Below are 54,800 nucleotides of genomic sequence, written 5' to 3'. Positions count from 1 at the left end.
TGCCGGGGAGCCGCAACGGCCTCCGGCGACCTGAGATCTCGGCCGCGACCCCAGCGTGGCTGAGGAGTGCGGGCGGTCGATCGATTCGGGGTTGAGGGACCGCCCGCACGACACCCATCAGAGCATCGGTTCGCGGCCAGGTCGATGCGATTGACAACCGAATGCCGCGGTGCGACTGGACCGAGCTGTCCACCCGCAGGCGCGAACGGCCCACGCAGAACGGCGCCCGCACGCACGACTCGGCCCCGGCGCTTCGAGGAGCACCGGGGCCGAGTCGTACATGCGTCGCGCTACGCGAGCGCGCCGATGGCGAAGCTCACGGCGCCCTGGTCGTCCACCTGGGCGTCGAGCACCTTGTCGTCGAGGGCGACGGCAGCGCCGGGCTCGAGGAACAACCGGGCACCGCCGGACTCGACCACCTGATCGGCGGGCTCCGGCGTCGGCGTCACGGCCGCCGCGAAGGCGGTGTTCTGCGGGTTGCTGCTGCTGATCCGCAGGCCGGCGTCGTCCTCCGGCGCCTGATCGGTGAGGGTCTTGACGATCGTGCTGGCGTTCTCAGTCAGGGTGAGCACAGGCTCTCCTTTCGTTGGTTCCTCCAGGAGGGGCCTACGTTCCCGCGCCCTCCACCATCGCGCAACCCCGTCGCCTGCCATTGCCAGGAAACGTCCACGTGGCGGTGAGGCGGGAGCCAGGTGCGACGCCGAGGCGACCTCACTGCAATGCGGCGAGCAGCTCGCGATTGAACGCGGGAAGGTCGTCCGGCTTGCGCGACGACACCAGCGTGAACGGGCCGGAGTCCACCACGGACTCCTCGTCCACCCACGTCGCTCCGGCGTTGCGGTAGTCGGTCTGGAGGCTCGGCCAGCTGGTCAGCGTGCGGCCTCCCACGACACCCGCCTCGATGAGAACCCAGCCGCCGTGGCAGATCACGGCGATCGGTTTGCCGGCGTCGGCGAAGCCCTTCACCAGTTCCACCGCGGCCGGGAACGTCCGCACTTGATCGCCGTTGGCGACGCCGCCTGGGAGCACGAGCATGTCGAAGTCCTCGGCCGATGCGTCGTCGAGCGTGAGGTCGACGGGGAACTCGTCGGCCGGTGTCAGATGATTGAAGGCGCGGACGGTGCCGGCCTCCTTCGAGATCAGCTTCGCGGTGGCCCCGGCCTCGGTCACAGCCTTCCAGGGCTCGGCGAGCTCGGCCTGCTCGATGCCCTCCGGTCCGGCCAGGAACGCGACGCGCTTGTCGTCGTAGCTCATGTGTTCTCCTTTCGTCACCTCCACCGGTACGCCGAACCCGGGGCAGAATGAACCCATGGCGAACATCCCCCAGATCGTGCTCAACGACGGCTCGGCGATCCCTCAGCTCGGGTTCGGCGTTTACAAGATCCCGGAGGACGAGACGGTCGACGCCGTGCTCACGGCGCTCGAGGCCGGCTACCGCCACATCGACACCGCCGCGTTCTACGAGAACGAGCGCGCCGTCGGCGAGGCCGTGCGCCGCAGCGGTCTCGACCGCGACGAGGTCTATGTGACGACGAAGGTGTGGTGGACCGAGAACGGGTACGACTCCACGCTGCGCTCGTTCGACGCCAGCCTCGAGCGGCTCGGATTCGAGACGGTCGACCTGTTCCTCATCCACTGGCCGGCGCCCGCGCACGATCGCTACGTCGACTCCTGGCGCGCGCTCGAACGGTTGCAGGAGGAGGGTCGCGTGCGGTCGATCGGCGTCGCGAACTTCCACATCCACCATCTGCAGCGCCTCTCCGCGGAGACGTCGACCATCCCGGCGGTCAACCAGGTGGAGCTGCACCCGTGGCTGCCGCAGGAGGAGGTCCGCGGCTACGACGCCGCGCAGGGGATCGTCACCGAGGCCTGGGCGCCGCTCGCGCGCGGCCGGGTGCTCGACGACCCGGTGCTCGCCGGGCTGGCCGCCAAGCACGGCGTCACGCCGGCGCAGGTCGTGATCCGCTGGCAGCTGCAGCTCGGCAACGTGGTCATCCCCAAGTCGTCGACCCCCCAGCGCATCCGGCAGAACCTGGAGGTCTTCGACTTCGAACTCGACGCCGATGACGTCGCCGCCATCGCCTCCCTCGAATCGGGTGAGCGCACGGGCAAAGACCCCGACGATCTCGGCTGAGCGACCTCGGCCGAGCGCCCGACCTCGGCAGACCGTCCGCGCGGCCAACGGAGGACTTCGGCCCCGAAACCGGCCCGATCTCCTCCGTTGACTGCCCGTGGCCGGCGTGCCGCCGCAGAACTCCTCCGTTCGAGACGGCTACTCGCCCGTCGGATGCGCCCCCACGACGTCGAGCAGCCAGGCCAGCGCGAAGGCGCGTTCGCGCCACGCCGCGTAGCGCCCGGAGACGCCGCCGTGGCCGGCCGCCATCTCGGTCTTGAGCAGCGCGTCCGCCCCGACCTCGCGCAGCTTCGCGACCCACTTGGCCGGCTCGACGTACAGGACGCGCGTGTCGTTGAGGCTGGTGACCGCCAGGATGCGCGGATACGGGGTGTGGTGGATGTTCTCGACCGGCGCGTACGACTTCATGTAGTAATACACATCCTCGTCGTGGAGAGGGTCGCCCCACTCGTCCCACTCGATCACCGTCAGCGGCAGCGACGGATCGAGGATCGTCGTCAGCGGGTCGACGAACGGCACCTCGGCGAGCACACCGGCGAACAGCCGCGGAGCGAGGTTCGCGACCGCGCCCATCAGGAGGCCGCCTGCGCTGCCGCCCTGCGCGGCCAGCTGTGACGGCGTCGTCCAGCCCTGGTCGACGAGGTGCTCGGCCGCCGCGACGAAGTCGGTGAAGGTGTTCTTCTTGTGCAGCTTCTTGCCGTGCTCGTACCAGAGCCTCCCGAGCTCGCCGCCGCCGCGCACGTGGGCGATCGCGAACACGACCCCGCGGTCGAGGAGGCTGAGCCGGGGGATGCCGAACGACGGGTCCATGCTCGCCTCGTACGACCCGTAGCCGTAGAGCACGAGCGGCGCCGGCTCGCCGGGGGTCACGAGGTCGCGGCGGTAGACGAGCGAGATCGGGATGCGGGTGCCGTCAGCGGCCGTGGCCCACTCCCTGCGCTGCTCGAACAGCTCCGGCTCGAACTCGCCGAGCACGGGCTGCTGCTTGCGCAGCGTAAGCTCGCGCGTGCGCACGTCGTAGTCGAACACGCTCGACGGGGTGACGAAGCTGCCGTACCCGAGCCGCAGGAAGGGCTGGGTCCACTCGGGGTTGCCGCCGGCGCCGACCGTGAAGAGCTCCTCGTCGAACTGCAGCTCGTGGAGGGTGTCGTCTGGGTCGGCGTCGTCGCCCTTCTGCGGCAGGCAGGCGACGGCGAGCCGGGTCATCCCCTCGCGGCGGTACTCGAGCGCCACGAAGTCGCGGAACGCGTCGACGCCTTCGATGCGCACCGCGGGGTTGTGCGCGAGCAGCGTGCGCCGCGGGCCCTGCGGGTCGTCGGCGGCCACGCTCACGAGTTCGAAGTTGACGGCGCCGTCGTTGTGCACGATGAGCAGCCGGTCACGGCCTCCGGCGACCGCGTGCTCCACGTCGTACTCGACGCCCTCCTTGCGCGGCCAGACGACGGTGAACTCACCCGTCGGATCGCTCGCGTCGAGCAGCCAGCTCTCGCTGGTGATGTTGGAGCCGACCTCCACGATCAGGAATCGCCGGCTGCGAGTGAGACCCGCCCCGACCCAGTACCGCTCGTCGGGCTCGTGGAAGACCTGCACGTCCTCCTCGCCGTCGGGCCCTTGACCGACCCGGTGGCGCCAGACGGTGTCGGGCCGCCAGGCGTCGTCGACGGTGGTGTAGAAGATGTACTCGCCGCTGGTGTCGAAGAACGCGCCCGCCCCGGTTCCGGTGATCTCATCGGCGAAGGAGGCGCCGTCGCCCGCGAGCGACCGCACCCGGATCGTGTACCGCTCGTCGCCCTCGACGTCGACGGCGAACAGCAGGCGAGTGCCGTCGGCGCTGACATCGAAGCTGCCGAGGGCGTAGAAGTCGTGCCCTTCGGCCTCCGCATTGTCGTCGAGCAGGATCTGCTCGCCAGGGAGGCCGTGCTGCTGGGCCGTTTCGTCGAGCGCGGGCGGGTCCCAGTCGTCGGGGCCGTCGATCGGGGCGCGGCAGTGGATGCCGTACTGCCGGCCCTCCACGGTGCGGGTGTAATACCACCAGTCGCCTTCGCGGGTGGGGACGCTCAGATCGGTCTCGCGGGTGCGGTTCTTGATCTCGTCGAAGATCTGCTCGCGCAGCATGCCGAGCTTCTCGGTGCGGGCGTTGGTGTACGCGTTCTCTTCATGGAGGTGCGCGATGACCGCCGGATCATCCTTGTCGCGCAGCCACTCGTAGTCGTCGGTGACGACGTCGCCGTGGTGGCTGCGCTCTGTCGGCTTCTTGGCGGTGATCGGGGGCGTGAGCATGCCTTCAGGCTATCGAACCGCGCCGACGTGGTGCCCCGCCTGCGGAGTCGTGGTTCACGCTTCGAGGGCGCCGGCGACCGCGAGCAGCGACGAGTGGATGCGCTCCAGATCGGCCGGGGCGCCGAGACTTCGGCGTGCCTGCCCGATGGCCTCGCGGAGTCGCGATCGCGCGTCGGGATCCGCCCTCCGTCTCCCTTCGAACCGGGCGTCCCCGAACCGGCCGTCGAGGGCGGGGCCGAGCGCGGCGGCGGCGTCGATGCAGTCGATCGGCTGCACGGTGCGGCGACCACCCAGCAGACGGCGTGCTCGATGAGCCGGCGCCAGCTCCTCCACGCGCGCCAGCGCCGAGTGGAAGGCAGCGATCCGGGCCGGCCGGTCGTCGGTGTCCTCCGCGTCCGGTGCGAGGGCGGTCGTGAGTGCGATGAGCAGCTCCGACAGCCGTCGTCGCAGAACATCCGTCGAGCGCACCGGGAGGATGAACCACGCCGACGCGACTCCGATCACGGCGCCGACGACGATGGCCGCCATCCGCTCGCCGAGCATGCCGGCCTCCCCGGCGAGGCCTCCCGGACCGAGCAGCGGAGAGACCCCGAGCAGCTCCTGCACGAGGGTGATGACGAGGGTGACGGTGAGCGCCCAGTAGGCGTAGCTGTACGTCCGCAGCCAGGTGCCGACGAAGAGCGCCACGAAGATGACGACGACAGCCGCGAACCCGCCGGCGGTCGGCACGGCGAGGGCCATTCCGACGGCGGCGACCGACCCGCCGAGCGCTCCGACGACGCGCAGCACGCTCTTGTGGAGGACGTCGCCGCGGCCGCGATTGCCGGCGTTCACGATGTACGCGGTGAGCACCACCCAGATCGCGTGCGCGGGGAACACCAGCCAGCCGACGACGAACGCGACCGAGAGCGCGATGGCCAGTTGGAGCGCCATGCGCGTGCTCGCCGGGAGGCGTCTGCGTCCCTGCCGCGGGGCGGGCGGCTTCGACGGCGCACGAGGGGCAGCAGCGGGTTCGGGTGCAGGCCGGACCGCAGCGGCCCCGCGCCGACGCAGCGGGGATGCCCCCACCAGCACGAGCACCTCGCGCGCGAGCGCGACCCAGAGGACGGCCACGACACCGCTGATCAGCGCGAGCAACGTGGAGGCCCAGATCGGCACCTCCGCAGCCGGAGCCACCGGGACGACGAGCATCGCCGTGAGCGGCAGCGCGATCAGCGCGCCGAGCCGGGCTGCGCGCGGCCCGAACCGTCGCATCCACACCGGCACGCTCATCCCCGCGACGAACACGACCGCGCCGACCACAGGCTCCGCCGTGAGGAGCCAGCCGACCCCGGCCGCCGCGACGCCGATGACGGGCAGCAGCAGCGCCGACCGGGCGAACTCGGCTCGACCGGCGAACTCGCGGCGACCCAGGCTCAGAGCGACGACCGTGGCCAGCACGGCGGAGGCCCCTCCCGCGCCGAACAGCGACGAGATCAGCCAGACGGTGGCGCACGCGCCGGCCGCGGCGGCCGTGGTGACGAGCGCTGCAAGGCCTGTGCGGAGGTGCGTCACCCTGCCATCCTGCACCCCCACGCGGTGACACTGCCCGAGCAGGGGCCGCGCGATTCGCGGCAGGGCCCTAGCGCGCGGCTCCGAAAGCGAGGAGGCCGGCGCCGGCACGGCCCGCGTCGCCGCCGAGCCCGCTGCGCACGATCGCCGGGCGGTCCCGCCAGGCGAGCCCGGCCGACACCGCGAGCTCGAGCGGCTCGAAGAGCACGTCGCCGGCGTGCGAGACACCGCCGCCGAGCACGATCACCCGCGGGTCGAGGAGGAGCGTGAGGATGGTCAGGCCCTGCGCCAGCACCTTCACTGCTTCGCCCCAGATGCGGTCGGCGAGAGGATCCTGACCCAGTCGCGCGACGATCCGGCGCGTGCTCAGCGGCTCGCCTCCGGCCTCCCGGTAGCGGCGCGCGACGCCGGCTCCCGACATGTACACCTCGAGGCAGCCGCGCTGACCGCACGTGCACGGCTCGCCGCCGGGCACGACGGGGATGTGGCCGAACTCGCCGGCGGCGCCGGTCGCCCCGGTGATGGTGCCGCCCGCCGTCACGAGGGCCGCGGCGACACCGGTTCCGATCGGCACGAGCACGAAGTCGTCCGAGCCGTGGGCCGCGCCGAAAGTGCGCTCGGCCAGGCCGGCGGCGCGCACGTCGTGGCCGACCGCGACCGGGAGGCGCAGCTCGCGCTGCAGGATGTCCAGCAGCGGCACGTCGCGCCAGTCGAGGTTGGAGGCGTAGTGCACGATGCCGCGGTGCTCGTCGAGCATCCCCGGCGACGCGACTCCGGCGCCGACGACATCGCCGTCGGCGATACGCGCGGTCTCGCGGAGGTCGCGGAACAGCGTCACGAGGGCGCCGAGGATGTCCGTGGAGGGTGTGGGCCGGGTCAGCTCGGCGACGACGCCGCCGCCTTCCGCGACGACCGCGCCCTTCATGGCGGTGCCGCCGAGGTCGACGGCCAGCACCACCGGTGCACCAGCGACGTCGATCGTGGCGCCGGCCACGAGCGAATCCGCGAGATCTGACCCGGTGCTCATGCGGCGACCTCCCGAACCGCCGCGACCACCTGGGCCACGACAGCACCGGAGGTCGTGTCCCGCGACCCTGAGTCGTAGATGCTGCCGACGGCGGCGGCACTCGGTGTGCTCACCGCCGCGCGCAGGTGCACTTCGCGCACACCGGTCCCGCGCACGAGCGACGCGACGTTCGCGGGTCGCACGCCACCTCCGGCCAGCACCACGATCCGATCGCCGGCCTGGGCGACCAGGGACGCCAGCGCGGCCGCTCCGTCGACCGCGGTCGCCGCGCCTCCGGAGGTCAGCACGCGGGCGACCCCCAGCGACACGAGCGTCTCGAGCGCGGCAGAGCGGTCGGGCGTCTGGTCGAACGCCTTGTGGAAGGTCACGGGAGCGTCGCCGCAGGCGTCGACGAGCGCCCGGCTCGCAGTCGCGTCGACCGTCCCGTCGGGCGACAGGGCGCCGACCACGAACGCGAGGGGTACGCCGTGCGGGTTGGGCAGCGCTCGCACCGCGAGGATGTCGGTCACCATGGCGGCGAGCTCGTCCGCGTCGAACACGAAGTCGCCCGGCCGCTGGCGCACGAGCACGTTCACGCCCATCGTGCGGGCGGTGCCGAGCGCTGCGGCGACCGTTCCGATGGAGGGGGTCAGGCCTCCGTCGCCGAGCGCGGAGCACAGCTCGATGCGGTCTGCTCCGGCCTCCTCGGCCGTTCGCACCCCGGCCAGGTCGTCGAGGCAGATCTCGACCGTCACGCGACCCGTCACGCGACGCGCTCCAGCGCCGCGGCCAGGTCGCCGCCGAGCTCGATGCGGCCGACGGGCACGCCGCCGCCGAGCACCGGGAGGTCGACCAGGGTGGAGGCGCCGGAGATGTCGGTGCCGAGCGCCTCCAGCACGCGCAGGGCGATGAGGGTGGTCGCGCGAGGGCTGCCGTCGACGACCTTCATCGCGACGGCCGTGCCGTCCGCGGCCGCGACGCCGATGACGCCCTCCGCGCCGCCCTTCGCGAGCGCGCCGGGCACGGCCTCCATCAGCGTGGAGTTCTGGTGCCCGGTGCCGCCGACGTAGAAGGGGTGCGCGCGCATGGCGTCCGCGACGGCGCGTTCGGGCGTGCCCTCCGCGGCGAGCACGAGCCGGCCGAACGCGCGTGCCACGCCGCGAACCGTCGTCCCGAACAGGGGAGCGCCGCACCCGTCGACGGCGTCGTGCCCCACGGGCACGCCCGTGACCGCTGCCATCGTCTCGCGCACGTGCACCTGCACCGGGTGGGTCGGGTCGAGGTAGCCGTCGGTCGGCCAGCCGTTCGCCGCGGCGGCGAGCAGCATCGCGGCGTGCTTACCGGAGCAGTTCATCCGGATCCGGGTGCGCGGCTGACCCTCGCGGACCAGCCGTTCGAAGGTGCCCTCGTCCTCCGGCCGGTCGACGGGGCAGCCGAGGGCCGACTCGTCGACGCCCGCCGCCGCGAGGATGCCGCGCACGACGCGCACGTGCTCGTCCTCCCCGGTGTGGCTGCCCGCGGCGATCGCGAGCTCGGGGCCCGCCAACGGGGCGCCCGCCGTCAGGCACGCCAGCGCCTGCAGCGGCTTGACCGTGCTGCGCGGCAGCACCACCGCATCCGGGTCGCCCAGCGCGAGCAGGGTCGTGCCGTCCGGGCCGAGCGCGACCAGGTTGCCGAAGTGGCGGCTCTCGATCAGCCCGGAGCGGCGGACGGCCGCGAGCTCCGCGAGGCCGGGGACGGTGGCGGTGGTGCTGTCAGGCATGGGTCTCTTCCTGGTGCGTGGCGGCGGGGAGTGCCGGGAGCACCGGCTGCGCGGAGGGCCGTCTCCGCGGCCCGCGCTGCAGGCGGGAGGCGAAGGCGGACAGGCTGCCGTTGACGACGAGGTAGATCACCGTCACGGCGACGTAGGTGGGGATGAGGAGGTGCAGATACGACGCGAGCACCTGCCCGCGGTAGAGCAGCTCGGTGAACGCGACGATGTAGCCGAGCGAGGTGTCCTTCAGCAGGCTCACGAACTGGGTGACGAGCGACGGCGCCACATTGCGGGCGGCCTGCGGCAGGACGACGAAGCGCATGGCCTGGCCCGGCCGCATCCCGAGGCTGAGCGCGGCTTCGCGCTGGCCGCGAGGGAGGCTGAGGATACCCGCGCGGATGATCTCGGCGAACACCGCCGAGTTGGCGATCGTCAGCGGCACCACGAGCTTCCAGAGGACGGGCAGGTTGATCCCGAGCTGGGGGAGGCCGAACAGCATGAGGTAGATCACGAGCAGCACGGGCACGGTGCGGGCGATCTCGATGTAGAAGCCGCACACCCAGCGCACCGCACGCAGCCGGCTGATCCGGCCCAGCGCGAGGAGCACGCCGAGCAGGCCGCCGAGCACCGCGACGATCGCGGCGGCCTCCAGCGTGCCGAGCAGGCCCACGAGCAGGTACTGCCAGATCGGCCACTCGGTGAACGGCGCCCAGCGGGACGGGTCGAGCTGCCCGTGCGAGGCGAACTGCCAGAGCCCGTAGCCGATGATCGCGGCGAACAGCAGGCAGCTGACGATCGAGCCGACCAGGATGTTGCGCCGGCCGCGAGGTCCGGGGACGTCGTACATGAACGACGCGGCATATGCCCGGCTGCGCCGCCGCGGACGCGGTCGCGCGGGGGTCGGCCGGTCGGGGATGAGTTGTGCGGTCATCGGACGATCGCCACCTTCCGCTCCACCCAGCCGGCGGCCAGGCCGATGGCCAGCGCGATCGCCATGTAGAGCACACCCGCACTGGAGAAGATCAGGATGGGCTGCGCCGCGACGAGGTTGATCTTGTTCACCTCGGCGGTCAGCTCCACGACGCCCACAGCGGCGGCCAGGGCGGTGTTCATCGCGAGCGCGATCATCACGTTGCCGATCGGCTGCACCACGGCGCGCAGCGCCTGCGGCACGACGACGTAGCGCAGCGATTGCGTGAGTGTGAGGCCGAGGGCGCGGGAGGCCTCCACTTGGCCGACCGGCACGGTGTTGACGCCCGAGCGGACGGCTTCGGCGACGTACGCGGCCTCGTAGACCGTCAGCACGATGATCGCGGTCGGGGTCAGCGGCAGCAGGAGGCCGGCGTCCGGGAGCGCGAACACGGCGAGCAGCAGCAGCGCCAGCAGCGGCACGTTGATGAAGAACTGCACGTAGAGGAAGGCGGCGGCACGCAGCACGGGGATCGGGCTCACGCGCGCGATCGTGACCAGCACGCCGAGCACGATCGAGCCGACGCCGGCCACGACCGCCATGAGCAGGGTCGTGCCGAGGGCCTGCAGCAGCGGCCCGAGGTTGTCGATCAGGGGGTTCATCGCTCGCTCACTCGTGACGAAGGAGGGGCCGGGCGGGGTCGGAGGCCGACCCCGCCCGAGGGGCTCCCTGGCGCGTCGCGCGCATCAGCGCCGCGGACGCCAGGGAACTCGGGAAGGGATCCGGGGTCAGGAACCCGGGACCGAGCCGATCTCCGGCGGGGTCGGGATGGCCGAGTCGGTCACGGTGCCGAGCGTGGTCTTCCACGCCTGGCCCCACTGGCCGCCCTTCTGGATGGTCTTCAGCCAGTTGTTGACGAACGACTTGAAGTCGCTGTCGCCGTGCGGGAGGCCGATGCCGTACGGCTCCTTGGTGAACGGCTGGCCGACCACCTTGATCTGCTTCTCACTGGCGGCGTCGCTGGCGAGGAGGGTGTAGTCCTGCACGTAGGCGTCGCCGCGGCCCTGGATGAGCGCCTGGACGGCGGCCGGGTCGGTGCCGAACGCGGTGACGGTGGCCTTGGGCGCGATCTTCGGCACCTCGGTGACAGCGGGCGTGTTGGCGCCGACGATCACGGTCTTGCCGTCGAGGTCCTTCTCGCTCTTGATGCTCTTGTTGTCGCTCTTGACGGCGACCGAGAGGCCGGACTCGAAGTACGGGCCCGCGAAGTCGACCTGGGTCGCGCGCTGCTCGGTGATCGTGTAGGTGTTGAAGACGACGTCGACCGTGCCGTTCTGCAGCATGGCCTCGCGGGTCTCCGACGCGGGCGGGACGATCTCCACGTTCGGCTTGCCGAGGATGTAGATCGCGAGCAGCTTGGCCAGGTCGGCGTCGAAGCCGGTGACCTTGCTGGGATCGGTCGGGTCCTGCTGCGAGAGCAGCGGGGCGTCCAGCGCCTCGGCGACGATGAGCTTGCCGCGCTTCTTGATCTTCTCCATGGTCGAGCCGGGGAGGATCAGGTCGGCCTTGGCGACCGGCGCTCCGGAGAAGACCGTGTCGGTCTTGGCCGTCGAGCCGGCTCCGTCGCCGGGGAGGGCCGTGGTGCCGGAGGAACAAGCGGTGACGGCGAGCGTCACGGCCGCGAGCAGGGCGCCGGCGAAGGCGGCCCGGCGCCGGGTTGAACGGGTCGTGCTGCGGGTCATGGGCATTCCTTTCTGATTACGGACGGGTTCGGTGCTGTGGAACGGCGGTGCATCGACCTCGGGCGCTGCGCATGTTTCAGTGCGACAGCACGGAGGCCAGGAACGACCGCGCCCGCTCGGTGCGGGGCGAGTCGAAGAATTCGGCCGGCGTCGCCTGCTCGACGATCTGGCCGCGGTCCATGAAGACGACGCGGTCGGCGGCGCGGCGGGCGAAGCCCATCTCGTGGGTGACGACGATCATGGTCATCCCCTCCTTGGCGAGGGAGGTCATCACGTCGAGCACCTCGCCCACCATCTCGGGGTCGAGGGCGCTGGTGGGCTCGTCGAACAGCATGACCTTGGGCTGCATCGCGAGGGCACGGGCGATCGCGGCGCGCTGCTGCTGGCCTCCGGAGAGCTGGGCCGGGTGGCTGCCCGCCTTGTCGGCGATGCCGACGCGGTCGAGGAGCTCGAGCGCCTGGCGCTCGGCCTCGGCCTTCTTGACCTTGCGCACCTTCATCGGGGCCAGCGCGACGTTGTCGAGGATCGTCCGGTGCGCGAAGAGGTTGAACGACTGGAAGACCATGCCGACTTCGGCGCGGAGCCGCGCCAGGTCGGCGCCCTCCTGGGGCAGCAGTTCGCCGTCGACGCGGATCTCGCCGCCGTCGATGGTCTCGAGCCGGTTGATCGAGCGGCAGAGGGTCGATTTGCCGGAGCCGGACGGGCCGACCACCACGACGACTTCGCGGGCGGCGACCTCCAGGTCGATCGAGCGGAGGACGTGCAGGTCGCCGAAGTGCTTGTCGACGCCGCTCAGGCTCACCATGGGCCGGGGGTGCGGTGTTTCCATCGGGTTCCTCGTATCGTCGTCGGTCGGGATGCGATGAGCGTACTAAGTAATACATGTTCTTGCAATTTCGAATTTGGTTGATTCGAAATCGGAGAAAGTCGCTACAGTATTCTCAACCATGACGAGCACGCGACGACGGCGTGCCACCACGAGGGGGATGCGCTGAGAATGAGCGGCACGCACACCGCGGCACCCGGGAGCACTTCGGCGACACCGGGCGGCATCCTCCATCTGGTCCGATCCGGGAGGGCGGCCTCCCGGGCCGACATCGCCCGCCAGACCGGGCTCTCGCCGTCCACCGTCACGCAGCGCGTCGATGCGCTGCTCGGCGCCGGGTTCCTCCGCGAGGCGGGGGAGGGCGTCTCGCACGGCGGCCGGCGTCCCCGGGCGCTGGAGGTCGACCCGACCTCCGGTGTCGTGGCCACCGCCGACCTGGGCTCCCACCACGCCACCTTCGGGCTCTTCGACCTGTCCGGGCGCCTGCTCGCCTCGCGCACCGACGCCATGGACATCGGCTCCGGCCCCGACCGCGTGCTGGCCTGGATCGCCGACACCGCGCACGATCTCCGTGCCGAGCACGCGGCGCCCGGCCAGGACCTCCGCGGCATCGGGATCGGCCTGCCCGGCCCCGTCGACTCGACGACCGGCCGCATGGTGTCGCCATCGCGGATGCCGGGCTGGAACGGCCTCGACGTCGCCGCGGAGCTGCGCGCACGCACCGGGCTCACCGTCGCGGTCGACAACGACGCCAACCTGATGGCGCTCGGCGAGTACGACGCCTCGGGCTCCTCGGGAGGGCAGCTGGTCTTCGTCAAGGCCGGGTCGAGCATCGGCTGCGGCATCGTCGCCTTCGGCGGCGTCTACCGCGGGCATCACGGGATGGCCGGCGACATCAGCCACGTCACGGTGCCGGGCGCACCGCACGTGCTCTGCTCGTGTGGTCGCGTCGGCTGCCTCGACGCGGTCGCCGGAGGCGCGGCGATCGTGCAGGCGCTGCGGCGCGACGGCGTCGACGTCGACGACACCCGCGACGTTCTCGCACTCGCACGAGACGCGCATCCGCTCGCGACGCAGATGCTGCGGGAGGCCGGCCTCCGCACCGGTGGGGTGCTGGCGACCATCATGAACTTCTTCAACCCGCAGCGCCTCGTGCTCGGCGGCATCCTCGGCGAGGCGGAGGCTTTCGTCGCCGGCGTGCGCTCGGCGATCTACTCCGACTGCCTGCCGATGATCACCGATCAGCTCGACATCGCGGTGAGCGTCGCCAAGCAGAGCGCAGGCATCCGCGGTGCGGGCCGGCTCGTGCTCGACGCGCTCTTCGACCCGGCGCACGTCGACCTCGCCGTGCGATGAGCCAGCCCGGATCGCCTCACGGAGCCGTCGTTGTCGGCGCGGGCACGATGGGACGCGCTCACGCGGCCGCCTGGACCGAGCTGGGTGTGCCGGTGCTCTATGCGGTCGCGCCGCGGCGCCGTCCCGAGCTGCCCTCGGCGCCCGGTGCACGGTGGGTCACCGAACTGGGGGAGGCGCTCGCCGACCAGCGCTGCGACCTCGTCTCCGTCTGCACCCCGACGCCCAGCCACGTCGCACTGGCAGTTCAGGCGCTCGACGCCGGCTGTCACGTGCTGCTCGAGAAGCCGATCGCGCTGACCGTCTCCGACGCCGAACGGCTGGCCGGGCACGCCGCGCGTGCCTCCGCGACGCTGATGGTCGCGCACGTCGTCCGGTTCTTCTCCGATTACGCTGCGCTCGCGGCGCGCGTCGCCGCCGGGTCGGTGGGCCGGCCGCGCACCGTGCGCGCCTCCCGTCTGTCGGCGGCACCGCAGGGCGCGGCGTGGCTGGAGGACGAGGAGCGGTCGGGCGGGATGATCGTCGACTTCGCCATCCACGACGTCGACCAGGCCTGCCTGCTGCTCGGCGAGCCCGTCGCCGTCACCGCGGTCCGTGCGCCCGGCGGCGGCTTCGGAGCCCCTGCGGCGATCACGGTGGAGTTCGCGGAGGGAGGGCTGGCCCAGCTGCTCGCCGTCTCCGACCTCCCGGCGGGCACGCCGTTCTCGACGAGTCTGGAGGTCGTCGGCGACCGCGGGGTCGACACGCTGACCGGGGCCGAGGGCGACCCCTTCGTGGCGCAGGCGCGGTACTTCCTCGACTGCGTCGAGAACGGAGCGGAGCCGACGCGCGCTCCGACCGCGGCGGCGGTGCAAGCGCTGCGGGTGTGCCTGGCGGCCCGGGAGTCCGCTCGCACGGGCAGGCGCGTCGTTCTCGGCGACTGAGTCGTGACGGGAGGTGCCCGGTAGGGTGGGCGCGTGAGTGACACCTGGTGGAAGTCCGCAGTCGTTTACCAGATCTACCCGCGCAGCTTCGCGGACAGCGACGGCGACGGCATCGGCGACTTGCGCGGCATCATCGAGCACCTCGATCACCTGAAGGAGCTGGGCGTCGACGTCGTCTGGCTGTCGCCCATCTACGCCTCACCGCACGACGACAACGGCTACGACATCAGCGACTATCGCGCGATCGACCCGCTGTTCGGCACGTTCGGCGACTTCGACGAACTGCTCGCCGGCCTCCACGCGCGCGGCATCAAGCTCGTGATGGACCTCGTGGTGAACCACACGTCGGACGAGCACCCGTGGTTCATCGAGTCGGCCTCCTCGCTCGACAACCCCAAGCGCGACTGGTACTGGTGGCGACCGCCTCGCGACGGCCACCAGCCGGGCGAGCACGGGGCGGAGCCGAACAACTGGGGGTCGTTCTTCTCGGGGCCGGCCTGGCAGCTCGACCCGGCAACCGGCGAGTACTACCTCCACCTCTTCTCGCGCAAGCAGCCCGACCTCAACTGGGAGAACCCGGAGGTCCGCGACGCCGTCTACGACATGATGAACTGGTGGCTCGACCGCGGGGTCGACGGCTTCCGGATGGACGTCATCAACTTCATCTCCAAGGTGGTGGACCTCCCCGACGGCGAGGTGCCGGCCGGAAAGCTGTTCGGCGAGGGGTACCCGTATTTCGGGCAGGGCCCGCGCATCCACGAGTTCCTGCACGAGATGCACGAGCGCGTGTTCTCCGGCCGCGCCGACCGCATCCTGACCGTCGGCGAGATGCCCGGCGTCTCCGTGGAGCAGGCACGCCTGTTCACCGATCCCGCCCGCTCGGAGCTCGACATGGTGTTCCAGTTCGAGCACGTCGACCTCGACCACGGCCCTGGTGGCAAGTGGGACCATCGGCCGGCGAGCGTCCTCGATCTCAAGCGCAACCTGACGATGTGGCAGGAGGGCCTGGCCGACGTGGGCTGGAACAGCCTCTACTGGAACAACCACGACCAGCCTCGCGTGGTCAGCCGGTTCGGCGACGACCGGCCGGAGCACCGCGTCGCCTCGGCGAAGGCGCTCGGCACCGTGCTCCACCTCATGCGCGGTACGCCGTACGTGTACCAGGGCGAGGAGCTCGGGATGGCGAACGTGCCCTTCGACTCGATCGACGACTTCCGCGACATCGAGACGCTCAACCACTACGCGGAGGCCGTCGACATCCAGGGCCAGGACGCCGCAGTCGTGATGGCGGCCCTCCGCCGCACCAGCCGCGACAACGCTCGCACGCCGATGCAGTGGTCGGATGCGCCGGCGGCGGGGTTCACCACGGGCACGCCGTGGATCCGCGCCAATCCGGACTATCCGCAGGTCAACGCCGCGGCCGAGATCGGCGACCCGGACTCGGTCTTTGCGCACTACCGGCGCCTGATCGACCTCCGGCACCGCTCGGAGGTCGTGGCGAACGGCGATTTCACGACCGTGCTGGAGGACCATCCCCAGGTCTTCGGCTACCGCCGGGCGCTGGCCGGGCGGCAGCTGCTGGTCCTCGTGAACCTGACCGGCGAACCGGCGGAGTACGACACCGTCGAGCTCGACGACTGGCGCGACGCGACCTTCGTCCTCGGCAATCTGGCGGGTTCGGGCAGGCGGGGCGTCAGCGGCGCTCTCGATCCGTGGGAGGCGCTGGTCTTCGAGCTCGGGTGACCGACAGGGTTGCGCTCCCCGCGCCTCCGGGTGTGTGATGGCGGCGAATCGGTGGCGATGACGGACCGGGAGGCGCCATGGGCAACTACGTCGCGAGGGCCGAGGTGGATGTGAGCGCTCCGCGCCGCGCCGTATGGACGGTGCTCACCTCGAGCGGCTCGCACCCGGAGATCCTGATGGGCGCCGAGGTGATCTCCGACTGGAGGCTCGGCTCGCGCATCGTCTGGCGCGGCGAGTGGGAAGGCAAGACCTTCGAGGACCACGGGCGCGTGATCGAGCTCGACGACCGCGAGGAGCCGTGGCGCATCGTGCTCACGCACTTCAGTCCGCTGAGCGGCCAGCCCGACGTGCCGGAGAACTACCACACCCTCCACTTCGAGCTGGAGGAGACGCCGACGGGCACGCACGTGACGCTCGACCAGGACAACAACCCCACGGTGGAGGCCGCGCAGCACTCCCGGCAGAACTGGGAGACGATGCTGCGCGGCGTCAAGCAGGTCGCCGAGCGCTGATCAGGGCTTCTTCGGCGGGTTCGGGCCCTGGTTGCCTCCGCCGTTGCCTCCGCCGTTGTTTCCGCCCTGTCCCGGAGCCGGCTGCGCGGGCGCGCCCGGCTTGGCGGGCGTGGTCGGCTTCGGCGCGGCGGGCGCGTTCACGTACTTGGCCGGCGGTGCCGGGAAAGCCGACCCGCCGTAGGCTGCGTCGAGGGCGGTCTGGATGCGCTTGACGATCGAGAACTTCACGTCGCCGCCGCCGACGCCCTGGAATCGCTGGCTGCGGAGGGCCACCCCTCCGGACACGTTGCCGACCCAGGTGGCCTGCGCGATCTTCGACGTGGAGGTCACCAGCCAGTTCTCGACCGAGTTGTCGGTGGTTCCGGTCTTGCCGAAGATCGGCACGCCGTCGCCCGGGTTGGCGGAGGCTGCGGTGCCGCCTCCGCGGAGCACGCCCTGCAGGGCGTAGATCGCGGCGGCAGCGACCCCCGGATCGATCGGAGTCGTCGAGCACTGCGACTTGGGCACGGCGTGCTCGGAGCCGTCGGAGTTCAGGATCTTGTCGATCGCGATCGGGCTGCAGGCCTTGCCGTTGTTGGCGATCCCCGCGTATGCCGTGGCCATCGTGATCGGAGAGATGTAGTTCGTGCCGAGCACCGAGGACGGGTTGGCGCGATACGGGTTCGCCGCCTCATCCGCTCCGTGCACCAGCAGGTCTTGCGCCCGCTGCTTGATGCCGCAGAGATCGAGCTTGGTCGCCATCATCGCGAAGATCGAGTTGATGGAGGCCGCGGTCGCGTTCATCACGGTGGTCGAGCTGACGGTCTCGCCTTCGTCGTTCGCGACGGCCCAGGGCTGGCCTCCGATGTCGTTGCACGGGTCGCTCTCGTGGAACGCGGTCTGCGGGAAGAGGTGCTGGGTGCCGTTCACCGACTCGAAGAGCGAATGCCCCTCTTGCAGCCATTCGAGCAGGTCGAAGGCCTTGTACGACGATCCGGTCTGGAAGCCCTCCGACCCGCCGTCTTTGTAGTCGGTGTTGTAGTTCACCGACGTGCTGCCCGGAGCGGGGGCCGCCGTATTGTCGTAGGGCCTGTTCTGCACCATCGTGACGACACGTCCCGTGCCGACCTCCACCGACACGTTCGAGGAGCCGAGGTCGAGGTTCGGGCTGCTCGACGGGATGTACGCCGACACGGCCTGCTGTGCCTGGTTCTGGAGGTTGAGGTTGAGGGTCGTGTAGATCTTGAGGCCGCCGCGGGTCAGGAAGCTCGACCGCTCGTCGTCGGTCTTGCCGAAGCTCGGGTCTTGTTCGATCGTGCGCTCGACGTAGTCGCAGAAGAACGCGGCGTTGTACTGCTGCGCCGTCATGCAGCCGTTCTGCATCGCGGTGATCTTGGGCTCGACCTTGGTGGCGACGGCCGCGTCGTGCTCTTCTTTGGTGATCTTGCCGTTCACCAGCATGCGGTCGAGCACGTAGTTGCGGCGCGCGAGCGTCTGCGCGTACCCGTTCGCCGCCCCGTTGTCCTTGTTCTCGGGCTGGTCGATGCGCAGGTTGTCCGGGTTGTTCAGGATCGCGACGAGGGTGGCGGCCTGCGGGAGGCTGATGTCTTTCGCCGACACTCCGAAGTAGTACTCGGCGGCGGACTGCACGCCGTAGACGCGACCGCCGAACAGAGCGATGTTCAGGTAGCTCTGCAGGATGTCGTTCTTGGAGTACTCCTTCTCGAGCCCGATCGCGTAGCGCATCTCTTTGAGCTTGCGCACCGGGTCGACCTCGGTGGCGTCGTTGTAGCACGACTGGTAGGCCGCATACTGCTTCTTCTGGACGGCAGCGGCCGCGGTCGGGTCGGGCTGCTTGTTCTCGCACCGCTGCACGAGGATGTTCTTGACGTACTGCTGCGTGATGGACGAGCCGCCCTGCACCGACTTGTGCAGCGCGGTCAGCACCGCCCCGCGCAGGGTGCCTGTGACGTCCACGCCGCCGTGCTCGTAGAAGCGCGGGTCCTCCGTGGCGATCGCGGCGTCTTTCAGGTTCTGCGAGATGGCGTCCCAGCCGACCTCGATGCGGTTCTGCGAGTAGAACGAGGCGATCGGCACCGGCTGGCCGTTGGACGTCGCGTACATCGTCGACGCCTGCGCGAGCGGCTCCACCTTGATGTATTCGGGCAGCCCGTCGAAGACGCTGATCGTCGAGTCGGCGGCCGACCCGGTGAGCGCCACTGCCGGCGTGACGGCTGCCGCGGCCAGGATTCCGGCGACGGCGCTCAAAGCCACGAATCCGATCAGCGCGGGCGCCCACTTCCATCCTCTGCGTCGCTCAGCCGTCATGGGCGCAATGATACGCGGCAGCTCTATGGCCTCTCCGAGGGACAGCCCCGCTTGTGGAGAATCTCCTCAGATTGGGCGGTGTGGAGGACGACGGTCACTCGATGCCGCGCAGCTTGTCGCACAGAGCCGCCAGGGTCTCCAGTTCCGCGGGGTCGAGCCGGTCGCCTACGCGCGCCGTGATCGACTTCATGTGTTCGACGGCGACCCGGCGGAACATCTCGAATCCCGTGTCGGTCAGCCGGATCACGGTGCCGCGGGCGTCGTTGGGCTCCGGGCACTTGGCCACCAGTCCGCGCGCGACGAGCCGATCGATCAGCCTGCTCACGCTCGGCTGGGTGAGCAGCACCTCCTTGTTGAGGTCGCGCAGCCGCAGCGAGCGGTCGGGCTGCCGGGAGAGGTTGAAGAGCACGTCGTACTCGTTGAACGAGATGTCGCGGGTGGGGAACTCCGCGGCGAGGGTCCGCATCACAGCAACCTGCGCGCGGAACAGCGATTCCCAGGCGGTGACCGCGCTCGTCCGCGTGCGCTTGATCGGCCCTGTGGTGGTCGCGCCGATGGTCATGGGAACCCCCTCCGCATGTTCGAGTCAATGCATTCGCATCTTCTCATCATGCGCCGACAGTGCCATCCGTGCCAGCACGGGTTCAACTCGGTTCAATGCGGAACGGGAGGAAAGATTGAGGGCCGGCCGCAGAGGCTAGCGGCCGGCCCTCTCCCTTGCACCAAGAGTGTCCTGCAATCACATTCCGCGATGGCTGCCACAGCAAACAACCATTGCTCTTGAACTATATAACGAAGAGATAACGGGGGCTAGTTATCAAGTCGCTATTTTTGCTGCGAATTCTCTTTGCGGCTCTTATCCCCTCGCTGAGGGTGGACAAGCCGGTCTGAGAGCCCTTGTTGACTGGTTGCTCGAAAGCGAATACTCTAAGCAAAGTATTCGGAGGTGAGCAATGGCGAAGCGTGCGGTGTCGAACCCGCTGGCGTTGGCCGTCCTGGCCTGCCTGTGGGAGAAGCCGATGTATCCCTACGAGATGACGACGACGATGCGGGAGCGCGGCAAAGAAGACAGCATCCGGCTCAACTTCGGCTCCCTCTATGCCGTGATCAAGTCTCTCGAGAAGCACGGCTTCATCCAGGTCGCGCAGACGGAGCGCGAGGGCAACCGGCCCGAGCGCGTCGTCTACGAGATCACCGAGGCCGGTCGCACCGAAGCGGACGAGTGGATGCGCGAGCTCATCACGTTCCCGGTCAAGGAGTATCCGGCCATCGAGACCGGGCTGTCCCTGCTCCCGCTTCTCGCACCCCAGGTCGCGGCCGACCTCCTGGAGCGTCGTCGCGACCTGCTCGACGCCGACCTCGCCGAGCGCCGCCGGGTCCACGAGCAGGCGCTCGCCTATCCACTCCCCGAGCTGTTCATGATCGAGTCGACCTACCGGGTCGCGATGATGGAGGCCGAGCGCACGTTCGTGGCCGACCTCGCGGCACGCATCCGCGACCGCACGCTCGGCGGCATCGACTGGTGGGAGCGGCTCTGGGAGCTGTTCGGCCAGGGCTACGACATGGCCGAGATCCGGGAACGGATCGCGGCAGGCGACTTCGGGCAGGAGGTGGCCGACCTGCTGGGCAGCTGACAGACAGAACGATGGCCGGAGAGCGGCAACTCTCCGGCCATCCACACCTTCGATCGTTCCTCACGGAACCTGCGTCAACAGTCACCGAGGGCATTCCCATGATATGCCCGCGACGGTGGCTGCCGAGATGAAAGGAAGCCACCCGTGGCATCACAGAACGGCTCGGCGCTCGTCGCCGAGCACCTCGTCAAGTCCTACAGCGGAGGGCGGGGAAAGCCCGCCATCCGCGCCGTCGACGACCTCGGCTTCGAGGTCGCCACCGGCACCGTCTTCGGGCTGCTCGGCCCCAACGGAGCCGGCAAGTCGACCACCATGAAGATCCTGTCGACGCTCGCGCGCGCCGACGCCGGTTCCGCGTTCGTCGCCGGCATCGACGTCGCCAGGAACCCGGGACGCGTGCGCCGCGCCATCGGGTTCGTCGCTCAGAAGCCGGTCTCCGACCCCAACGACACCGGGGCCGAGAACCTCGTCCTCGCCGGGCAACTCCAGGGGATGAGCGGGAGGAGCGCCCGGGCGCGTGCGGCCGAGCTCCTCGACCGCTTCGGCCTGACCGAGCACGCCAAGCGACAGGTGAAGACCTACTCGGGCGGGATGGCCCGCAAGCTCGACGTGGCCATCGGCCTCATGCACCACCCGCAGGTGCTGTTCCTGGACGAGCCGACCACCGGCCTCGACCCGGAGGCCCGCGCCGAACTGTGGGCCGAGCTCGAGCGGATGACAGCCGCCGAGAACCTCACGGTGCTGCTCACCACCCACTACCTGGACGAGGCCGACCGACTGGCGGATCGCCTGGCGATCGTCGACCACGGCCGCGTCGTGGCCGGAGGGACCCCGGAGGAGCTGAAGAACGGCCTCCGCGGCGACGCGGTGATCGTCGAGCTGACACCCGACGCCGACCCGTTCGCCGCGCTGACGGCGCTGGAACGCGTCGATGCCCTCCGCGAGGTGGGCGGTGACGGACGGACCGTCCGGGCGCGTGCCGACAACGGCGCTGCGACCCTTCCGGCCGCGCTCGCCGCTCTGGAGGCCGCGGCCGTGACCGTCGCCTCCGCCACCGTCGCCCGGCCCAGCCTCGACGACGTCTACCTGCGGCACACCGGCCGCACCTTCACCCGGGCGCAGGAGTCCGCCGAGCACGTTCTGGAGACCGCATCATGACCGCCATCGCCACCGCGCCCGCGCGCACCGCCCGCCGGTCCGGCCCGACCTTCCTCACCCACACCGTGCTGCTCACGGGGCGCCAGCTCCGCTGGGCCATGCGGATGCCGGCCTTCCTCGTGATGAACCTGGTGCAGCCGGTGATCTGGCTGCTGCTCTTCGGCCAGCTCTTCAAGTCCGTGATCGAGATCCCCGGCTTCGGGGTGGGGCAGAGCTACTTGGAGTACCTGACGCCGGGCGTCGTGATGATGCTCGCACTGTTCGGCAGCGCCTGGTCGGGCACCGTCTACATCCAGGACATGGACCGCGGCGTGATGGACCGCTTCCTCACCTCGCCCACGAATCGCGGCGCCATGATCGTCTCGACGCTGGTCTACCAGTCGATCCTGGCGGTCGTGCAGTCGCTCATCGTCGTGGGGATCGCGTTCTGGGCCGGCGCCCGGTTCGAGGGCGGCCTGGGCGGGATGCTGCTCCTGCTCGTCGGAGTGGTGCTGCTCACCGCGGTGTTCTGCTCGTTCTCGAACGCCGTGGCGCTGCTGGCCCGTGACCAGACCGCGCTGATCGGCATCTCGCAGCTCATCACTCTGCCGCTGATGTTCCTCAGCTCGGCGATCATGAACACGAAGCTGTCACCGGAGTGGGTGCGGAACGTCGCCGCCTACAACCCGTTCGAGTGGGCCGTCATCGTGGGCAGGGAGGCGCTCAGCTCCGATCCCGACTGGGCGAGCCTGTGGGGCCACGCCGGCCTCCTGGCGGCTCTCGCGGTCATCATGGCCGCACTCGCCACCAGCGCCTTCCGGGTCTACCAGCGCTCGGCGTGACGGCGAGAAGCCGGCGAGAGTGCGGATTCCCTGCGCTCTCGTCGGCTTCCGGCGTTCAGAACAGGTCGGGGGAGGGGGCGCTGGCGTGGCGGATGGAGACGTCCGCGTGCCGGTCGAACCGGTAGCCGACGCCGCGCACGGTGCGCACGATGTCCTCGTAGCGCCCGAGCTTGGCGCGCAGGCGCCGCACGTGCACGTCGATCGTGCGCTCGTTCGGGATCTCGTCCTCGTCCGCGCTCGACCACAGCGACGAGATCAGCTCGGCGCGTTCGATCGTGCGGCCCTCGCGCAGCACGAGGTACTGCAGCAGCTCGAACTCCTTGTAGGTGAGCGACACGGTCTGGTTGTCGAGGATGAGGCGCTTGCGCGAGATGTCGACCACGACGCCGGAGGCGGCGCGGTCCTCGTCCTCGTCCGCAACCACGGTGTGGCGGTGCTTGGCGATCGCGGCCGGGTCCTGGAGGGCGAGCCGCACGACGTCGACGTCGCGGCCGCCGGCGCCGGCCGGGGCGAGGGCGACGGCGGCGTAGGTCTCGGCGGCGGGGGCGAGTTCGCTGGTCAGCTGCTTGAGCGCCTCCACGATGCGGCCGAGGTCGGTGCCGGATGCGGCGGCCTTGAGCTCGTCGATGCCGACGTAGAGGACGAAGCCGCGGGCCTCGGTCCCCTCGGGGACGGCGCGGAGGCGGGGGGCGGGAGCAGCGACCTGCTCGGCGAGAGCGGCGGAGGGACGGAGGGTGTCGATGGTGGCGAGAGACATGGGAGGAAGTCCTTCAGTGATGATGATGCGTCCGGACCCGATGCGGACTGCACCTCTGCCGAGGATGCGCCGGATGTCGGAGTTTCCGGTATGACGAGATGTCCCGATTCAGAAAGGGACCGATGCACGGGTGCGTACGTGTGGCGCGCCCGGGGAGCTGTGCCCGGCGTCGACGCTCGTCTGCGTCGGAGGGCGACCGCTCGGCGAAAGGGTCGTCAGATTAGCGACACATTCGGCAACACATGACCGAGTCGCGGCCGGGCATCATCATGCCGGCATCCCCGAGGGCCTCGAGGGAGGTCAGGGTACGCGAGTTGTCAGTCATGTTGAGAAGTAAACCGTCTCATGACTCGCGGTGTCAAATCGTTACGGAATGTTGCGAGCCTTCTCGACGGCTCTACACAGTGCCGTACAAACGGTCTCCGGCGTCGCCGAGACCGGGCACAATGTATCCGTTCTCGTTGAGGCGCTCGTCGAGGGCGCCGAGCACGATGGTCACGTCGCGGCCCTCCGTCGCCTTCTCGAGCGCCGCGAGGCCCTCCGGTGCGGCGAGGATGCAGATCGCCGTGACATCGACGGCGTTCCGCTTGAACAGGAAGTCGATCGCGGCGCCCAGCGAGCCTCCCGTCGCCAGCATCGGGTCGAGCACGAAGCACTGCCGGTCGGAGAGGTCCATCGGGAGACGCTCGGCGTAGGTGGTCGGCTCGAGGGTCTCCTCGTTGCGCGCCATGCCGAGGAAGCCGACCTCGGCGGTCGGCATCAGCCGGACCATGCCCTCCAGCATCCCGAGGCCGGCGCGCAGGATCGGCACGACCAGCGGTCGCGGCTGGCTCAGGGTGACGCCGGTCGTCGTCGTGACCGGGGTCTCGATCTGCACCGGCTCCACCCGCACGGCCCGCGTCGCTTCGTAGGCGAGCAGCGTGACGAGCTCCTCCGTCAGTGCACGGAACACGGGGGACGGGGTGTCCTTGTTGCGGAGCACGGAGAGCTTGTGGGTGATGAGGGGGTGGTCGGCTACGTGCACTCGCATAGGCTCAAGGCTAGCCGAACCCGCCGAGCCGCGGGCCGGCCAGAGGAGGACCCGTGACCCTGCCCGTTCCCGCCGGCTACGAGGAGTGGATGCGCCGCGCCATCGCCGACGCGCGCCTCGCCTTCGACACCGGGGACGTGCCGGTCGCGGCGCTCGTGGTCGACGAGCGCGGCGAAGTCATCGGCACCGGCCGCAACGAGCGTGAGCTCCACCGCGATCCGACCGCGCACGCCGAGATCCTCGCGCTGCGGGCCGCTGCGGCCGCCCGCGACGACTGGCACCTCGAGGGCTGCACGCTGGTCGTGACGCTGGAGCCGTGCGTGATGTGCGCGGGCGCGGTGCTGGCCGCGCGCGTTCCGACGGTCGTGTTCGGGGCCTGGGACGAGAAGGCGGGCGCGGGAGGCTCGGTGTACGACGTGCTGCGCGACCGGCGGCTCAACCACCAGGTGTCGGTGTATCCCGGCGTGCTCGCCGAGGACTGCGCCGACCTTCTGCTCGACTTCTTCCGGGCGAAGCGCTGAGCCTGCGCTCAGGCCGGGAGGCCCTCCAGCCACTCTGAGAAAGCCGCTCGGGAGGCCTCCTGCATCCGCGCCGAGTACAGCTCGCGGTCCTCGCGGAGCGCCTCGGGGTCGATCGCGTGCTCGTCGAGCTCGCCAGTCCCCTGGAGATTCGTGCCGTCGGCGACCCACTCCTCGTGCATCTCGTCGGTCACCTCGGGGTGGAACTGCACCGCCAGGGCGAAGTCGCCGATCGCGAACGCCTCGTTCGAGTAGTCGCTCGATTCAGCCAGCCGCGTCGCCCGCTCGGGCAGCTCGAACGTGTCGCCGTGCCACTCGACCACGGGAACGCCCGCGAAGTGCCGGATCGGCGAGGCCGCACCGGCCTCGGTCGGCTCGACGCGACGGAAACCGATCTGGGTGGTGTCTCCCTTGTAGACGCGCTCGCCGAGGGCGCCGGCCATCAGCTGAGCGCCCAGGCACACGCCGAGCGTCGGACGCTCGGCTTCGAGCCGGAAGCGCAGCAGGGTCTGCTCCGCGGCGAGGAACGGGTACTGCTCGGTCTGATACGCGCCCATCTCGCCGCCGAGCACGACGACGAGGTCGGCCTCGGTCGGGTCGATCGCGGCGACGTCCTCGGTCGTGACGTCCACGACGCGGAGGGCGTACCCGTGCTCGGTCAGGACGGGGCCGATGTTGCCGAGGTGGATGGACGGGTCGTGCTGCAGGATCAGGGCGGTGCGCGTCACTCGAGTCCTTTGATGACGATGGTGTCGGTGGCGGGATGCTGCTCGTTCGGGTCGACCCAGACGTCGGGCTCGATGTAGATCACGCGCGCGACCGGGACCGCCTCGCGGATGCGGCTCTCGATGACGTCGATCGCGGCGGCGACCTCCGCCAGCGGCAGGCTGCCGGCGAGCGCGAGCTTGGCGCCGACGAGCAGCTCGTCGGGCCCGAGGTACAGCGTGCGCATGTGGATGATGCGCTCGGCCTCGTCGCCCGCCAGGATCGCGCGCTCGATGGCTGCGACGTCGGTGTCGGACGCGCCCTCGCCGACCAGGAGGCTCTTGGTCTCGATGCCGAGGATGATCGCCACGGCGACCAGGAGGAGGCCGATCAGGACGGTGCCGACGCCGTCCCAGACGCCGTTCCCGGTGATGATCGTGAGGCCGACGCCGATGAGTGCGAAGACGAGGCCGATGAGGGCGGCGACGTCCTCCAGCAGTACCACGGGCAGCTCGGGCGCCTTGGCGCGGCGGATGAACTGCGGCCACGACATCCCCTTGCGAAGGGGGTTCGACTCGTGGACGGCGGTGCGCAGCGAGAACGACTCCAGGCCGATCGCGATGAAGAGCACCAGCAGGGGCAGCCACCAGTTCTCGAGCGGGTGGGGGTGGGTGAGCTTCTCGACTCCCTCGTAGAGCGAGAAGACGCCGCCGACGGAGAACAGGATGATCGAGACCACGAACGCGTAGACGTACCGCTCGCGACCGTAGCCGAACGGATGCTCCTTGTCGGCCTTCTTCTTCGCCTGGCGCCCGCCGAGCAGGAGGAGGAGCTGGTTGCCGGAGTCGGCGACCGAGTGGACGCCCTCCGCGAGCATCGATGACGAGCCGGAGAACGCCCAGGCGATGAATTTCGTGAGGGCGATGCCGAGGTTGGCGGCGAAGGCCGCGACGATCGCCCTGGTACCGCCTTCTGCGCTCATGCCCTCATCCTAGGATGGCCCCATGACCGACACGCAGAACGTCACGCTGCCCACCATCGCGATGCTCGGCGCCGGCTCGATGGGCCGCGCCATCCTCTCCGGGCTGACCGCGCCGGGCGTGGAGGTGACGGGCGGCATCCGCGTCACGAACCGTTCCGCGGCGCGCGCGGCCGAGCTGGAAGGCATCCCCGGGGTTACGGCCTTCGCGACCGAGAAGGACGGCGCGGCGAACCGCGTCGCCGTCGACGGCGCCTCCATCGTGATCGTGGCGGTCAAGCCGGCGATGGTGCCGGACCTGCTGCGTGAGATCGCGTCGTCGCTCACGCCGGGCACCATCGTCGTGAGCGTGGCCGCCGGCGTCACCGTCGCGACGTTCGAGTCGCTCCTGCCGGACACGGTCGTCGTCGCGCGGTCGATGCCGAACACCCCCGCCGTGGTCGGCAAGGCCGTCACCGGGATCAGTCCGGGGACGCGCACCGAGCCGGCCGACCTCGAGCTGGTCCGCGCGCTCTTCGAGACCGTGGGCGAGGTCGTGGAGGTTCCCGAGTCGCAGCTGGACGCGCTCAGCACGATCTCCGGCTCCGGGCCGGCGTACGTGTTCTACCTGGTGGAGGCCCTCACCTCGGCCGCCCTCGAGAAGGGCTTCACCCCGGAGCAGGCACGCACGCTCGTGAACGGCACCTTCCTCGGCGCCTCCGAGCTGCTGGTGGCCTCCGGCGACGACCCCGCCGAGCTGCGACGTCGCGTCACGAGCCCCAACGGCACGACCGAGCGCGCGATCGAGGTCCTCGCGACCGCCGACCTCCCTGGCCTCTTCACCCGCGCCACGGACGCCGCACTGGCGCGCGCCCGTGAGCTCGCGGGTCCTGCCTCCTGACGCGGAGCGGATCCGCCTCGCAGCGTCAGGCCGCGCGGAGTCGTTCGGTCTCGCTTCTCGGTGCGGGCCGCCCGACGAGCGCCCGCGGGGCCGCGAACAGCCACGGGAACCGGAGACGGGCGCACACCGCCCAGAGGAGGAGAGGCAACCCGACACCGGCGATCGTGCCGGCCACGATGTGGACGGCAGGGTCGTCGACGCCGGCGAGTGAAAGCACGATACGCGTGCCGGAGGTCGCCAGGATGTGCGCCAGGAAGATCTCCAGAGTCCGTGTACCCACGAGGGCGAGCCAACCGGCGGCAGGGCCGGCGCGTGAGAGCAGTCGCGACGTGGCGATCACGGCTACGACCCCGGCCAGCGAGCCGACGACGCCGAAAGCGGTCGAGCCCGCTGTGCGGAAGTCGCCCTCGATCGTCGGTGGAGTCGCGCGCGTCACGACCACGAGTGCCGCGACCAGCGCCCACCCGGCGACCGCGCCGATCCAGCAGACGATCGTCGGCACGGCCTGCACCTGTGCCGTGAAACGCGGCGCGCCCCAGACGGTTCCCGCAATGAAGTAGACCGATAGTCCGAGCCCCTGCGTGCCGAAGTAGGAGAAGGGGATCCCCCAGAGTGCGAGGCTGACGAGCCCCGCCAGGGCCAGAGCCAGCACAGCACGCGTCCGACTCCTCCACGGCTGCACGATGACGGCCGCGGTCGTCATCACGATGAGCCACGCCAGGAACCAGAGCTGCCCCTCCGGCGCCCACAGCTGCACGATCTCGAGGGGCGAGGTCGGGTAGTTGACGAGGGAGCCGGTCAGCATCCGCACCGTGCCCTGCAGCAGCGACCAGAGGACGTAGAGGTACACCAACGTGACGACGCGCGAGCGGAAATAGCGCGCAGTCCCGTCCCGCTGAGCGGCACGACTCACGAAGAGCGCCGTCAGGAACGCGAAGACCGGCATGTGGAATAGATAGAGGAACCGATTCGCCATCGCGTAGGCGTCGCTGTCGCCGTCGATGATCCCCGACGCGGCGACCCCTTGGATCACGTGGCCGAGGACGACGGCGATGATCGCGATCGCCTTCGCGGCATCGACGGTCAGATCCCGGTTGGGCGATATCACGCGGGTCACGCTAGTCGCGGCACCGACGCTGTCCGCAGGGCGTTCGCGACCGTCCGGGCAGCTCGCCCGTCGTTATCGCCTCGCCTATCACCTGGGGCGCGGGTGACGCGTCGCGGCTACCCCTCGAGTGCGGCGAAGCGCTCGATATCGGCGGAGGTGCCGGAGACGATGATGAGGTCGTGGTTCGAGACCACCGTGTCGGGCGTGGCGTACGTGAACGGCTTGCCGGGGCTCTTCACGCCCACGACCGTGATGTTGTAGCGACTGCGCACACCCGACTGCGCAAGGTTGACGCCGCGGACGGGCTTCGGCGGGAACATCTTCACCAGCGCGAAGTCGTCGTCGAACTCGATGAAGTCGAGCATCCGCCCCGACACCAGGTGCGCCACCCGCTCGCCGGCCTCGGCCTCCGGGTAGATGACGTGGTTCGCGCCGATGCGCTCGAGGATCTTGCCGTGCGACTGCGAGATCGCCTTGGCCCAGATCTGCGGCACGTGGAGGTCGACCAGGTTGGCGGTGATGAGCACGCTGGCCTCGATCGACGACCCGACGGCGACGACCGCGATCGAGAAGTCCTCCGCGCCGATCTGCCGCAGCGTCTCGATGGATCGCGCGTCGGCCTGCACGGTGTGCGTCACCCGGTCGGCCCACTTCTGCACGAGCGCGGCATCCGTGTCGATCGCCAGGACCTCCCGGCCCAGCCGATCGAGCTGCCCCGCCGTCGCCGCGCCGAAGCGACCGAGGCCGATCACCAGGACGGGAGCGTTGTGCTTGATCCGGTCAACCAACGAGCGGCCTCTCCTCGGGGTTCTGGTAGAGCTGCTTGCGCTGGCTCTGGGCGAGCGCCGCGGCGAGTGTCACTGTACCAACGCGCCCGCAGAACATCGTGGCGGCCATGACGTACACACCGGCGTCGGGCAGCCTCTCGGTGAGCCCGGTCGAGAGCCCGCAGGTCGCGAACGCCGAGATCACGTCGAACAGCACGTGGTCGAGCGGCGCCTTGGTGATCTGGAGGATCAGGATGCTGGCCACGGCGACGATCGTCGCCCCCCACAGCGCCACCGCGACCGACAGGCGCAGCACGTCGATCGGGATGCGGCGCTTGAACGCGTCCATCGACTCCACGCCGCGCGCCTCGGCGAACGCCGCGAGGAACAGCACGGCCAGCGTCGTCACTTTGATGCCGCCGGCGGTGGAGGCCGAACCGCCTCCGATGAACATCAGCATGTCGGTGACGAGCAGGCTCGACCCGTGGAGGTCCTGGATCGGGATGGTCGCGAAGCCTCCCGAGCGCGCCATCGTCGACAGGAAGAGCGACTGGAAGACGGTGTGCCCGGCGTCCAGATGACCGAACGTCTTGGGGTTGTCGTATTCGAGCACGATGTACAGCACGGCCCCGGCCACCAGGAGGATGACCGAGGTCAGCAGGGTGAGTTTGACGTGGATCGACCAACGTCTGCGCCGTTTGCGCAGATTGGAGGCGATCGCCAGGATCACCGGGAACCCGATCGCGCCGAGGAACACGCCGATCATGAGGGCGCCGAGGAACCAGTAGTCGTTCAGGAACGGCGTGAGGCCCTCGGTGTTCGGCGCGAACCCGGTGTTGGTGAAGGCCATCGCCGAGTAGTAGAGGCTCTCCCAGATCGAGGCGCCGACGTCCATCCCCGCGATCAGCATCCGCGGGAAGAGCAGGAGCGCGATGCCGCCCTCGATGACGACCATGCTGATCGCGACGGTCCGCAGGAGCTTGCCGACGTCGCCCAGCAGCACCGCCTGGCCTTCGGCCACCGGGCCGGCGTGGATGCGCTGCGGGTTGCTGTCGCTGGCGGCCATGAGCTTGGCGCGCAGGCCGAGGCGGCGCGAGATGACGAGGCCGAGGATGCTCGCCATGGTCAGCACGCCCACCGCGCCGACCTGCACGCCGACGTAGACGAGCAGATGGCCGAACACCGACCAGTGCGTCGCCATGTCGACGGTCGCGAGGCCCGTCACGCAGATCACCGACACTGCGGTGAAGAGGGAATCGGCGAGCCCGGTCCAGGTGCCGGAGGCCGACGAGACAGGGAGCGAGAACAACAGCGTGAAGACGAGGATCAGCAGCAGGAAGACCATGATCGCGAACCGCGAAGGGCTCCGCTGCGCGAACGCGTTGACCGCAGCCCGTGCGCGTCCCCCCGCGGCCGGGGACCCCCGCCGGGCCGCCTGCGTCGTGCGCATCGTCCGTTCCTCCCACCGACAGCTTCGGACATGGTACTCCGCCACCCGTACGACTAGCCTGGTGCAATGGCCGACATCTTCGACGTGATCGCCGACCCGACGCGGCGCGACATCCTCAGAGTGCTGCTCGACCGCAACTCGGATGACTCGCGTCCCGCCGGCGAGATCTCGGTCTCGGAGATCGTGGCCACCCTCGAGCTCAGCCAGCCGACCGTCTCCAAGCATCTCAAGGTGCTGCGCGAGGCCTCCCTGGTGTCGGTGCGCGAGGAGGGCCAGCACCGCTACTACCGGCTCGACCCGGCCCCGCTGGAGGCCGTGGAGGACTGGGTGATCCCGTTCACCGCCTCCGATGTCGACCTGACGGCGTACACGGCCGAGCTGGCCGACGAGACGCGCGAGTTCGCGAGCACGGTCGGCAAGGTGCTCGCCGACACCCGGCGCCGTGTCGAGCGCGTCACGCCGAAGAAATGGCGTAGAGACTGAGCCCTCGAAGCGGCTAGAGTTCGCTAGTTCCCCGTCGTCACGACCCGAGTACGATGACGGGCAGGAGAGGGACACCGCATGGTTCACGAAGGGGGCTCGAACGCCCTACGGGATGTGCGCTTCCTGACGGTCGCCGAAGTGGCCGACATGATGCGCGTCTCCCGCATGACCGTCTACAGGCTCGTCCATGCCGGTGAGCTCCCGGCCATCCGTTTCGGCCGGTCGTTCCGGGTTCCGGAGTCCGCTGTCGCGCAGGCGTTGAAGACCGTTGCGCCCCATCTCGAGGGCGGCGTCGCGGACTCGGCGTGAAGTCGGGTAGACTGGCTGCTTGTGTCGCCGCGTTTCCCGCGGCAAACCACCAACTTTGTGAGGTCTACGTGGGTTCCGTTATCAAGAAGCGTCGCAAGCGTATGGCGAAGAAGAAGCACCGCAAGCTTCTTCGCAAGACGCGCCACCAGCGTCGCAACAAGAAGTAGACCTCAGCGTCTGCTGCTCGAGCGCCGGTCCGAAAGGGTCGGCGCTTTTTGCCGTTAAGCTTGTCGACGTGCCTTCCGTCACCGTCACGCTCATCGGCAAGCCGGGCTGTCACTTGTGTGACGATGCCCGTGACGTGATCCGCTCGGTGATCGCCGCCCTGCCCGACGACGCTCCCGGCGTGGAGGTCGAAGAGCGCAGCATCCTCGATGACGCCGAGCTCCACGAGCGGTATGTGGAGGACATCCCTGTCGTGCTGATCGACGGCCGGCAGCACACCTACTGGCGCGTGGACCCGGCACGTCTGCGCACAGCCCTGCTGGAGGAGGAACGTTGACTCTGCGTCACGTGGTCATGTGGAAGCTCGCGTCGACGGACGAGGCCGAGCGCGCCGAGCAGGCAGCGCGGATCAAGGCCGGCCTCGAGTCGCTCCCCGCGGTGATCCCCGAGATCGAGCGCTTCGAGGTGGGCGTCAACTCCCTCCCGGTCAACGAGTTCGACGTGGTGCTGGTCAGCGACTTCGCCGATGAGGCGGCGCTGCAGCGCTACGTCGTGCACCCCGAGCACGAGAAGGTGGCGTCGTACATCCGCTCGGTCGTCTCGGGCCGTGCCGCGGTCGACGCCGAGGGCTGAGTCCTCGCGAGACGCGCCCCGAACGCACACGTGCCCGATGCCTCTCGGCACCGGGCACGGCTCGGAGTGCTGACGGTCAGACGACCGGGCTCTCGTCGATCTCCGCGTCGGAGCGACGGTAGTCCGAGAGGAACTGCGTCAGTGACGACGCGTACAGGTCGCGAACCAGGTCGCCCGCCTTCGCGCCGTCGTGCGCCTTCGCGGCCTCGAGGATCTCGGCGACGCGACCGGGGAGGTCGTCGGTGTCGAACGGCTGCTTCCACACCGCGATGTACCGCAGCACCTGGGGGCTCAGCCCCTCGCTGATCGAAAGCAGAACGGCATTGTCGCTGCTGCGCTCGAACTCCAGGAAGAAGTCGTTGAGCGCACGGCCGAGAGCAGGCAGGCTGTTCGCCTTGGCGGCCTTGCGGATCTCCTTGAGGGCCTTGTCCTGCCGGCCGAGGGTTGCGCTGTCGAGCGTCGGCACGGAGGTCCGGGCCGCGTACTCGTGCAGGAGGCCCGTCGTGTAGATTGCCTCGTCGATGGCGCGCAGGTCGATGGGGGCGACCCGCGTGTAGCGGTTGGGCGCCATCTCGACCAGGCCGATGTCGGCGAGCTTCATCAGGGCCTCGCGGATCGGCGTGCGCGAGACGCCGAGCCAGGCCGTCAGCTTCTCGTCGAGGAGGGTCTCGCCCGGCTCGAGGGTGCCGTCGAGGATGCCCTCGTAGAGACGGTTGTAGACGACGTCGCGCAGCAGCTGGCGCTCGACGGGGGCGGAGTCTTTAACGGGAAGCGGCATCAGCGCCCCTCCTTCACAGTGGGTGCGGCGTTCGCGGCGAACTCGTCGACGACCGTGACGAGGCCCTTGTTCCAGAATTCGACGACGGCGGTCGCGGCTTTGGCGCCGTTGCCGGCGATGGCGGCGTCGATGGCCGCTTTTGCGTGCGGCGCACCCGCGGCGAAAGCCTGGGAGGACGGGGCCGCGATCAGCGCCCGGCGCACCTCGGGGAGGTGGCGGGAGAACAGCTTCGCGATCGTGCGGTTGTCGAGCCGGCGGAGGAAGACATTGACGAAGCCGTCGGTGAAGACGCGCTCGCGCACCAGGTCGGCCATCTCCGTGCCGTCTCCCACGCGCTCCTTGAACGCGCGGAGCGCATCCTTGTCCTCGTCGGTGAGCAGCGGCGTCGCGTCGCGTACGACGCCGGTCATGAGGCTGCCGACCGTGTCGATCAGGGCGCGCAGACGCACCGGGTCGATCGGGGTGACCCTGGTGCGCTTCTGGGGCATGATCTCGACGAGGCCCATGGCGGCCAGCTGGTTGAGCGCTTCGCGGACGGGGGTGCGGGAGACCCCGACCCACTTCTCGATCTCAGCGTCGTAGAGCTGCTCTCCGGGCGTGAGATCCCCGTCGACGATGGCGTCGAGCAGACGAATGAAGACTTCGTCGCGGATGAGCCGCCGGGGACTGACGGCTTCTGCAATGGGTACAGGCATACATGAATATTACATCCGGAGCCGTCGGATGCAAGACCATCGTGTCACGAGTTTCTGGTGGCGTGTCGTGCGCCGCGATATGACGTGGAATTTAGAAGCGGTTTCCCAGGGCCTTGGCCTTGAGCGCGTCGAACTCGTTCTTGCTGATGACGCCCTTGTCGAGCAGATCCTGCGCCTGCTGGATGTCGGCGGCCGGCGTCGCCGACGGGGTGGGGTGCGTGTAGTAGTCGGTGTCCTCCGGCACGGTCTGTCGCGAGCGGGAGTTGCGCTCGGCCATACCGCGGCCACGCGCGATCAGGTACACCAGAGCGGTGAGCCAGGGGACGAAGATGAGGAAGATCACCCAGACGGCCTTCCACCATCCGTTGAGCTTCTCGTCGCGGAACAGGTCGACCAGGATCGTGAAAAGAACCATCAAGTAGGCGACGAAGGCGAAAGCCCAGAAGATCAGCCAGAAGAAGTTCCAGAATCCGTTCACGACGAGCTCCTCTCGATTGCGGACAACGTAGCGGTGAGCGGGTGCGTCTGGCTAGGGTGCGTCTGGCTAGGGTGCGTCGCCGGGCCTCGACAGAGGTCGCGGTTAGGCTGACCGCATGCTCAGCCAGCTGCCGCCCCACCTCTGGCGCGGGAGGTCGGCGGCGGGGTGGACGGCGCTGGTCCTCGGATTCGTCGTCGGTTTGCCGCTGGCCCTGGCGGTCGGGCTCGCGCTGCTCGGGGTGGGAGTCGCGGCGGCCGTCGTGGCTCTGGTCGTCGGCTTCATCGCGCTCGTGGCCGAGTGGGCGTGGTACGCGATCGAGCGAGGGCGCGAGCAGCCGTACCCGTTCCCTGTGCCCGCTCCGCGACAGCGCCGGTCGCGGCGGACGGCCCTGAGCGGCCTCTACCTGTCGGCCGCGCCGCGACTGACCGGTGGCGTCGCTCGAGTCACCGGCTGGCTGCTGGCGCCGCTCGCCCTGCTGGTGGGAGTCGTGGGCATCGTCGTGCCTCGCTGGCGGGCGCGGCCGTATCTCGCCGTGTTCACGCTTCCGGCGCTGCTGCGCAAGACCGTGGGCCTCGGCCGGAAGCGCGGCCTGCTGCGCGACGGCCACGACGCGGTGCTGCTCGGCTACGACGACCTCCTTGAGCAGCAGTTCCCGCTCCTGCACGACTTCCTGCGCTGGTGGGACGATCCGGGAGCCGGCGACGAGTACACGCCCTCGCCCGGCCTCGTCGACGTGCCGGCAGGCCTGCTCGGGCTCGAGCTCGGCCCGGTCCCAGACCCGCTCGGCCGCACCGGGCTCGCGGCGGGCGGGATGCGACGCCGCTCGGTGCACACGCTCCGCGACCTGCTGCTCAGCCAGCGCGAGATCGACGACCTCTGCGACCCCGACCTCGACGAGCGCATCGACACCGCGGTGATCCGGTTGGTCGAGCGCGTGCACGAGGGCGTGCGGCACTGGATCGTGCAGTTCCCGAGCACGAAATCGTGGCACCCGCGCCCCGGCGTCGCGCCGAACGACCTGACGGCCGACCTCGTGATCGGCGCCGAGTACGAGGCGACCATCACCCGCGCGGCACTGGCGACCATGCGGGAGGCGGGCATCGCCCCGGGGGAGCCGGTCGTGCTCGCCGGTTTCAGTCTCGGCGGGATGGTCGCGGCGCAGGTCGCCGCACATGCGCACGCCGCCGGGTTCAGCGTGACGCACCTCGTTGTCGCCGGCTCCCCGCTCGGGCGCCTGCCGATCCCGTCCGGCATCCGGACGCTGGCGATCGAGCACGTGCTCGACCTCGTCCCGCGCATCGATGGCCGGGAGAACCCGGTTCGGCTGGACCTCGACGGCTCCGACGTGCTCGTCACGGTGAAGGCGGGGCCGGCGCTGACACCCGGTTTCCGACTGGGGGCACTCCACGAGGCCATCGCGTACGCCGATACCGCCGGGCTGATCGAGAAGGAGCCGCCAGGGGCGTCGGTGGCCGCGCTGCTCGCGGAACTGCGGCCGTTCTTCGGCGACGGACAGACCGTGCACGACCGCGCGGCGCTGCGTGCCGGAGACCTCCCGGCGCGGCCGGCCGTGCCGTTCTCCCTGCACAGCACCCTGGAGCAGGGGATCACCGAGGAGGCGCTGCGCCAGACTCTGCGCCGCCTGGCCGGGGTCTATGCGGTCGACGTGTACCAGTCGAGGGGCGGCCTCGCCACGACCATCCTGTGGAGCGCTGACCTGCTGGTGCGCACCCTCGACGCGTGGCTGGTCGCCACCCGCCGGGCGGCGATCTACCGGGGCCTCCTGTCGTTGCTCGGGCGGCGGCGCGCCGTCGGCATCCACTTGCGCCTGCAGGCGCGCGCGACGCCGGGGCTCATCTGGGAGGCGACGCTGCAGCGGATGCCCGACGGGCGCTGGCGCGAGACGATCGATGTCACGGTCGACGACCGGGCACGGGCTGCGGACATTGTGCGCCTGTTCCCCGACGGAGTGAAGACCAGAGTGGTGCTGCACCGGCCGGACGCGTTCGAGCCGGTGCTCGACGCCGCCGGGATATGAGGCGGCGGTAGCCGAGCCGCCGTACGATGGTGCGACCCGAGCAAGGAGGCGACGTGGGACGCGAGAAGTACTGGGCAGAAGATCCGGATCCGCTGGTACGGGTGGGGGAGGGCTTCCGCCTCTCCGACCAGGACACCGCCTCCACACCGGGCTTCACCGGTGGCAAGAAGGACGGCGAGAAGGCGCTCGCCGACGGCGCGGCGATCCTCGCCGACCTGCAGGAACGCCTCTTCGCGGCGGGGACCTTGGGCGAGCGGCGCAGCGTGCTGCTCGTGCTGCAGGCGATGGACACGGCGGGCAAGGGCGGCATCGTCACCCACGTCGTCGGTCAGATGAACCTCGGCGGCGTCCGGTACGCGGGGTTCAAGAAGCCGACGCAGGAGGAGCTCGCCCACGACTTCCTCTGGCGGATCTGGAAGCACGTCCCTGGTTCGGGCGAGGTCGGTGTGTTCGATCGGTCCCACTACGAGGACGTCCTGATCGGCAGAGTGCGCAACCTCGCTCCCGACGAGGAGATCGACCGGCGCTACGGCGCGATCAACGACTTCGAGCTCGAGCTGGCCGAGTCGGGGACGACGATCGTGAAGGTGATGCTGCACCTGAGCAAGGGCGAGCAGAAGGCGCGACTTGCGTCGCGTCTCGATCGCCCGGACAAGCAGTGGAAGTACAACCCGGGCGACGTCGGCGAGCGACTGCTGTGGGACTCCTACCAGGATGCGTACCAGATCGTGTTCGGCCGCACCTCGACGTCGTACGCCCCCTGGTATGTCGTGCCGGCCGACCGCAAGTGGTACGCGCGGCTCGCCGTGCAGCACCTGCTCATCCACGCACTGGAGGACCTGGAGCTGGAGTGGCCGGAGCCCGACTATGACGTCGAGGTCGAGAAGGCGCGGCTCGCGGCCTCCTGAGCGGCTCCGGCTAGCGGCGGGGATGCCGCGCGTTCAGCCGAACGCCTCGACGATCGGTCGGAACTTCATGGTCGTCTCGGCGTACTCCGTCGCGGGGTCGGAGTCCGCCACGATACCTGCGCCCGCGTACGCGGTGAGGTCACCGGTGTCGGTGAGCTGCGCACAGCGGAGGGCGATCGCCCACTCGCCGTCCCCGTCGCCGCCGACCCAGCCGACCGGCCCCGCATAGCGTCCACGGTCGAACGGCTCCAGCTCGCGGATCAGCGCCACGGCCTCCCGGGTCGGGGTGCCGGCGACGGCCGCTGTCGGGTGGAGGGCGTCCGCGAGGTCGAGCGAACTCGCTCCGTCGCTCAGGGTGCCCGCGATGTCGGTGGCCAGGTGCCAGAGGTTCGGGAGTTTCAGGGTGAACGGGAGGTCGCTGGCCGCGAGGTCTGCGCTGTGCGGGCGGAGCGCGTCGAGCACGCTCGACACGGCGAACCGGTGCTCGTCCTGGTCTTTGACCGACGCGGTGAGGGCGGCGGCGGACTCGTTGTCGCTGGCGGCGTCGCGCCCGCGGGACCGCGTGCCGGCCAGGACCCGCGCCGTCACGGTGCCGTGGTGCACGCGCACGAGTGTCTCCGGAGACGACCCGACGAGGCCGTCGACGGCGAAGGTCCAGCAGTCGGGGTAGCCGAGCGCGAGCTCGACGAGCGCACGGCGCACGTCGGACTCGAGCGGCAGATGGGCCGAGAGCTCGCGGGCGAGTACGACCTTCGACAGGTCGTGCTCGCGGATCTTGGAGACGGCCGTCGCGACCGCCGAGCGGTAGCCGCCTTCGTCGAGCCCGGCCGGGAGCAGGCTCAGCCGGTATTCGTCGCCGAACGCGACCGGGCGAGGGAGGTAGCTGTTCGCGAGCGTCGGATGTCCGGCATGCGACGACGAGGCCGCACCCCTGCTGTCGTCGCTCGCCGCGTCGTCGTTGGCGTCGTCGGCGTTGTCCAGGGGCCGGATCCGCGTGATCCAGCTGCGTCCGCCGCGCCGGCCGAGCACGATCTCCGGGACGATCAGCACACTGGTGGCCGAGCTCTCGTCGTCGAACGCGAACGTCCCGAACGCGACCAGGCCGGTGCCCGGCGTGCGCACTCCGTCGGTCACCTGCGCCGCTCGGACCGTCCGCCGCCACGCCTCCGACGCCTCCCGGATGCGCTGCGGCCCCCGGAACTCGAGTCGCAGCACTTCGCCGATGCCGGCGATCCCCTCGCCTTTGCGGATCCACATGAGCGGTCGGCGGGAGTCGAGGAAGGGGACGAGATGCCGGACGTCGTCGAGGGGGGTCGTCTCGACCGCCAGCGCCGTCACGCCCGTCACCCGGCGGGTGGTCGAGGGTGCTGTCACCGGACCAGCCTACGCCCGGCGGGCTGAGCGCCGGATGCGTGCGCGCTGGACATCGACTCCGTGATCGGTGTAGTGCGCGCGTGCGTGGAATGCAGCGCATCACGCCGCAGCCTAAGCTGGTGGGGTGAGTAAGGCCGACCTCAGCAAGCAGCCCGCCCAGGTCGCCGCCATGTTCGATGAGGTGTCGACCCACTACGACCGGACCAACACCGTCCTCTCGATGGGCAACGCGACGCTCTGGCGGGTGGCGACGACGCGAGCCGTCGCGCCGCGCGCCGGCGAGAAGATCCTCGACGTCGCGGCCGGCACCGGAACGTCCAGCGCGTCGCTGGCACGCAACGGCGCGAGCGTCGTGGCCGCCGACTTCTCGCACGGGATGATCGAAGTCGGCAGGCAGCGTCAGGCGGCGAACCCGTTCATCAGCTTCGTGCAGGCCGACGCGACCGACCTGCCGTTCGACGACGACACGTTCGACGCGGTCACGATCTCGTTCGGCCTCCGCAACATCGTCGACCCGCGGGCAGCGCTCGCCGAGTTCTACCGGGTCACCAAGCCCGGCGGCCGCGTGGTCGTCTGCGAGTTCTCCCGGCCGCCGCTCGCGCCGGTGCGCGCCGGTTACGGCGCCTACCTGCGCTACGGGATGCCGCTGCTCGCGCGCCTGGCGAGCTCCAACCCGGCCGCGTACGAGTACCTCATGGAGTCGATCGAGGCGTGGCCGAGCCAGCCCGCGCTCGCCGCGTGGATGCGGGAGGCCGGCTTCGAGCGCGTGGCCTGGCGCAACCTGACCGCGGGGATCGTCGCGCTGCATCGCGGCTGGAAGCCGCTGACCGTTCATGCGCCCGCCCCGGCCAAGGCGCCTGCCGTGGCGAAATCGACGGACGGGAAGCCGGCGACGGCGACGGGTGCACGGCCTGCCGCGACGAAGTCCACCGCTGGAAAGCCCTCGGCGAAGCCGACAGCCGCAAAGCCCGCGGCGAAGCCCGCCGCAACGAAGTCGACCGCAGGAAAGCCCGCGAAGTCAACAGCGGAAAAGCCCCCTGCCGCGCCGCAATCCGCCGGCACCGGCGCCTCCGAAGACTCATCGTCCGCCATCCCATCCGAGGGGGAGTAGTGCCACGAAGCGTTCCGGCTGTGCGGCGCACCGCGTCGCTGACCAGCCAGCTCGGCCTCACCGAGCGGATCTTCGTCCGTGGTGAGGACCGCCAGGTCGCCACGGCCGTGGACGACGGTCTCGCTCTGGTCGAGGAGGCGCTGCACCGCGAGATGCGGTTCGCCGACAACCTGGCCGACGTCACCACCCGCTATCTGCTCGAGGCGGGGGGCAAGCGCGTCCGGCCGATGCTGACCCTGCTCACCGCACAGCTCGGCGAGGGCAACACCCCGGAGGTTCTGCAGGCGGCCCAGGCCGTCGAGATCACCCATCTCGCCTCGCTCTACCACGACGACGTCATGGACGACTCGCAGATGCGCCGCGGGGTCCCCACCGCTCAGTTCGTCTGGGGCAACTCGGTCGCAGTGCTGACCGGCGACCTGCTGTTCGCCCGAGCCAGCAAGCTGGTCTCCGCACTGGGCGAGCGCGCCATCCAGCTGCAGGCCGACACGTTCGAACGGCTGTGCCTCGGCCAGCTCCACGAGACCATCGGGCCGCAGGACGGCGAAGACCCGGTCGCCCACTACATCCGCGTGCTCGAGGACAAGACCGGCTCGCTCATCTCGGTCGCCGCGCAGATGGGCGTGGTGTTCTCGAAGGCCGACGCCGCGTACGAGAAGCCCGTCGTCACCTTCGGTGAGAAGATCGGCGTCGCGTTCCAGCTGATCGACGACGTCATCGACCTCTCGTCGATGGGGGTCGCCGAGACGGGCAAGACCCCGGGCAACGACCTCCGGGCCGGCGTGGCCACCCTGCCCGTGCTGCGCCTGCGCGAGCGGGCCGACGCCGATCCCGAGGCGCGCGCCCTTCTCGAACGACTCGAGCGCGACGTCATCGGCACCGCGGAGGACGGCGAGATCACCCCGGAGGCGACCGCCGCGATCGCGGCCCTGCGCGAGCACGAGGTGACCGCGCAGACCCTCGACGAGGCGCACCGCTGGGCTCGGGAGGCCGTCGAAGCGCTCGCGCCGCTGCCCGATGGCGCGGTCAAGAAGGCGCTCGTGCGGTTCGCGGACACCATCGTCGAACGCTCGAGCTGACCCAGAAGGAATCAACGCATGACCAAACTGCGACTGGCGATCGTCGGTGCCGGCCCGGCCGGGATCTACGCCGCCGACATCCTGCTCAAGGCCGAGCGCGGCTTCGACGTCTCGATCGACCTGTTCGAGTCGCTGCCGGCTCCGTACGGGCTCGTGCGCTACGGCGTCGCCCCCGACCACCCACGCATCAAGGGCATCATCACGGCCCTGCGCGAGGTGCTCGACCGCGGTGACATCCGCATCTTCGGCAACGTGACCTACGGGGTCGACATCACGCTCGACGACCTCAAGCAGCACTACAACGCGGTCATCTTCGCCACCGGGGCGGTGCACGACGCCGACCTCGACATCCCCGGCGTCGACCTCGGCGGCTCCTACGGCGCCGCCGACTTCGTCAGCTGGTTCGACGGCCATCCCGACGTGCCCCGCACCTGGCCGTTGGAGGCGAAGTCGGTCGCCGTCATCGGCAACGGAAACGTGGCCCTCGACGTCTCGCGCATCCTCGCGAAGCACGCCGACGACCTCCTGCCGACGGAGATCCCGGACAACGTCTACGAGATCCTCAAGAACTCGCCCGTCACCGACGTGCACGTCTTCGGCCGGCGCGGCCCGGCGCAGGTGAAGTTCACGCCGCTGGAGCTGCGCGAGCTCGGCGAGCTGCGCGACGTCGACATGATCCTCTACGACGAGGACTTCGACTACGACGAGCAGGCGAAGACTGCGATCACGAGCAACAAGCAGGTCATGGTGATCGACCGCGTGCTGCAGCAGTGGCGCCAGCGCGAGGTCGGGTCGGCCTCCCGTCGCCTGCACCTGCACTTCTACGCCAAGCCGCTGGAGCTCGTGCCGGACGAGAACGGCGATGTGCGCGCGATCCGCTACGAGCGCACAGAGTCCGACGGCGAGGGCGGGGTGCGCGGCACCGGCGAGATCCGCGAGCTGGAGATCCAGGCGATCTACCGTGCTGTCGGCTACTTCGGGTCGCCGCTGCCCGGCATCCCGTTCGACAAGAAGCACGGCATCATCCCCAACCACGAGGGGCAGGTGCTGCGCAAGGGCGACAACGAGCGGATGTACGGCGTGTACGCGACGGGGTGGATCAAGCGGGGGCCGGTCGGCCTCATCGGTCACACCAAGTCGGATGCCATGGAGACGATCAAACATGTGATCAACGATCAGGGCAACTGGTGGTCCCCCGCTGACCCCTCCGAGGAATCCGTGGAGAAATTGCTCCGCGACCGCGGTGTGGAGTACACGAACCTGGATGGGTGGCACAACCTCGACGAGCACGAGCAGACCCTCGGCGCGGAGCGCGGCCGTGCCCGCATCAAGGTCGTGCCGCGCGACGAGATGATCCGGGTGTCGAACGCCACCGCCGTGGAGGTCGGCGCGGCCGAGTAGGCCTCCCGTCGCGGGGTCGCTTCTGGCACGCTGGTGCCATGAGCAGCCCTGTCGAGTGGCGCCCGGATGTCCTCGGGCCCGGCTTCCAACAGGCGACGCTGGCGCTCGCCCCCGATGGGGAGGGCGACGTCGTCGCGACGCTGGTGCGCTTCGAGCCGTGGCCGCGGCTGGCCGACCTGCGGCCCGGTCATCCCGCCGAGGAGACCGACGTGCTGTACGTGCACGGCTGGTCGGACTACTTCTTCCAGACCGAACTGGCGCGCTTCTGGCACGAGCAGGGCGCGCGGTTCTTCGCGCTCGACCTGCGTAAGTACGGGCGCAGCCTGCGGCCCGGCCAGACCCCGGGGTTCGTGGACTCGCTCGACACCTACGACGAAGACATCGAGGCGGCGCTTGAGGCCATGGGCCACGGGGAGCACGAGCATCCGCGTCGCGCGCCGCACCGCCGCCTGATCCTGATGGGCCACTCCACCGGAGGGCTGACCCTGAGCCTGTGGGCCGACCGCCACCCGGGCCGGGCTGCCGCCCTCGTCCTGAACAGTCCGTGGCTCGAGTTCCAGGCCCACTCGGCCGGCCGCGCCATGATCAGCCCGTTCGTCGACCTCCACGCGCGGCTCGACCCGAAGGCGGCGATGCCGAACGTCGACCTCGGCTTCTACACGCGCTCGGTGTCACGCACGCTCGACGGAGAGTGGGACTACGACCTGACCTGGCGGCCGGTGCGCGGCTTCCCCGTGCACCCCGCATGGCTCACCGCCGTGCTCGCCGGCCACGCGCGGGTGGCGACAGGGCTCGCGATCGACGCGCCCGTGCTCACCCTGCTCTCGGCCCGCTCGACGCTGCTGCCGTACTGGACCGACGACATGCTCAACTCGGACGTCGTGCTCCTCGTGCAGGACATCGCCGTGCGCGCGCTGAGGCTCGCGCCGACGGTGACCGTCGCCCGTATCGACGGGGCGCTGCACGACGTCTTCCTGTCGCGAGAGCAGGCGCGCGAGGCCGCCTACCGGGAGGTCGTGCGCTGGCTGCGCGGCGCGCTCAGTGCGAGCCGCCCGGCCGCCGGACGGGGCCCGCTGGCCGGGCGAGGCCCGCTGGGTGGACGCGGACCGCTTGGAGGGCGAGGCCCGCTCGGGGAGGAGCCTCCGCTCAGCGGAAGTTCACGAACTGGAGGGCCACGTCCAGGTCGGCGCCCTTCAGCAGGGCCATCGTCGCCTGGAGGTCGTCCCGGCTCTTCGAGCTGACGCGCAGCTCGTCGCCCTGGATCTGCGACTTGACGCTCTTGGGGGCCTCGTCGCGGATGAGCTTGTTGATCTTCTTGGCGGCGTCCTGCTCGATGCCGTTCTTGAGGCCGACCTCGATGCGGAACTCCTTGCCCGACGGGTACGGCTTGCCGGTGTCGAGCGACTTGAGCGTGATGCCGCGCTTGATGAACTTCGACTCCACCACCTCGAGCACGGCCTTCACGCGCTCTTCGGTGTTGGCCTTGAGCAGCACCTTCTCGCCGCTCCACTCGACCGAGGCGCCGACGTTCTTGAAGTCGTAGCGCTGCTCGACCTCCTTGCGGGCCTGATTGACGGCGTTGTCCGCCTCCATCTTGTCGACCTTGCTGACGACGTCGAACGAGGAGTCTGCCACGATACTGTCCTTCCCGCGTGCGATTCCGGCGAGCTGAGCTGCCGCCGAACGCAGTCAAGTCTACGGGCGGCTCGCAACAGCACGGGGTCGCGCCTGGGTCCGTCGGCCGCCTCCGGTCAGGCGATCTTCTCCAGCTCGACGAAATAGGTCACGTGGCAGCCGTCGCCGTAGCACTCGATGCAGAGGTCGACCTCTTCGCCGTGCTGGGCGGGGTCGGCCCCTGTGCCATCGCACCGTTCGCAAATCTCCAGTGTCCTCATGCCGACGATTGTGCGCCCAGCCACCGACAACGACGGAAGGAGGAGGGGTGTGTCGCGGAAGTGGTGCGACGGCCCCTCATTCTGCTGTGGGCGGAATCCCGAAACCGGCGGGGTGCACGGCGACGGGGTCGGCTTAGGCTTCAGGCATGTTGATGCGGCACGCGATCGGCTCGGTGCTCCGCCGCCTGCGGACCGAGCGCGGTGCGACATTGCGCGAGCTGTCGGAGCGTTCACGCATCAGCGTCCCGTACCTCTCGGAGATCGAGCGCGGCCGCAAGGAGGCCTCGTCGGAGATCCTGGCGGCGCTCTGCCGCGTGCTCGACGTGACCGAGCGCGAGCTCCTGTCGGACGTGGTCGCGGAGTTCGCCCGCATCGAGGTGCTGAGCCTGATTCCGGATCGGGTGCACGCAGCGTCGGCGGTGGACGTCGCGGAGGACCACGAGGTCTCGGCCGTGCCGCACGCGGTCCTCCTGGCCGCCTGACGCGGGCCCGCTCAGCTCGCCAGGGCGCGCGTCGACCCGATGACCTCGTCGACGAAGCCGTAGTCGCGCGCCTCGTCGGCGGTGAACCAGCGGTCGCGGTCGCCGTCCTCGATGATCTGCTCGACCGGCTTGCCGGTCTGCTCGCTGGTCAGCTCGGCCATCCGCCGCTTGAAGTGGAGGATCTGCTTGGCCTGGGTCTGGATGTCCGCGCTCGTGCCTCCGAAGCCTCCATGGGGCTGGTGCATGACGATCGACGAGTTCGGGAGCGCGTACCGCTTGCCCGGGGCGCCCGACGAGAGCAGGAACTGGCCCATCGAGGCCGCGAACCCCAGCGCGACCGTCGCAACGTCGGCGCGGACGAAGTTCATGGTGTCGTAGACGGCGAACCCCGAGGTGATGGAGCCGCCCGGCGAGTTGATGTAGAGGAAGATGTCGCGGGCGGAGGCGATCGAGTCGAGCAGCAGCAGCTGCGCGCAGACCTCGCCGGCCGACTCGTCGTTCACCTCGGTGCCGAGGAAGACGATGCGCTCCTCGAGGAGCCGTTGCACGGGGGAGAGGGTGTCAGGAGTGGTCATGGCGCCATCCTGCGACCGGGCGCCTCCGCTTGTCGCGTGGTTCTGCCGTGTGCGAATTCGCGGCAGGCAGAAGGGCTCCGCGCGCTGCGATCGGCCGATTTCGTGACACGGCGCGCGCCGAGTATCCTTACATGGCGCCTTCGGTCGACAGCTGACTGGTGGTCGGAAGCGCGAATGGCGAGTTACCCAAGCGGCCAAAGGGATCTGACTGTAAATCAGCCGGCGTAGCCTTCGGGGGTTCGAATCCCTCACTCGCCACCAGCCGACGAAAGGGCCCGGATCATCCGGGCCCTTTCTGCGTGTGCGGGCGCCTCCCGGGCTTTGTGGGAGGCTGGTCGCATGCCCTCCACGACCGAGCTGCTCGAGATCGCCGCCACCGTCGCCCGCCGTGCCGCGGCGCTGGCTCTGCAGAGGCGTCGCGACGGGGTCGAGGTCGCGGCCTCCAAATCGACGATCACCGACATCGTGACGCGCGCCGATCGCGAGTCGGAGGATCTGATCCGCAGCGCGCTCGCCGCAGCACGGCCGCGCGACGGCTTCCTCGGCGAGGAGTCCGGTGCCGAGCACGGGACGAGCGGGCTGACCTGGGTGGTCGACCCGATCGACGGCACGGTCAACTACTTCTACGACATCCCGGCCTGGGCCGTCAGTGTCGCGGTGGTGGAGGGCGAGCCCGACCCCGCGACCTGGCGCACGCTCGCCGGCGCGGTCGTCAACCCGTCCACGGGCGAGGTGTTCACCGCGGCGGCCGGTGCAGGCGCACGCCTGAACGGCGCGCCGATCCAGGCGAACACCGGGGTGGACCTCCCACTGGCGCTCGTCGGCACGGGGTTCGGCTACGACCCCGAGAAGCGCAGAAAGCAGGCGGCTTTCGTCACCGAGCTGATCCCGCAGGTGCGCGACATCCGGCGCATCGGCGCGGCCTCCCTCGATCTCTGCTCGGTGGCGTGCGGACGGCTCGACGCGTACTACGAACGCGGGCTCAACCCCTGGGACCACGCTGCGGGCGCGCTCATCGCGCAGGAGGCGGGTGCCCGGCTGGGCGGCCTCGGTGAGGCGCCGGCCGGCACCGACCTCCTGCTCGCGGCGGCCCCCGACCTGTTCGAGCAGCTCGACCCGCTGGTGCAGGCGTACTACTCGCACTGGAAGTGAGCCCGCCGCGCCTCGATTGGTGACGCGGTTACCATTTCGTTATATTGGGTCGGGTGCCCCGTGAACCCAGACCTCGGACTGGTATTCCTGCACCCCGGGCCGATGCGCGCGGCACTGCCAACGCCCCGCTGACGCGCCGTGAGGCCCGCCGCCTGCAGGAGGCACGTCAGCGCGTGCGTGAGCAGCGCGAACCGCACGCCCGGCAGCGACCCCCGCGCTTCGGGCGGGGCGTGAGTCTGATGGCCATGCTGTCCGTGCTGGGGATCGCGGTCGCCACGACCGTCCCCGCGATCGCCCTCCTGAGCGAGGACGACGTGCGCGCCCGGACCGCGTCGGCCCACTTCAGCAGCGCCCCGGCGACCGAACGCGAACTGCAGGCCCTCGACAGCGTGACGTCGGCCGAGCGCGAGGCGATCATCCGCGACAGCGGAGCCGCGACCTCGGGCGAGCAGCTCGCCGCCTTGCGCTCCATGCGGATCGCGAACACCTTCCGCAACAACCCGGCAGGGGCCGTCCAATGGCCCTTCCCGGTCGGTGTGCCGATCAGCGACGGCTTCGGCTATCGCGTGGCGCCGACGGCGGGGGCCTCCACCGACCATCTTGGTGTCGACTTCACTCCGGGGTCGGGTGTGCCCATCCAGATCATCGCCGCGGGTGTGGTGCGGGAGGTCGTGACGCGGGACAACGGCGGCTGCGGCGTGAACGTCACGATCGACCACATGATCGGCGGCCAGCTGGTCAGCAGCAAGTACTGCCACATGCAGGCGGGCTCCGTGCGGGTGTCGGCGGGCCAGCAGGTCGCTGTCGCCGACATCGTGGGCCGCGTGGGCAACACCGGCGTGTCGACCGGGGCGCACCTGCACTTCGAGATCCGGCTCAACGGCACGGAGCCGGTCGACCCGGTCGCGTGGCTGAAGGCCAACGCGAGTTGAGCGGCCGCGAGCCCCGCAGGGTCCGCGTCGTGCAGTCGGCGGAGGGGATCCCCTGCCACGGGCTCAGGATCTCCTCCGCCGACCGGCCCGAGATCGCGATCGGGCCAGAAGATCCTCCGTTGACTGCGCGCGCCGTGTCGCCTTCAGCGCTGCGGAGGACATCTGTTCAGACACGCCGCGCCCGAAACGCTAACGGAGGAGATCCATCCCGGCTTCGGGCGGATCTCCTCCGTTGGTGACGCAGGTTCTGGCGCGGGAGCGTCAGATCAGCCAGGCGGTCGTGTCGCGCGGGAGCATGCCGCCCTCGAGCGGGCCGCTCGCGAGGATGACCGTGCCCTCCGGGAGCGGCAGCGGGGCCGCGCCGAAGTTCACGGCGACCGTGACCGCGCCGGTCCGGAACACCAGAGCGCCCTCGCCCGCGTTCGACCACTCGAGGTCGCCGAACGCGAGGTCGTGCTCACGACGGGCGGCCAGTGCCTCCTGGTACATCGTCAGCGTCGAGCCGGGGAGGCCCTGCTGCGACGAGCGCGTGTACGACGCCCACGAGGCCGGCTGCGGCAGCCAGCTCTTCGGGCCGGGGCCGAACCCGTACGACGGGTCGGTGCCCTCCCACGGGATGGGGACGCGGCAGCCGTCGCGGCCGTAGCGCTCACCGTTCGTGCGGAACCACGTCGGGTCCTGGCGTGCTTCGTCGGGCAGGTCGATGGCCTCCGGGAGGCCGAGCTCCTCACCCTGGTACAGATAGGCGGAGCCGGGCAGCGCGAGCATGAGCGCCGTGGCTGCACGCGCGCGGCGCAGCGCGAACGCGGTGTCCGGGATGCCGGTCGACTTCGGGCCGATGCCGTGGCCCTGCAGGTTCTCGCCCTCCAGCGCGAGGCGCGTCGCGTGCCGCACCACGTCGTGGTTGGAGAGCACCCAGGTGCTCGGGGCGCCGACGCTGCCGAACACGGCGATGGAGCGGTCGATCACAGCGCGAAGGGCGGCGGCGTCCCACGGCGTCTCGAGGTAGCCGAAGTTGAAGGTCTGCTGCATCTCGTCGGAGCGGACCCAGTTGGCGAGCTTCTCCATGGGCTCGACCCAGGCCTCGCCGCACAGCACGCGGTCGCCTTCGTACTCGTCGAGGACCTTGTGCCAGTCGCGGTAGATCTCGTGCACGCCGTCCTGACCGAAGTAGGGCGGGGTCACCGGCTCCTGCTCGGCGTGGGCGCTGATCTCGGGCTCGAGGGCGATACCGCCCGTGGTGGTCGCGACCGGGCCGCCGCCCATGCTGCCGACGTGGGCCGGCGGCGTGTAGTCGGGGAGGCCGGCCTCCTTGACCATGCCGTGCGCGACGTCCACGCGGAAGCCGTCGACACCGCGGTCGAGCCAGAACCGCAGGATGTCGCGGAACTGCTCCCAGACCCACGGGTTCTCCCAGTCGAAGTCGGGCTGCGACTTGTCGAACAGGTGGAGGTACCACTGGCCGGGAGTGCCGTCGGCCTCCGTGATGCGGGTCCAGGCCGGTCCGCCGAAGATCGACTCCCAGTTGTTGGGCGCCTCGTCGCCGTTCGGGCCCGTGCCGTCGCGGAACAGGTAGCGCGCGCGCTCCTCGCTGCCCGGCCCGGCGGCCAGCGCCTCCTGGAACCACACGTGCTCGCTCGAGGAGTGGTTCGGGACGATGTCGATGATCACCCGGAGACCGAGGCTGTGCGCGGTCTCGAGCAGTGCGTCGAAGTCGGCCAGCGTGCCGAAGCTCGGGTCGACGTCGCGGTAGTCGGCGACGTCGTACCCGGCGTCGTTCTGCGGCGACGTATAGAAGGGGGACAGCCAGACGGCGTCGACCCCGAGCTCGCGGAGGGCGGGGAGCCGGTGGGTGATGCCCGGCAGATCGCCCATGCCGTCGCCGTCGGCGTCGGCGAACGAGCGCGGATACACCTGGTAGATGACGGCGGAGCGCCACCACTCGCGGCCGGGTGCGCTCGGCGAGAGCGCGGCGGAGGAATCGGAAGTCTGAATACGGATCACCTGTCTTGGGGGCGGACGGGAGCACCGGAGCGGTCGCGTTGCACGAGGAGGCGGCGGCGCCGGCCTGCCTCGCTGCGCCGCTGCGGCGCCGGGATCGGCACGCCGTCGTCGGCGCATGCGAGCCATGCTAGCGCCATCGTCTGGGCGGCGGGTGCTCGCGGGGGATCTGGGCGGCGTCAGGTCCAGTGGGAGGGGCGGCGGAGGGCCTGGGGGAGGCGGGTGCGGGCATCGCCCAGGGCGGCGTCGACCTGGGTCTGCGTGAGGTAGATCGCCTGCTCGAGCCGGGCGCCGTGCAGCCGCGCGTCGCGGAGGTCGGCGCCGATCAGCTCCGCTCCGGCGAGGTCGGCGTCGCGGAGGTCCGCGGCGATCAGAAGCGCGCCGCGCAGCTCCGCGCCACGGAGGTCGGCGCCGTGCAGGTCGGCGCCGAGGAGGTCGGCGCCCGGCGACAGGCGCGAGCGGGGGATGCGGAGGCGCGCGCGAGTGTCCGCCTGCGGACCGGACTCGCGGGTCAGGCGGGCGGCCTCCCTCAGCAACGCGGCGGCGGGGTCGCGGAGGGCGTCGATGTCGAGCTCCAGGATGACCTCGGCCTCCGCGTCGGCCGCCGCCGCGACGTCGTCCCAGGAGGCGCGGAGGGCCGGATGGAGGGCCGCGGCTGCCGGCATCCCGAGGGCCTCTCGGAGGTACCAGAGCAGTTCATGCAGCTGGCGGACGATCGGGAACACGGCGAACATCCCTGCACGGACGGGGTCGCCGCTCCGCCAGGTGGCGCCCCCGAAGGTGTGCTGTGTGACGTGCTGGCCCGCGCCGAAGCAGTCGAAGACCGTGCAGCCCTTGAAGCCGCGCTCGCGCAACTGCGGGTGGATGCGGCAGCGGAAGTCGTCTTCGAGGTTGACGCACTCCTCTCCCGCAGCCTTGTCGAACGCGAAGTCGGCGGAGCGGGCGAAGGCGAGCGCGACGCAGCAGAGCCCCGTGCAGGCGGCGCAGTCGGCGGAGAGTTCGCGCTGCGGCCGCGGGGTCGTCGCGAGTGAACCGGACATTCCTCCACAGTAGAGCCCAGCCCCAACCTCTCCACATGTTCAGACACAAACGGAATAGCCCCCGGCCACCGGCGTTAGCGTGAGGAGACACCCCTCGAAAGGATCACGGAATGACTTCTCCGCGCCGCGCCATCGGCAACTCCGACCTCCAGGTCTTCCCGCTCTCACTGGGTGGCAACGTGTTCGGCTGGACGGCCGACCGCGACACTTCGTTCGCCGTGCTCGACGCGTACACGGCGGCGGGCGGCAACTTCGTCGACACCGCCGACGGCTACTCGGCGTGGGTGCCGGGCAACACCGGCGGCGACTCGGAGCGGATCCTCGGAGAGTGGTTCGAGGCCCGCGGCAACCGCGACGATGTGGTGCTGGCGACCAAGGTGAGCCAGCACCCCGACTTCAAGGGCCTCGCCGCCGACAACATCCGCCGCGCGGCCGACGCCTCGTTGGAGCGGCTGAAGAGCGACCGCATCGACCTCTATTACGCGCACTTCGACGACGCCACGGTTCCGCTGGAGGAGACCGTCGGTGCGCTGTCCGAGCTGGTCGACGCGGGCAAGGTGCGCGCCATCGGCATCTCCAACTACTCGCCGGAGCGCATCGAGGAGTGGTTCGCGATCGCCGAGCGCGAGGGCCTCCACCGGGCAGTGGCCCTCCAGCCGCACTACAACCTGGTCGAGCGCTCGTACGAAGAGAAGTACCGCGCGCTCGCCGAGCGGGAGAACCTCGGTGTCATGCCGTACTTCGCGCTCGCCGCCGGCTTCCTGACCGGCAAGTACCGCGACGGCGTCACCGTCGAGAGCGCCCGCGCCGCCGGCGCCGCGAAGTACCTCGACGAGACCGGCCGCAGCGTGCTCGCCGCCCTCGACGACGTCGCGGCGGCCCACGACGCCTCGGTCGCGACCATCGCCCTCGCCTGGCTCGCCGCCCAGCCGACGATCACCGCTCCGATCGCGAGCGCCCGCACCCTCGACCAGCTCCCCGACCTGCTCGCCTCGGTCACCGTCGAGCTCACGGCGGACGAACTGGAAGCGCTCGACGGCGCCTCGGAGGCCGCGAAGGCGGCGTAGTCGCCGGCCGCTGACGGTGGCCTTCCGAGCACCCGTCGCGGCGGGTTTCGGAGGGTCCGGGTGGTACGAAGCACCCGCGCGGGGATGGTATCCTCGTACGGTTGCCGAAAACGGCCCGGACTCCTCCGGATGCGTCGGCTTCGCCCCCTTAGCTCATTGGTAGAGCACTTCCTTGGTAAGGAAGAGGTAGTGGGTCCGATTCCCACAGGGGGCTCCGTCTCCCGGTCGCGACGACGGGAGGCCCCGGCGGGGTAGCTCAGGTGGTTAGAGCACACGGCTCATAATCGTGGTGTCGCGGGTTCGAGTCCCGCCCTCGCTACATAGCTTGAAACACTGGGAACGGCGGCTGATGATCAGCCGCCGTTTTCTCGTTGTCGGGACGATTTGGACACAATTTGGACACACTCCGAATCACCGGGCCTTGCAAGGAGGTCCAGGATGCGCCCGGCACGCGGTTGACCGCGATGCTGTTCTGCGCACGCGCCATCCTGACGGCCTTGCTGGCTCACCGTGCGAGGGAGTCAGCGGCTCCTGCTCGGCCGAGCGGTGCCGTCGAGTCTCTGATGACCAGTCGCGGCGCGACGAGCTGGCGGCGGACCGGGATCGTCTCCCCGCCGATGGCCCGGATGAGGGCGTCGAGGGCGCGGCGCCCGAGTTCTTCGTACGGCTGTCGGACGGTCGTCAGGGGCGGGTCCACAATCAGCGCGGCACGCTCGTCGTCGAACCCAACCAGCGCGATTTCGGTCGGCACGCTGCGCCCCGCTGCCCGGAGCGACCGAAGAACTGGAGCGGCGATCTCGTCGGCCTCGCAGAAGATCGCGTCGATGTCGGGGGCGGAGGCGAGGAAACGGTCGAACTCCGGGTAGGTGCGCTGCGTTTCGTCGACGGTATCGGCGCATGCGACCACGAGTTGATCCCGGTAAGGGACGCCGGCGTCCTCCAGCGCGTCACGGTAGCCGAGGAGTCGTTCCTTCACGTAGAACGCGCTGTAGTCGCTTCCGACGTAGGCGATCTTGCGCCGGCCGAGGCGAAGGAGGTGTTCGACGCCCTGCCGGGCTCCGAGTCGGCTGTCGGTCACGATCGTGGGGAGTACGAGGTCTTCGGCGACATCGTCGATGGTCATCACCGGTATCCGGAGCCGATGCGCCGCCTCCGCGACGTCTCGGTCGTCCGCCGATCCGAAGATCAGTAGCCCTTCGGTCGGGACCTCCACCAGGCTGGCTACGATGGCTGCGGCGGTCGACGGCCCCGCGTAGGGGAGGGTGCGTGGGCCTTCCTCGACGGGTCGCTCCGCTGTGGCGAACGGCTGCACCAGTACCCGGTAGCCGAGTGCGTGCGCAGCTGCGGTGGCGCCGCGCACGGCCGGATCCCACCAGCCCCAGATGCCTTCCGGCAGCAGGATGCTCACTGCCCGGTAGTCGGAGGTGCGGAGCGCCCGCGCCGTGACGGAAGGCCGGTAGCCGAGCCGGTCGGCGACCGCGCGGATCCGTGAGCGGGTGTCGGCGCTCACGTCCGGGTGGTCTTGGGGGGCGAGCGCGCGCGAGACCGTCGCGATGCCGACACCGGCCTCCTTCGAGACATCGGCCAGTGTGACTCTGCGAGCCATCCGTCACCCCCTTCGGTCGTGCACCGAGAAGTGCTGCTTGACATCTCGGACCCTTCGGCATAGCTTACCGGTAACGCCACCGGAAACGTTACCGGTATCGAATCCGGACTGTTCATCCTCTCCGGACGCGAACCGTCGTCCGGCGGCCTCCGTACGTCAATGAAGATCAAGGAGATTCGACGTGAACCGACCACACAGCACACGCGGACGGCGGCGCCGTCCCCGGACGGTGCTCGTCACCGTGGCCGCGGGAGCGGCTGCCGTCGCCGTGGGACTTACGGGTTGCTCCCTGTCGCCGAGCACCGCGAGCAGCGACAGCAACACCCTCACCGTCGCGACGTGGAAGGGCTATGGCGCCGACCTGCCCTGGGTCGCCGCCGAGTTCAAGAAGGAGACGGGCGCGACCGTCAAGTACGAGTTCATCGACTCGGAGGCGAGCGAGCTGCAGCTGGTGCAGAAGGCGAACGGCGGCATCGATGTGGCGCTGCCGAACATCCAGTACATCGGTCAGGGGATCGATCAAGGGCTCTTTCACTCCCTGGACTCCGGGAAACTGAGCAATTACACGGACATCTACCCGGAGTTCTCCGGCCGGAAGGAGATCCGCAAGGGCGGTGAGCTCTACGGGATCCCCTGGACCTGGGGCAGCTCCGGAGTCTTCTACGACAGCTCCAAGGTCAGCCCCGCGACGGACTCGCTGAGCGTGCTCTGGGACCCGAAGTACAAGGGTCAGATCGCGCTGTTCGACGATCCGACCGTGCTGATCCCGCTGACCGCGCTCTATCTCGGTGAGGATCCGCAGAATCCCGACATGGCCAAGGTGACGCCGGCCTTGCAGAAGCTGAAGGACAACGCGAAGCTGCTGTACTCCTCGAGCGACGACCTGGCGAAGGCGGTAGCGAGCGGCTCCGTCGTCGCCGGCACGGGCGACTCCGGGAGCATCGGAAGCCTGATCGCTAGCAAGGCGGCGGGCACCGACGGCTTCCGGTACGAGATCCCGAAGGAGGGCGCTGTCGGCTGGATCGACAACTGGGCGATCGCGGCCAAGACCAAGCACCTGGACCTCGCGTACAAGTGGCTGAACTACATGACGGGCAAGGAGTTCCTCACCAAATGGGCGAACACCCCAGCGGACTCCTCGCCGGCCCCGGCCAACAAGTCCGTCGTCGACGCGCTCGAGCCGGCGACGCTCGACCGCCTGCAGGCCAACCCGGACAAGATCTCGAGCCTCGCCCTCCAGCTGCCAGAGCCCGCCGACCGCCTCCAGTCGTGGCTGGACGCCTGGACCCAGGTGAAAGCCGGCTCCTGATGACCACAGCCCCTCTGTCCCTGGCCCGCCGTCCTCGGCGGCGGGCCAGGGGGGCCCTGGGCACGGGGTTCCTGCTCACGCCCGGCGGCATCCTCCTGGTCTTGTTCGCCCTGCTGCCGCTGATCGCCCTGCTGGTCATCGGATTCACGAACAGCGCCGGAAGTCTCACCTTCGAGAACTTCGCGCAGATGTTCGGCAGCCCGGTGTACATGTCGCTGCTGGGTCGCACGCTGCTGATCGCGTTCTGCGTGACCGTGCTCAGCATCGCGCTGGCCTGGCCGGCCGCGTGGGCGCTGGCGCGCTACACCAGCCCGAAGGCGAAGCCGCTGATCCTGGGCTTCGTGATCATCCCGTACATCACGTCGCAGCTGCTGCTGATTTACGGATTCGTGAGCCTCATCCAGGCGGGCGGACCGGTGATGTCGCTGCTGTCGGGGATCGG

Annotated in this window: 57 protein-coding genes, 3 tRNA genes and 1 pseudogene (1 of these 61 running past the window's edge); 31 read left to right on the top strand and 30 right to left on the bottom strand. The window is 70.0% G+C overall.

Translation table 11 applies throughout. The annotated features are described in order from the left end of the window. A protein-coding gene (locus tag ASF88_RS15545) for a hypothetical protein (protein WP_055920747.1) crosses the window boundary here: on the top strand, nt 1-34 show its end. Its footprint begins 263 nt before the window's first position; 34 of the gene's 297 nt are visible here — the last part of the coding sequence; the start codon falls outside the window, past its left edge; it ends in the stop codon at nt 32-34. 256 nt (nt 35-290) lie between these two features. On the opposite strand, the gene ASF88_RS15540 is transcribed toward ASF88_RS15545, so the two are convergent. Beyond that, nucleotides 291-572, bottom strand: coding sequence for a hypothetical protein (locus ASF88_RS15540; RefSeq protein ID WP_055920744.1), 282 nt, complete (start codon nt 570-572; stop codon nt 291-293). A gap of 139 nt (nt 573-711) precedes the next feature. Continuing rightward, a complete protein-coding gene (locus tag ASF88_RS15535; RefSeq protein ID WP_055920741.1) occupies nt 712-1,254 on the bottom strand; it encodes a type 1 glutamine amidotransferase domain-containing protein in 543 nt (180 codons plus the stop codon). Nucleotides 1,255-1,309: 55 nt separating this feature from the next. Here ASF88_RS15535 and ASF88_RS15530 point away from each other — a divergent pair, with 55 nt between their 5' ends. After that, on the top strand, nt 1,310-2,134 hold the full coding sequence (locus tag ASF88_RS15530) for an aldo/keto reductase (RefSeq protein ID WP_055920738.1): 825 nt from the start codon (nt 1,310-1,312) through the stop codon (nt 2,132-2,134). 138 nt (nt 2,135-2,272) lie between these two features. Here ASF88_RS15530 and ASF88_RS15525 read toward each other — a convergent pair whose 3' ends face one another. The 9 genes from ASF88_RS15525 to ASF88_RS15485 all read right to left on the bottom strand — a co-directional run bounded on the left by ASF88_RS15525 (nt 2,273) and on the right by ASF88_RS15485 (nt 12,205). Next, a complete protein-coding gene (locus tag ASF88_RS15525; protein WP_055920735.1) occupies nt 2,273-4,414 on the bottom strand; it encodes a S9 family peptidase in 2,142 nt (713 codons plus the stop codon). Between the two features lie 54 nt (nt 4,415-4,468). Further along, nucleotides 4,469-5,968, bottom strand: coding sequence for an FUSC family protein (locus tag ASF88_RS15520; protein ID WP_055920733.1), 1,500 nt, complete (start codon nt 5,966-5,968; stop codon nt 4,469-4,471). A 67-nt stretch (nt 5,969-6,035) separates the two neighbouring features. Beyond that, nucleotides 6,036-6,992 (bottom strand): ROK family protein, encoded by a 957-nt coding sequence (locus ASF88_RS15515; protein ID WP_055920730.1) that lies wholly within the window; start codon nt 6,990-6,992, stop codon nt 6,036-6,038. Further along, complete coding sequence (locus ASF88_RS15510) at nt 6,989-7,738, bottom strand: copper homeostasis protein CutC (RefSeq protein WP_235493506.1); 750 nt, start codon at nt 7,736-7,738, stop codon at nt 6,989-6,991. The genes ASF88_RS15515 and ASF88_RS15510 overlap by 4 nt, the downstream gene beginning before the upstream one ends. Then, nucleotides 7,735-8,733, bottom strand: coding sequence for an asparaginase (locus ASF88_RS15505; RefSeq protein ID WP_055920727.1), 999 nt, complete (start codon nt 8,731-8,733; stop codon nt 7,735-7,737). The genes ASF88_RS15510 and ASF88_RS15505 overlap by 4 nt, the downstream gene beginning before the upstream one ends. Beyond that, on the bottom strand, nt 8,726-9,655 hold the full coding sequence (locus tag ASF88_RS15500) for an amino acid ABC transporter permease (RefSeq protein ID WP_055920724.1): 930 nt from the start codon (nt 9,653-9,655) through the stop codon (nt 8,726-8,728). The genes ASF88_RS15505 and ASF88_RS15500 overlap by 8 nt, the downstream gene beginning before the upstream one ends. Further along, on the bottom strand, nt 9,652-10,296 hold the full coding sequence (locus tag ASF88_RS15495; RefSeq protein WP_055920721.1) for an amino acid ABC transporter permease: 645 nt from the start codon (nt 10,294-10,296) through the stop codon (nt 9,652-9,654). Before ASF88_RS15495 ends, ASF88_RS15500 begins: the two co-directional genes overlap by 4 nt. A 126-nt stretch (nt 10,297-10,422) precedes the next feature. After that, entirely contained in the window at nt 10,423-11,376 is a 954-nt protein-coding gene (locus ASF88_RS15490; protein WP_055920718.1) for a glutamate ABC transporter substrate-binding protein, read from the bottom strand. Between the two features lie 76 nt (nt 11,377-11,452). Continuing rightward, nucleotides 11,453-12,205, bottom strand: coding sequence for an amino acid ABC transporter ATP-binding protein (locus ASF88_RS15485; protein WP_055920715.1), 753 nt, complete (start codon nt 12,203-12,205; stop codon nt 11,453-11,455). 168 nt (nt 12,206-12,373) lie between these two features. Between ASF88_RS15485 and ASF88_RS15480 the strand changes: the two genes are divergently transcribed. From ASF88_RS15480 to ASF88_RS15465, 4 genes are all read left to right on the top strand, one after another. Continuing rightward, nucleotides 12,374-13,558, top strand: a complete 1,185-nt coding sequence (locus ASF88_RS15480) for an ROK family transcriptional regulator (protein WP_055920712.1) — start codon at nt 12,374-12,376, stop codon at nt 13,556-13,558. Beyond that, nucleotides 13,555-14,478 carry a Gfo/Idh/MocA family protein gene (locus ASF88_RS15475; RefSeq protein WP_055920709.1) on the top strand — a complete coding sequence of 308 codons (924 nt, stop codon included), beginning with the start codon at nt 13,555-13,557 and terminating at the stop codon, nt 14,476-14,478. The genes ASF88_RS15480 and ASF88_RS15475 overlap by 4 nt, the downstream gene beginning before the upstream one ends. A gap of 33 nt (nt 14,479-14,511) precedes the next feature. After that, a complete protein-coding gene (locus ASF88_RS15470) occupies nt 14,512-16,221 on the top strand; it encodes a glycoside hydrolase family 13 protein (RefSeq protein WP_055920706.1) in 1,710 nt (569 codons plus the stop codon). 77 nt (nt 16,222-16,298) lie between these two features. Continuing rightward, nucleotides 16,299-16,733 (top strand): SRPBCC family protein, encoded by a 435-nt coding sequence (locus ASF88_RS15465; RefSeq protein WP_055920703.1) that lies wholly within the window; start codon nt 16,299-16,301, stop codon nt 16,731-16,733. Here ASF88_RS15465 and ASF88_RS15460 read toward each other — a convergent pair whose 3' ends face one another. Together ASF88_RS15460 and ASF88_RS15455 are read right to left on the bottom strand one after the other, a co-directional pair. Then, the gene (locus ASF88_RS15460; RefSeq protein WP_055920700.1) at nt 16,734-19,040 is read right to left on the bottom strand and encodes a transglycosylase domain-containing protein; all 2,307 of its coding nucleotides are present in this window, start codon (nt 19,038-19,040) and stop codon (nt 16,734-16,736) included. Nucleotides 19,041-19,134: 94 nt separating this feature from the next. Further along, nucleotides 19,135-19,602, bottom strand: coding sequence for a MarR family winged helix-turn-helix transcriptional regulator (locus tag ASF88_RS15455; RefSeq protein WP_055920697.1), 468 nt, complete (start codon nt 19,600-19,602; stop codon nt 19,135-19,137). A 391-nt stretch (nt 19,603-19,993) separates the two neighbouring features. Here ASF88_RS15455 and ASF88_RS15450 point away from each other — a divergent pair, with 391 nt between their 5' ends. The 3 genes from ASF88_RS15450 to ASF88_RS15440 all read left to right on the top strand — a co-directional run bounded on the left by ASF88_RS15450 (nt 19,994) and on the right by ASF88_RS15440 (nt 22,653). After that, on the top strand, nt 19,994-20,674 hold the full coding sequence (locus ASF88_RS15450; protein WP_055920694.1) for a PadR family transcriptional regulator: 681 nt from the start codon (nt 19,994-19,996) through the stop codon (nt 20,672-20,674). A 144-nt stretch (nt 20,675-20,818) separates the two neighbouring features. After that, nucleotides 20,819-21,832 carry an ABC transporter ATP-binding protein gene (locus ASF88_RS15445; protein WP_055920690.1) on the top strand — a complete coding sequence of 338 codons (1,014 nt, stop codon included), beginning with the start codon at nt 20,819-20,821 and terminating at the stop codon, nt 21,830-21,832. After that, on the top strand, nt 21,829-22,653 hold the full coding sequence (locus ASF88_RS15440) for an ABC transporter permease (protein WP_055920687.1): 825 nt from the start codon (nt 21,829-21,831) through the stop codon (nt 22,651-22,653). The genes ASF88_RS15445 and ASF88_RS15440 overlap by 4 nt, the downstream gene beginning before the upstream one ends. Nucleotides 22,654-22,708: 55 nt before the next feature. Here the strand turns inward: ASF88_RS15440 and ASF88_RS15435 are convergent, their stop codons facing one another. Continuing rightward, nucleotides 22,709-23,410: a winged helix-turn-helix domain-containing protein gene (locus ASF88_RS15435; RefSeq protein WP_055920684.1), complete on the bottom strand. Its 702-nt coding sequence runs from the start codon at nt 23,408-23,410 to the stop codon at nt 22,709-22,711. Nucleotides 23,411-23,807: 397 nt separating this feature from the next. Continuing rightward, on the bottom strand, nt 23,808-24,440 hold the full coding sequence (upp, locus tag ASF88_RS15430) for a uracil phosphoribosyltransferase (RefSeq protein WP_055920681.1): 633 nt from the start codon (nt 24,438-24,440) through the stop codon (nt 23,808-23,810). Nucleotides 24,441-24,493: 53 nt separating this feature from the next. On the opposite strand from upp, the gene tadA reads away from it, so the two are divergent. Next, nucleotides 24,494-24,961, top strand: a complete 468-nt coding sequence (tadA, locus tag ASF88_RS15425) for a tRNA adenosine(34) deaminase TadA (RefSeq protein ID WP_055920679.1) — start codon at nt 24,494-24,496, stop codon at nt 24,959-24,961. 8 nt (nt 24,962-24,969) lie between these two features. On the opposite strand, the gene ASF88_RS15420 is transcribed toward tadA, so the two are convergent. Both ASF88_RS15420 and ASF88_RS15415 read right to left on the bottom strand, forming a co-directional pair. Continuing rightward, complete coding sequence (locus tag ASF88_RS15420) at nt 24,970-25,686, bottom strand: glutamine amidotransferase-related protein (protein WP_055920677.1); 717 nt, start codon at nt 25,684-25,686, stop codon at nt 24,970-24,972. After that, on the bottom strand, nt 25,683-26,645 hold the full coding sequence (locus ASF88_RS15415; RefSeq protein ID WP_055920674.1) for a cation diffusion facilitator family transporter: 963 nt from the start codon (nt 26,643-26,645) through the stop codon (nt 25,683-25,685). The genes ASF88_RS15420 and ASF88_RS15415 overlap by 4 nt, the downstream gene beginning before the upstream one ends. Nucleotides 26,646-26,667: 22 nt before the next feature. Between ASF88_RS15415 and proC the strand changes: the two genes are divergently transcribed. After that, entirely contained in the window at nt 26,668-27,522 is an 855-nt protein-coding gene (gene proC, locus ASF88_RS15410) for a pyrroline-5-carboxylate reductase (protein ID WP_055920671.1), read from the top strand. A gap of 25 nt (nt 27,523-27,547) precedes the next feature. Here the strand turns inward: proC and ASF88_RS15405 are convergent, their stop codons facing one another. The 3 genes from ASF88_RS15405 to ASF88_RS15395 form a co-directional block, all read right to left on the bottom strand. Then, nucleotides 27,548-28,630, bottom strand: coding sequence for an acyltransferase family protein (locus tag ASF88_RS15405; RefSeq protein WP_162242585.1), 1,083 nt, complete (start codon nt 28,628-28,630; stop codon nt 27,548-27,550). Between the two features lie 116 nt (nt 28,631-28,746). Then, the gene (locus ASF88_RS15400; protein ID WP_055920665.1) at nt 28,747-29,418 is read right to left on the bottom strand and encodes a potassium channel family protein; all 672 of its coding nucleotides are present in this window, start codon (nt 29,416-29,418) and stop codon (nt 28,747-28,749) included. Beyond that, the gene (locus ASF88_RS15395) at nt 29,411-30,847 is read right to left on the bottom strand and encodes a TrkH family potassium uptake protein (RefSeq protein WP_055920662.1); all 1,437 of its coding nucleotides are present in this window, start codon (nt 30,845-30,847) and stop codon (nt 29,411-29,413) included. The genes ASF88_RS15400 and ASF88_RS15395 overlap by 8 nt, the downstream gene beginning before the upstream one ends. A gap of 66 nt (nt 30,848-30,913) precedes the next feature. Between ASF88_RS15395 and ASF88_RS15390 the strand changes: the two genes are divergently transcribed. The 5 genes from ASF88_RS15390 (at nt 30,914) to ASF88_RS15375 (ending at nt 32,437) form a co-directional block, all read left to right on the top strand. Further along, nucleotides 30,914-31,330 carry an ArsR/SmtB family transcription factor gene (locus ASF88_RS15390; protein WP_055920659.1) on the top strand — a complete coding sequence of 139 codons (417 nt, stop codon included), beginning with the start codon at nt 30,914-30,916 and terminating at the stop codon, nt 31,328-31,330. A 78-nt stretch (nt 31,331-31,408) separates the two neighbouring features. Beyond that, nucleotides 31,409-31,639: a helix-turn-helix domain-containing protein gene (locus ASF88_RS15385; RefSeq protein WP_055920656.1), complete on the top strand. Its 231-nt coding sequence runs from the start codon at nt 31,409-31,411 to the stop codon at nt 31,637-31,639. 68 nt (nt 31,640-31,707) lie between these two features. Then, on the top strand, nt 31,708-31,806 hold the full coding sequence (locus ASF88_RS20165; RefSeq protein WP_003792170.1) for a 30S ribosomal protein bS22: 99 nt from the start codon (nt 31,708-31,710) through the stop codon (nt 31,804-31,806). A gap of 68 nt (nt 31,807-31,874) precedes the next feature. Then, nucleotides 31,875-32,141: a glutaredoxin family protein gene (locus ASF88_RS15380; RefSeq protein WP_055920653.1), complete on the top strand. Its 267-nt coding sequence runs from the start codon at nt 31,875-31,877 to the stop codon at nt 32,139-32,141. Beyond that, nucleotides 32,138-32,437: a Dabb family protein gene (locus ASF88_RS15375; RefSeq protein WP_055920651.1), complete on the top strand. Its 300-nt coding sequence runs from the start codon at nt 32,138-32,140 to the stop codon at nt 32,435-32,437. Before ASF88_RS15380 ends, ASF88_RS15375 begins: the two co-directional genes overlap by 4 nt. Nucleotides 32,438-32,513: 76 nt before the next feature. Here ASF88_RS15375 and ASF88_RS15370 read toward each other — a convergent pair whose 3' ends face one another. The 3 genes from ASF88_RS15370 to ASF88_RS15360 form a co-directional block, all read right to left on the bottom strand. Beyond that, a complete protein-coding gene (locus ASF88_RS15370) occupies nt 32,514-33,215 on the bottom strand; it encodes a GntR family transcriptional regulator (RefSeq protein WP_055920648.1) in 702 nt (233 codons plus the stop codon). Further along, nucleotides 33,215-33,910: a GntR family transcriptional regulator gene (locus ASF88_RS15365; RefSeq protein WP_055920645.1), complete on the bottom strand. Its 696-nt coding sequence runs from the start codon at nt 33,908-33,910 to the stop codon at nt 33,215-33,217. The genes ASF88_RS15370 and ASF88_RS15365 overlap by 1 nt, the downstream gene beginning before the upstream one ends. A gap of 91 nt (nt 33,911-34,001) precedes the next feature. Then, nucleotides 34,002-34,388 (bottom strand): SHOCT domain-containing protein, encoded by a 387-nt coding sequence (locus tag ASF88_RS15360; protein WP_055920642.1) that lies wholly within the window; start codon nt 34,386-34,388, stop codon nt 34,002-34,004. Between the two features lie 115 nt (nt 34,389-34,503). Here ASF88_RS15360 and ASF88_RS15355 point away from each other — a divergent pair, with 115 nt between their 5' ends. Then, nucleotides 34,504-36,426, top strand: a complete 1,923-nt coding sequence (locus tag ASF88_RS15355) for a hypothetical protein (RefSeq protein ID WP_055920639.1) — start codon at nt 34,504-34,506, stop codon at nt 36,424-36,426. Between the two features lie 26 nt (nt 36,427-36,452). After that, entirely contained in the window at nt 36,453-37,334 is an 882-nt protein-coding gene (locus ASF88_RS15350; protein WP_055920635.1) for a polyphosphate kinase 2 family protein, read from the top strand. A gap of 33 nt (nt 37,335-37,367) precedes the next feature. Here the strand turns inward: ASF88_RS15350 and ASF88_RS15345 are convergent, their stop codons facing one another. Then, nucleotides 37,368-38,708, bottom strand: coding sequence for an isochorismate synthase (locus ASF88_RS15345; RefSeq protein WP_235493499.1), 1,341 nt, complete (start codon nt 38,706-38,708; stop codon nt 37,368-37,370). 124 nt (nt 38,709-38,832) lie between these two features. Between ASF88_RS15345 and ASF88_RS15340 the strand changes: the two genes are divergently transcribed. Genes ASF88_RS15340 through ASF88_RS15325 form a run of 4 tightly spaced genes read left to right on the top strand, consistent with a single transcriptional unit; the run spans nt 38,833 to nt 43,540 of the window. Then, the gene (locus tag ASF88_RS15340; RefSeq protein ID WP_055920629.1) at nt 38,833-39,819 is read left to right on the top strand and encodes a demethylmenaquinone methyltransferase; all 987 of its coding nucleotides are present in this window, start codon (nt 38,833-38,835) and stop codon (nt 39,817-39,819) included. Further along, the gene (locus ASF88_RS15335) at nt 39,819-40,898 is read left to right on the top strand and encodes a polyprenyl synthetase family protein (RefSeq protein WP_055920626.1); all 1,080 of its coding nucleotides are present in this window, start codon (nt 39,819-39,821) and stop codon (nt 40,896-40,898) included. Before ASF88_RS15340 ends, ASF88_RS15335 begins: the two co-directional genes overlap by 1 nt. Nucleotides 40,899-40,916: 18 nt before the next feature. Continuing rightward, nucleotides 40,917-42,299, top strand: a complete 1,383-nt coding sequence (locus tag ASF88_RS15330) for an FAD-dependent oxidoreductase (RefSeq protein WP_055920624.1) — start codon at nt 40,917-40,919, stop codon at nt 42,297-42,299. A 38-nt stretch (nt 42,300-42,337) separates the two neighbouring features. Continuing rightward, complete coding sequence (locus ASF88_RS15325) at nt 42,338-43,540, top strand: alpha/beta hydrolase (RefSeq protein WP_082519015.1); 1,203 nt, start codon at nt 42,338-42,340, stop codon at nt 43,538-43,540. Here ASF88_RS15325 and ASF88_RS15320 read toward each other — a convergent pair. Both ASF88_RS15320 and ASF88_RS20705 read right to left on the bottom strand, forming a co-directional pair. After that, on the bottom strand, nt 43,446-43,934 hold the full coding sequence (locus ASF88_RS15320) for a YajQ family cyclic di-GMP-binding protein (protein ID WP_055920621.1): 489 nt from the start codon (nt 43,932-43,934) through the stop codon (nt 43,446-43,448). The genes ASF88_RS15325 and ASF88_RS15320 overlap by 95 nt on opposite strands. Nucleotides 43,935-44,050: 116 nt before the next feature. Further along, nucleotides 44,051-44,194, bottom strand: a complete 144-nt coding sequence (locus ASF88_RS20705; protein ID WP_162242582.1) for a hypothetical protein — start codon at nt 44,192-44,194, stop codon at nt 44,051-44,053. Between the two features lie 146 nt (nt 44,195-44,340). Between ASF88_RS20705 and ASF88_RS15315 the strand changes: the two genes are divergently transcribed. Then, a complete protein-coding gene (locus ASF88_RS15315; protein ID WP_055920619.1) occupies nt 44,341-44,676 on the top strand; it encodes a helix-turn-helix domain-containing protein in 336 nt (111 codons plus the stop codon). Nucleotides 44,677-44,687: 11 nt separating this feature from the next. Here the strand turns inward: ASF88_RS15315 and ASF88_RS15310 are convergent, their stop codons facing one another. After that, nucleotides 44,688-45,251 carry an ATP-dependent Clp protease proteolytic subunit gene (locus ASF88_RS15310; protein ID WP_055920616.1) on the bottom strand — a complete coding sequence of 188 codons (564 nt, stop codon included), beginning with the start codon at nt 45,249-45,251 and terminating at the stop codon, nt 44,688-44,690. Nucleotides 45,252-45,427: 176 nt separating this feature from the next. On the opposite strand from ASF88_RS15310, the gene ASF88_RS15305 reads away from it, so the two are divergent. The 3 genes from ASF88_RS15305 to ASF88_RS15295 all read left to right on the top strand — a co-directional run bounded on the left by ASF88_RS15305 (nt 45,428) and on the right by ASF88_RS15295 (nt 47,335). Beyond that, a tRNA-Tyr gene (locus ASF88_RS15305) sits at nt 45,428-45,512 on the top strand. Between the two features lie 78 nt (nt 45,513-45,590). Next, nucleotides 45,591-46,403 carry an inositol monophosphatase family protein gene (locus tag ASF88_RS15300; RefSeq protein ID WP_055920614.1) on the top strand — a complete coding sequence of 271 codons (813 nt, stop codon included), beginning with the start codon at nt 45,591-45,593 and terminating at the stop codon, nt 46,401-46,403. Nucleotides 46,404-46,648: 245 nt separating this feature from the next. Then, complete coding sequence (locus ASF88_RS15295) at nt 46,649-47,335, top strand: M23 family metallopeptidase (protein ID WP_162242584.1); 687 nt, start codon at nt 46,649-46,651, stop codon at nt 47,333-47,335. Between the two features lie 261 nt (nt 47,336-47,596). Here ASF88_RS15295 and ASF88_RS15290 read toward each other — a convergent pair whose 3' ends face one another. Both ASF88_RS15290 and ASF88_RS15285 read right to left on the bottom strand, forming a co-directional pair. Beyond that, a complete protein-coding gene (locus ASF88_RS15290) occupies nt 47,597-49,336 on the bottom strand; it encodes a glycoside hydrolase family 13 protein (protein WP_442915042.1) in 1,740 nt (579 codons plus the stop codon). A 179-nt stretch (nt 49,337-49,515) separates the two neighbouring features. Then, nucleotides 49,516-50,376, bottom strand: a complete 861-nt coding sequence (locus ASF88_RS15285) for a pentapeptide repeat-containing protein (protein WP_055920603.1) — start codon at nt 50,374-50,376, stop codon at nt 49,516-49,518. Nucleotides 50,377-50,486: 110 nt separating this feature from the next. Here ASF88_RS15285 and ASF88_RS15280 point away from each other — a divergent pair, with 110 nt between their 5' ends. The 3 genes from ASF88_RS15280 to ASF88_RS15270 all read left to right on the top strand — a co-directional run bounded on the left by ASF88_RS15280 (nt 50,487) and on the right by ASF88_RS15270 (nt 51,762). Then, the gene (locus ASF88_RS15280) at nt 50,487-51,443 is read left to right on the top strand and encodes an aldo/keto reductase (RefSeq protein ID WP_055920600.1); all 957 of its coding nucleotides are present in this window, start codon (nt 50,487-50,489) and stop codon (nt 51,441-51,443) included. 142 nt (nt 51,444-51,585) lie between these two features. Then, a tRNA-Thr gene (locus ASF88_RS15275) sits at nt 51,586-51,657 on the top strand. Nucleotides 51,658-51,688: 31 nt separating this feature from the next. Continuing rightward, nucleotides 51,689-51,762, top strand: a tRNA-Met gene (locus ASF88_RS15270). Nucleotides 51,763-51,948: 186 nt separating this feature from the next. Here ASF88_RS15270 and ASF88_RS15265 read toward each other — a convergent pair. Continuing rightward, the gene (locus ASF88_RS15265) at nt 51,949-53,049 is read right to left on the bottom strand and encodes a LacI family DNA-binding transcriptional regulator (RefSeq protein ID WP_055920598.1); all 1,101 of its coding nucleotides are present in this window, start codon (nt 53,047-53,049) and stop codon (nt 51,949-51,951) included. Between the two features lie 181 nt (nt 53,050-53,230). Here ASF88_RS15265 and ASF88_RS15260 point away from each other — a divergent pair, with 181 nt between their 5' ends. After that, entirely contained in the window at nt 53,231-54,358 is a 1,128-nt protein-coding gene (locus ASF88_RS15260; RefSeq protein WP_082519014.1) for an ABC transporter substrate-binding protein, read from the top strand. Further along, nucleotides 54,358-54,800: pseudogene (locus ASF88_RS15255) on the top strand (hypothetical protein); the annotation flags it as partial. The gene ASF88_RS15260 and the pseudogene ASF88_RS15255, both read left to right, overlap by 1 nt.

Source organism: Leifsonia sp. Leaf336, from assembly GCF_001423695.1.
Taxonomy (GTDB): Bacteria; Actinomycetota; Actinomycetes; order Actinomycetales; family Microbacteriaceae; genus Leifsonia.
The sequence above is the reverse complement of the archived record's forward strand: the minus strand, read 5'-3'. Positions and strand labels throughout refer to the sequence as shown.

Coding starts and splice junctions, on each gene's coding strand:
- ASF88_RS15535 (WP_055920741.1), bottom strand. CDS start 1,254: ATGAGCTACGACGACAAGCGCGTCGCGTTCCTGGCCGGACCGGAGGGC.
- ASF88_RS15530 (WP_055920738.1), top strand. CDS start 1,310: ATGGCGAACATCCCCCAGATCGTGCTCAACGACGGCTCGGCGATCCCT.
- ASF88_RS15525 (WP_055920735.1), bottom strand. CDS start 4,414: ATGCTCACGCCCCCGATCACCGCCAAGAAGCCGACAGAGCGCAGCCAC.
- ASF88_RS15515 (WP_055920730.1), bottom strand. CDS start 6,992: ATGAGCACCGGGTCAGATCTCGCGGATTCGCTCGTGGCCGGCGCCACG.
- ASF88_RS15505 (WP_055920727.1), bottom strand. CDS start 8,733: ATGCCTGACAGCACCACCGCCACCGTCCCCGGCCTCGCGGAGCTCGCG.
- ASF88_RS15500 (WP_055920724.1), bottom strand. CDS start 9,655: ATGACCGCACAACTCATCCCCGACCGGCCGACCCCCGCGCGACCGCGT.
- ASF88_RS15495 (WP_055920721.1), bottom strand. CDS start 10,296: ATGAACCCCCTGATCGACAACCTCGGGCCGCTGCTGCAGGCCCTCGGC.
- ASF88_RS15490 (WP_055920718.1), bottom strand. CDS start 11,376: ATGACCCGCAGCACGACCCGTTCAACCCGGCGCCGGGCCGCCTTCGCC.
- ASF88_RS15485 (WP_055920715.1), bottom strand. CDS start 12,205: ATGGAAACACCGCACCCCCGGCCCATGGTGAGCCTGAGCGGCGTCGAC.
- ASF88_RS15480 (WP_055920712.1), top strand. CDS start 12,374: ATGAGCGGCACGCACACCGCGGCACCCGGGAGCACTTCGGCGACACCG.
- ASF88_RS15475 (WP_055920709.1), top strand. CDS start 13,555: ATGAGCCAGCCCGGATCGCCTCACGGAGCCGTCGTTGTCGGCGCGGGC.
- ASF88_RS15465 (WP_055920703.1), top strand. CDS start 16,299: ATGGGCAACTACGTCGCGAGGGCCGAGGTGGATGTGAGCGCTCCGCGC.
- ASF88_RS15460 (WP_055920700.1), bottom strand. CDS start 19,040: ATGACGGCTGAGCGACGCAGAGGATGGAAGTGGGCGCCCGCGCTGATC.
- ASF88_RS15455 (WP_055920697.1), bottom strand. CDS start 19,602: ATGACCATCGGCGCGACCACCACAGGGCCGATCAAGCGCACGCGGACG.
- ASF88_RS15450 (WP_055920694.1), top strand. CDS start 19,994: ATGGCGAAGCGTGCGGTGTCGAACCCGCTGGCGTTGGCCGTCCTGGCC.
- ASF88_RS15440 (WP_055920687.1), top strand. CDS start 21,829: ATGACCGCCATCGCCACCGCGCCCGCGCGCACCGCCCGCCGGTCCGGC.
- ASF88_RS15435 (WP_055920684.1), bottom strand. CDS start 23,410: ATGTCTCTCGCCACCATCGACACCCTCCGTCCCTCCGCCGCTCTCGCC.
- upp (WP_055920681.1), bottom strand. CDS start 24,440: ATGCGAGTGCACGTAGCCGACCACCCCCTCATCACCCACAAGCTCTCC.
- ASF88_RS15415 (WP_055920674.1), bottom strand. CDS start 26,645: ATGAGCGCAGAAGGCGGTACCAGGGCGATCGTCGCGGCCTTCGCCGCC.
- proC (WP_055920671.1), top strand. CDS start 26,668: ATGACCGACACGCAGAACGTCACGCTGCCCACCATCGCGATGCTCGGC.
- ASF88_RS15395 (WP_055920662.1), bottom strand. CDS start 30,847: ATGCGCACGACGCAGGCGGCCCGGCGGGGGTCCCCGGCCGCGGGGGGA.
- ASF88_RS15390 (WP_055920659.1), top strand. CDS start 30,914: ATGGCCGACATCTTCGACGTGATCGCCGACCCGACGCGGCGCGACATC.
- ASF88_RS15385 (WP_055920656.1), top strand. CDS start 31,409: ATGGTTCACGAAGGGGGCTCGAACGCCCTACGGGATGTGCGCTTCCTG.
- ASF88_RS15370 (WP_055920648.1), bottom strand. CDS start 33,215: ATGCCGCTTCCCGTTAAAGACTCCGCCCCCGTCGAGCGCCAGCTGCTG.
- ASF88_RS15365 (WP_055920645.1), bottom strand. CDS start 33,910: ATGCCTGTACCCATTGCAGAAGCCGTCAGTCCCCGGCGGCTCATCCGC.
- ASF88_RS15355 (WP_055920639.1), top strand. CDS start 34,504: ATGCTCAGCCAGCTGCCGCCCCACCTCTGGCGCGGGAGGTCGGCGGCG.
- ASF88_RS15350 (WP_055920635.1), top strand. CDS start 36,453: ATGGTGCGACCCGAGCAAGGAGGCGACGTGGGACGCGAGAAGTACTGG.
- ASF88_RS15330 (WP_055920624.1), top strand. CDS start 40,917: ATGACCAAACTGCGACTGGCGATCGTCGGTGCCGGCCCGGCCGGGATC.
- ASF88_RS15325 (WP_082519015.1), top strand. CDS start 42,338: ATGAGCAGCCCTGTCGAGTGGCGCCCGGATGTCCTCGGGCCCGGCTTC.
- ASF88_RS20705 (WP_162242582.1), bottom strand. CDS start 44,194: ATGAGGACACTGGAGATTTGCGAACGGTGCGATGGCACAGGGGCCGAC.
- ASF88_RS15315 (WP_055920619.1), top strand. CDS start 44,341: ATGTTGATGCGGCACGCGATCGGCTCGGTGCTCCGCCGCCTGCGGACC.
- ASF88_RS15310 (WP_055920616.1), bottom strand. CDS start 45,251: ATGACCACTCCTGACACCCTCTCCCCCGTGCAACGGCTCCTCGAGGAG.
- ASF88_RS15300 (WP_055920614.1), top strand. CDS start 45,591: ATGCCCTCCACGACCGAGCTGCTCGAGATCGCCGCCACCGTCGCCCGC.
- ASF88_RS15295 (WP_162242584.1), top strand. CDS start 46,649: ATGCTGTCCGTGCTGGGGATCGCGGTCGCCACGACCGTCCCCGCGATC.
- ASF88_RS15285 (WP_055920603.1), bottom strand. CDS start 50,376: ATGTCCGGTTCACTCGCGACGACCCCGCGGCCGCAGCGCGAACTCTCC.
- ASF88_RS15280 (WP_055920600.1), top strand. CDS start 50,487: ATGACTTCTCCGCGCCGCGCCATCGGCAACTCCGACCTCCAGGTCTTC.
- ASF88_RS15265 (WP_055920598.1), bottom strand. CDS start 53,049: ATGGCTCGCAGAGTCACACTGGCCGATGTCTCGAAGGAGGCCGGTGTC.